The organism is Sphingomonas elodea ATCC 31461 (genome assembly GCF_000226955.1).
GTDB lineage: Bacteria > Pseudomonadota > Alphaproteobacteria > Sphingomonadales > Sphingomonadaceae > Sphingomonas > Sphingomonas elodea.
Genome location: NZ_AGFU01000034.1, coordinates 57,672 through 114,889, shown reverse-complemented (window position 1 = coordinate 114,889; position 57,218 = coordinate 57,672). Strand labels below are relative to the sequence as shown.

At 68.4% G+C, this 57,218-nt stretch carries 49 protein-coding genes (2 of these 49 cut by a window edge); 34 read left to right on the top strand and 15 right to left on the bottom strand.

Going from position 1 to position 57,218, the window contains the following annotated elements; genetic code table 11:
* The 3 genes from KK7_RS0111040 to hemN form a co-directional block, all read right to left on the bottom strand.
* A protein-coding gene (locus KK7_RS0111040) for a TonB-dependent receptor (protein ID WP_010544712.1) crosses the window boundary here: on the bottom strand, positions 1–821 show its start. Its footprint begins 1,711 nt before the window's first position; 821 of the gene's 2,532 nt are visible here — the first part of the coding sequence; its start codon is at positions 819–821; the stop codon falls past the left edge of the window.
* A gap of 353 nt (positions 822–1,174) precedes the next feature.
* Complete coding sequence (locus KK7_RS0111035) at positions 1,175–4,489, bottom strand: trifunctional glycoside hydrolase family 18/polysaccharide deacetylase/glycosyltransferase family 2 protein (RefSeq protein WP_010544711.1); 3,315 nt, start codon at positions 4,487–4,489, stop codon at positions 1,175–1,177.
* Between the two features lie 123 nt (positions 4,490–4,612).
* On the bottom strand, positions 4,613–5,935 hold the full coding sequence (gene hemN, locus KK7_RS0111030) for an oxygen-independent coproporphyrinogen III oxidase (protein ID WP_010544710.1): 1,323 nt from the start codon (positions 5,933–5,935) through the stop codon (positions 4,613–4,615).
* A gap of 90 nt (positions 5,936–6,025) precedes the next feature.
* Here hemN and KK7_RS0111025 point away from each other — a divergent pair, with 90 nt between their 5' ends.
* Positions 6,026–6,280: a hypothetical protein gene (locus tag KK7_RS0111025; RefSeq protein WP_010544709.1), complete on the top strand. Its 255-nt coding sequence runs from the start codon at positions 6,026–6,028 to the stop codon at positions 6,278–6,280.
* 97 nt (positions 6,281–6,377) lie between these two features.
* On the opposite strand, the gene KK7_RS0111020 is transcribed toward KK7_RS0111025, so the two are convergent.
* Positions 6,378–9,344 (bottom strand): TonB-dependent receptor domain-containing protein, encoded by a 2,967-nt coding sequence (locus KK7_RS0111020; protein ID WP_010544708.1) that lies wholly within the window; start codon positions 9,342–9,344, stop codon positions 6,378–6,380.
* Positions 9,345–9,634: 290 nt separating this feature from the next.
* On the opposite strand from KK7_RS0111020, the gene paoA reads away from it, so the two are divergent.
* The 7 genes from paoA (at position 9,635) to KK7_RS0110985 (ending at position 18,990) form a co-directional block, all read left to right on the top strand.
* Positions 9,635–10,279: an aldehyde dehydrogenase iron-sulfur subunit PaoA gene (paoA, locus tag KK7_RS0111015; RefSeq protein WP_029623184.1), complete on the top strand. Its 645-nt coding sequence runs from the start codon at positions 9,635–9,637 to the stop codon at positions 10,277–10,279.
* Positions 10,276–11,226, top strand: a complete 951-nt coding sequence (locus KK7_RS0111010) for an FAD binding domain-containing protein (RefSeq protein ID WP_010544706.1) — start codon at positions 10,276–10,278, stop codon at positions 11,224–11,226. Before paoA ends, KK7_RS0111010 begins: the two co-directional genes overlap by 4 nt.
* A gap of 3 nt (positions 11,227–11,229) precedes the next feature.
* Complete coding sequence (paoC, locus tag KK7_RS0111005; protein WP_010544705.1) at positions 11,230–13,437, top strand: aldehyde oxidoreductase molybdenum-binding subunit PaoC; 2,208 nt, start codon at positions 11,230–11,232, stop codon at positions 13,435–13,437.
* Positions 13,438–13,647: 210 nt separating this feature from the next.
* Positions 13,648–14,988, top strand: a complete 1,341-nt coding sequence (locus KK7_RS0111000) for a chloride channel protein (RefSeq protein WP_010544704.1) — start codon at positions 13,648–13,650, stop codon at positions 14,986–14,988.
* 47 nt (positions 14,989–15,035) lie between these two features.
* The gene (gene otsB, locus KK7_RS0110995; RefSeq protein WP_010544703.1) at positions 15,036–15,794 is read left to right on the top strand and encodes a trehalose-phosphatase; all 759 of its coding nucleotides are present in this window, start codon (positions 15,036–15,038) and stop codon (positions 15,792–15,794) included.
* Positions 15,791–17,584, top strand: coding sequence for a glycoside hydrolase family 15 protein (locus KK7_RS0110990; RefSeq protein WP_010544702.1), 1,794 nt, complete (start codon positions 15,791–15,793; stop codon positions 17,582–17,584). Before otsB ends, KK7_RS0110990 begins: the two co-directional genes overlap by 4 nt.
* Positions 17,581–18,990, top strand: coding sequence for an alpha,alpha-trehalose-phosphate synthase (UDP-forming) (locus KK7_RS0110985; RefSeq protein WP_010544701.1), 1,410 nt, complete (start codon positions 17,581–17,583; stop codon positions 18,988–18,990). The genes KK7_RS0110990 and KK7_RS0110985 overlap by 4 nt, the downstream gene beginning before the upstream one ends.
* Before the next feature lie 114 nt (positions 18,991–19,104).
* On the opposite strand, the gene KK7_RS0110980 is transcribed toward KK7_RS0110985, so the two are convergent.
* Positions 19,105–20,187 (bottom strand): mechanosensitive ion channel family protein, encoded by a 1,083-nt coding sequence (locus KK7_RS0110980; protein ID WP_010544700.1) that lies wholly within the window; start codon positions 20,185–20,187, stop codon positions 19,105–19,107.
* Positions 20,188–20,527: 340 nt separating this feature from the next.
* On the opposite strand from KK7_RS0110980, the gene KK7_RS22900 reads away from it, so the two are divergent.
* Positions 20,528–20,686, top strand: a complete 159-nt coding sequence (locus KK7_RS22900; protein WP_158000000.1) for a hypothetical protein — start codon at positions 20,528–20,530, stop codon at positions 20,684–20,686.
* 100 nt (positions 20,687–20,786) lie between these two features.
* On the opposite strand, the gene cydX is transcribed toward KK7_RS22900, so the two are convergent.
* The 3 genes from cydX to KK7_RS0110960 are packed head-to-tail and all read right to left on the bottom strand — an operon-like array spanning position 20,787 to position 23,666.
* On the bottom strand, positions 20,787–20,903 hold the full coding sequence (cydX, locus tag KK7_RS21885; protein WP_010544699.1) for a cytochrome bd-I oxidase subunit CydX: 117 nt from the start codon (positions 20,901–20,903) through the stop codon (positions 20,787–20,789).
* A gap of 12 nt (positions 20,904–20,915) precedes the next feature.
* Entirely contained in the window at positions 20,916–22,064 is a 1,149-nt protein-coding gene (cydB, locus tag KK7_RS0110965; RefSeq protein WP_010544698.1) for a cytochrome d ubiquinol oxidase subunit II, read from the bottom strand.
* A gap of 21 nt (positions 22,065–22,085) precedes the next feature.
* A complete protein-coding gene (locus KK7_RS0110960; protein WP_029623183.1) occupies positions 22,086–23,666 on the bottom strand; it encodes a cytochrome ubiquinol oxidase subunit I in 1,581 nt (526 codons plus the stop codon).
* A gap of 118 nt (positions 23,667–23,784) precedes the next feature.
* Here KK7_RS0110960 and KK7_RS0110955 point away from each other — a divergent pair, with 118 nt between their 5' ends.
* The 4 genes from KK7_RS0110955 to KK7_RS0110940 are packed head-to-tail and all read left to right on the top strand — an operon-like array spanning position 23,785 to position 29,337.
* Positions 23,785–25,314 (top strand): ABC transporter ATP-binding protein/permease, encoded by a 1,530-nt coding sequence (locus KK7_RS0110955; RefSeq protein WP_010544696.1) that lies wholly within the window; start codon positions 23,785–23,787, stop codon positions 25,312–25,314.
* Positions 25,311–26,891, top strand: a complete 1,581-nt coding sequence (locus KK7_RS0110950; protein ID WP_010544695.1) for an ATP-binding cassette domain-containing protein — start codon at positions 25,311–25,313, stop codon at positions 26,889–26,891. Before KK7_RS0110955 ends, KK7_RS0110950 begins: the two co-directional genes overlap by 4 nt.
* A 40-nt stretch (positions 26,892–26,931) precedes the next feature.
* Positions 26,932–27,285, top strand: coding sequence for a DUF2946 family protein (locus KK7_RS0110945; protein ID WP_010544694.1), 354 nt, complete (start codon positions 26,932–26,934; stop codon positions 27,283–27,285).
* 57 nt (positions 27,286–27,342) lie between these two features.
* Positions 27,343–29,337 carry a TonB-dependent receptor gene (locus KK7_RS0110940; protein ID WP_010544693.1) on the top strand — a complete coding sequence of 665 codons (1,995 nt, stop codon included), beginning with the start codon at positions 27,343–27,345 and terminating at the stop codon, positions 29,335–29,337.
* A gap of 90 nt (positions 29,338–29,427) precedes the next feature.
* Here KK7_RS0110940 and KK7_RS0110935 read toward each other — a convergent pair whose 3' ends face one another.
* The 4 genes from KK7_RS0110935 to KK7_RS0110920 are packed head-to-tail and all read right to left on the bottom strand — an operon-like array spanning position 29,428 to position 31,947.
* Positions 29,428–30,435 carry a nucleotidyltransferase domain-containing protein gene (locus KK7_RS0110935; protein WP_010544692.1) on the bottom strand — a complete coding sequence of 336 codons (1,008 nt, stop codon included), beginning with the start codon at positions 30,433–30,435 and terminating at the stop codon, positions 29,428–29,430.
* The gene (locus KK7_RS0110930; protein WP_010544691.1) at positions 30,432–31,283 is read right to left on the bottom strand and encodes an HprK-related kinase A; all 852 of its coding nucleotides are present in this window, start codon (positions 31,281–31,283) and stop codon (positions 30,432–30,434) included. The genes KK7_RS0110935 and KK7_RS0110930 overlap by 4 nt, the downstream gene beginning before the upstream one ends.
* Complete coding sequence (locus KK7_RS0110925) at positions 31,271–31,546, bottom strand: HPr-rel-A system PqqD family peptide chaperone (RefSeq protein ID WP_010544690.1); 276 nt, start codon at positions 31,544–31,546, stop codon at positions 31,271–31,273. The genes KK7_RS0110930 and KK7_RS0110925 overlap by 13 nt, the downstream gene beginning before the upstream one ends.
* An 11-nt stretch (positions 31,547–31,557) precedes the next feature.
* Positions 31,558–31,947, bottom strand: a complete 390-nt coding sequence (locus tag KK7_RS0110920; RefSeq protein WP_010544689.1) for a hypothetical protein — start codon at positions 31,945–31,947, stop codon at positions 31,558–31,560.
* Between the two features lie 164 nt (positions 31,948–32,111).
* Between KK7_RS0110920 and KK7_RS0110915 the strand changes: the two genes are divergently transcribed.
* The 9 genes from KK7_RS0110915 to KK7_RS0110875 all read left to right on the top strand — a co-directional run bounded on the left by KK7_RS0110915 (position 32,112) and on the right by KK7_RS0110875 (position 41,540).
* Positions 32,112–33,320 (top strand): ATP-binding protein, encoded by a 1,209-nt coding sequence (locus KK7_RS0110915; protein WP_010544688.1) that lies wholly within the window; start codon positions 32,112–32,114, stop codon positions 33,318–33,320.
* Between the two features lie 83 nt (positions 33,321–33,403).
* A complete protein-coding gene (locus tag KK7_RS0110910; RefSeq protein WP_010544687.1) occupies positions 33,404–34,435 on the top strand; it encodes a substrate-binding domain-containing protein in 1,032 nt (343 codons plus the stop codon).
* 40 nt (positions 34,436–34,475) lie between these two features.
* On the top strand, positions 34,476–35,852 hold the full coding sequence (gene pstC / locus KK7_RS0110905; protein WP_010544686.1) for a phosphate ABC transporter permease subunit PstC: 1,377 nt from the start codon (positions 34,476–34,478) through the stop codon (positions 35,850–35,852).
* Positions 35,845–37,149, top strand: coding sequence for a phosphate ABC transporter permease PstA (pstA, locus tag KK7_RS0110900; RefSeq protein WP_040598378.1), 1,305 nt, complete (start codon positions 35,845–35,847; stop codon positions 37,147–37,149). Before pstC ends, pstA begins: the two co-directional genes overlap by 8 nt.
* Positions 37,146–37,922 (top strand): phosphate ABC transporter ATP-binding protein PstB, encoded by a 777-nt coding sequence (gene pstB / locus KK7_RS0110895; protein WP_010544684.1) that lies wholly within the window; start codon positions 37,146–37,148, stop codon positions 37,920–37,922. Before pstA ends, pstB begins: the two co-directional genes overlap by 4 nt.
* On the top strand, positions 37,922–38,623 hold the full coding sequence (gene phoU, locus KK7_RS0110890; protein ID WP_010544683.1) for a phosphate signaling complex protein PhoU: 702 nt from the start codon (positions 37,922–37,924) through the stop codon (positions 38,621–38,623). The genes pstB and phoU overlap by 1 nt, the downstream gene beginning before the upstream one ends.
* A 9-nt stretch (positions 38,624–38,632) precedes the next feature.
* Positions 38,633–39,325: a phosphate regulon transcriptional regulator PhoB gene (gene phoB, locus KK7_RS0110885; RefSeq protein ID WP_010544682.1), complete on the top strand. Its 693-nt coding sequence runs from the start codon at positions 38,633–38,635 to the stop codon at positions 39,323–39,325.
* Between the two features lie 140 nt (positions 39,326–39,465).
* Positions 39,466–40,356 carry an SDR family NAD(P)-dependent oxidoreductase gene (locus KK7_RS0110880; protein ID WP_010544681.1) on the top strand — a complete coding sequence of 297 codons (891 nt, stop codon included), beginning with the start codon at positions 39,466–39,468 and terminating at the stop codon, positions 40,354–40,356.
* A 71-nt stretch (positions 40,357–40,427) separates the two neighbouring features.
* The gene (locus KK7_RS0110875) at positions 40,428–41,540 is read left to right on the top strand and encodes a hypothetical protein (RefSeq protein ID WP_010544680.1); all 1,113 of its coding nucleotides are present in this window, start codon (positions 40,428–40,430) and stop codon (positions 41,538–41,540) included.
* Positions 41,541–41,585: 45 nt separating this feature from the next.
* On the opposite strand, the gene KK7_RS0110870 is transcribed toward KK7_RS0110875, so the two are convergent.
* Both KK7_RS0110870 and epsC read right to left on the bottom strand, forming a co-directional pair.
* Positions 41,586–41,924, bottom strand: a complete 339-nt coding sequence (locus KK7_RS0110870) for a DUF2794 domain-containing protein (RefSeq protein WP_010544679.1) — start codon at positions 41,922–41,924, stop codon at positions 41,586–41,588.
* Positions 41,924–42,613 (bottom strand): serine O-acetyltransferase EpsC, encoded by a 690-nt coding sequence (gene epsC / locus KK7_RS0110865; protein WP_029623181.1) that lies wholly within the window; start codon positions 42,611–42,613, stop codon positions 41,924–41,926. The genes KK7_RS0110870 and epsC overlap by 1 nt, the downstream gene beginning before the upstream one ends.
* A gap of 157 nt (positions 42,614–42,770) precedes the next feature.
* On the opposite strand from epsC, the gene KK7_RS0110860 reads away from it, so the two are divergent.
* The 11 genes from KK7_RS0110860 (at position 42,771) to mmsB (ending at position 54,771) form a co-directional block, all read left to right on the top strand.
* Positions 42,771–43,544 (top strand): sulfite exporter TauE/SafE family protein, encoded by a 774-nt coding sequence (locus KK7_RS0110860; RefSeq protein WP_010544677.1) that lies wholly within the window; start codon positions 42,771–42,773, stop codon positions 43,542–43,544.
* 351 nt (positions 43,545–43,895) lie between these two features.
* Complete coding sequence (locus tag KK7_RS20520) at positions 43,896–45,140, top strand: acyltransferase family protein (protein WP_083836078.1); 1,245 nt, start codon at positions 43,896–43,898, stop codon at positions 45,138–45,140.
* A gap of 279 nt (positions 45,141–45,419) precedes the next feature.
* On the top strand, positions 45,420–45,983 hold the full coding sequence (ahpC, locus tag KK7_RS0110850; RefSeq protein WP_010544675.1) for an alkyl hydroperoxide reductase subunit C: 564 nt from the start codon (positions 45,420–45,422) through the stop codon (positions 45,981–45,983).
* Positions 45,984–46,115: 132 nt separating this feature from the next.
* A complete protein-coding gene (gene ahpF / locus KK7_RS0110845; protein WP_010544674.1) occupies positions 46,116–47,696 on the top strand; it encodes an alkyl hydroperoxide reductase subunit F in 1,581 nt (526 codons plus the stop codon).
* A 105-nt stretch (positions 47,697–47,801) separates the two neighbouring features.
* On the top strand, positions 47,802–48,704 hold the full coding sequence (locus KK7_RS0110840) for a hydrogen peroxide-inducible genes activator (protein WP_010544673.1): 903 nt from the start codon (positions 47,802–47,804) through the stop codon (positions 48,702–48,704).
* A 121-nt stretch (positions 48,705–48,825) separates the two neighbouring features.
* The gene (locus KK7_RS0110835; RefSeq protein WP_010544672.1) at positions 48,826–50,325 is read left to right on the top strand and encodes a CoA-acylating methylmalonate-semialdehyde dehydrogenase; all 1,500 of its coding nucleotides are present in this window, start codon (positions 48,826–48,828) and stop codon (positions 50,323–50,325) included.
* A 4-nt stretch (positions 50,326–50,329) separates the two neighbouring features.
* The gene (locus KK7_RS0110830; RefSeq protein ID WP_010544671.1) at positions 50,330–50,797 is read left to right on the top strand and encodes a hypothetical protein; all 468 of its coding nucleotides are present in this window, start codon (positions 50,330–50,332) and stop codon (positions 50,795–50,797) included.
* Complete coding sequence (locus tag KK7_RS0110825) at positions 50,794–51,939, top strand: acyl-CoA dehydrogenase family protein (protein ID WP_010544670.1); 1,146 nt, start codon at positions 50,794–50,796, stop codon at positions 51,937–51,939. Before KK7_RS0110830 ends, KK7_RS0110825 begins: the two co-directional genes overlap by 4 nt.
* A complete protein-coding gene (locus KK7_RS0110820) occupies positions 51,936–52,973 on the top strand; it encodes an enoyl-CoA hydratase/isomerase family protein (protein WP_010544669.1) in 1,038 nt (345 codons plus the stop codon). The genes KK7_RS0110825 and KK7_RS0110820 overlap by 4 nt, the downstream gene beginning before the upstream one ends.
* A gap of 12 nt (positions 52,974–52,985) precedes the next feature.
* Positions 52,986–53,762, top strand: coding sequence for an enoyl-CoA hydratase (locus KK7_RS0110815; RefSeq protein WP_010544668.1), 777 nt, complete (start codon positions 52,986–52,988; stop codon positions 53,760–53,762).
* 133 nt (positions 53,763–53,895) lie between these two features.
* On the top strand, positions 53,896–54,771 hold the full coding sequence (gene mmsB, locus KK7_RS0110810) for a 3-hydroxyisobutyrate dehydrogenase (protein ID WP_010544667.1): 876 nt from the start codon (positions 53,896–53,898) through the stop codon (positions 54,769–54,771).
* A 129-nt stretch (positions 54,772–54,900) separates the two neighbouring features.
* Here mmsB and KK7_RS0110805 read toward each other — a convergent pair whose 3' ends face one another.
* On the bottom strand, positions 54,901–56,922 hold the full coding sequence (locus KK7_RS0110805) for a protein-disulfide reductase DsbD family protein (RefSeq protein ID WP_010544666.1): 2,022 nt from the start codon (positions 56,920–56,922) through the stop codon (positions 54,901–54,903).
* A 79-nt stretch (positions 56,923–57,001) separates the two neighbouring features.
* Between KK7_RS0110805 and KK7_RS0110800 the strand changes: the two genes are divergently transcribed.
* Positions 57,002–57,218, top strand: partial view of an alkaline phosphatase family protein gene (locus tag KK7_RS0110800; protein WP_010544665.1) — the beginning only. 1,421 nt of this gene lie beyond the right edge of the window; the window shows 217 of its 1,638 coding nt (coding positions 1–217); its start codon is at positions 57,002–57,004; its stop codon lies beyond the right edge, outside the window.

The window sequence follows — 57,218 nt, the reverse complement described above, 5'->3', positions numbered from 1 at the left end:
TGGCTGTAGAACGGCGTGTTCGCGTCATAGCCATTGTCGTAGCTGAAGTCCTCGATAAGGCCGTCGATCGGCTTCCAGCGGACGGCGGCACGGAAGCCGCGGCGGTCGAAATAGTTCCAGCCGGTAGCGCCGGCGAGCGGGTTCTTCGTGGTCGCGTCCTGGTGCTGCACCACGCCGTCGAGCTTGAGCGAGAAGTTCTTGTATTCCGGCAGGTCGAGATGCGCATCGGCATTGTAGCCGCCGAAATTGGCGATGCCCGCGTTGACGCGGCCGGCGAACTCGCCGCTCGGCGCACGGCTGACCAGGCTCAGCGCGCCGCCCTCGGTGTTGCGGCCGAACAGCGTGCCCTGCGGGCCCTTCAGCACCTCGACACGCTCGATATCGAACAACGCGGCGTTTAGGCCATGCTGGCGGCCGAGATACACGCCGTCGACATAGATGCCGACACCCTGCTCGCGCGCCGGCTGGTTGGCATCAAGCGGCACGATGCCGCGGATACCCACGGTCAGCGCCGACTGGCGGGCCTCGAAGGTGGCGACGCGCAGGCTCGGCACCGCGCCGTCGGCGAGATCGTACAGACTCTGGACGTGGCGTTCCTTGAGCGCGGCGTCGCTCAGCACGCTGATCGAGATCGGGGTCTGCTGCAGGTTGGTTTCGCGCTTCTGCGCGGTCACCACGATGTCGGCGAGGCCTTCCGGCGGAACGACGGCGGTGGGCGTGGCACCGGTCGCCTCGGTCTGGGCGAAGGCCGGGGCGGCAGCCAGGGCCAGCACCGTGGCACCCGCGAGCAGCGAGCAGCGGAAGGTCGAACGATCGAACATGGAGCGGTTTTCCCCGAGGAAGGTCTGTTTGGTTCGGGGGCGCCCTAGGGACGCGATTTGGCAGGATTGTTACATCCGCCGCAGCATTCATGACGCTACGACTTCATTTTCGCTTCACGCGCGCGACAAATCCGCGAAAAACCGACGAACTTGCCGGCGAGGTCGGACTCTATATTGCTGGTTAATGCGTCAGATTGCACCGCGATCGGAACCGAAAACTTGGTACCCGTGCAAATTTGTCACAGGATTTCTACCCCGACTCGAGGCGTGTCGCGAGCGGAAGCACGAGGAGAATGCCCGGCGCCGTTGCCTGCACGGGTCATGCGCGTCGGCTGGTCGGACGACGGCGGGGATTACTCCGCCGCCGCAGCCTCGCCGCCGCCGACGCGGCCGGTACGTTCCAGCTTGCCCCAGCCGACGAACCAGCCGCCGAGCGCCGAGCTGATCGCGCGCAGCACCACCCAGTACATCAGCTGGCGATAGACGAAGCGCTGGGCGACCAGCAGCAGCGCCGGATAGCGGATACGGCGACTGTTCAAACGATAGGCGACCCAGCCGCAGCCCACATCGATCGAGGTGAAAGCCACCCAATAGATCGCCATGGCGCCCACATCGCCGCGGGTCTGCTCCCAGCCATGCTGGGCGATGCGCACCGCGGTGGCGACGATCGCGGAGATCAGTGCCAAGTCGATCAGCGGCGAGATCGCGGCGAAGATGATCTGGAAGATCCAGGCTTGCGGCAAGCCGATCCAGGCGAGGCCCTTCGCCTGTTTGTCGCGGTATAGCCCGCGGTGCTTCCACAGGCATTGCAGCGTGCCGAACGCCCAGCGATAGCGCTGCTTGGCGAGTGCGCGGAAGCTTTCCGGCGCCTCGGTCCACGCCACGGCATCGGGATCATAGGTCACGCGCCAGCCCGATCGCTGGATCGCGATGGTAAGATCCTGGTCCTCCGCCAGCGTGTCCTCGGGATAGCCCCCCACCGCATCGAGGGCCGCGCGCCGCCATGCACCGACCGCGCCGGGCACCACGGTGATAGCGTTGAACCCGGCGAGCGCCCGCCGCTCCAGATTCTGGGCAGTGATGTATTCCACCGCTTGCCAGCGGGTGACGAGGTTGACGCGGTTGCCCACCTGTGCGCTCCCGGCGACGGCGCCGATCTGCGGATCGGCGAACCAGCGCGCGAGCCGACCGATCGTCTCCGCCTCGAACTGCGTGTCGGCGTCGAGCGCGATGATCACCTCGCCCCTCGCCTCCTTCAGCGCGCGATTGAGCGCCGCAGCCTTGCCGCCATTGACCAGCGTCAGCAGCGTGACCCGCGGATCGTCGCCGAACGCCGCCGCGACGATCTCGCTGGTGCGGTCCTTCGATCCGTCGTCCGCCACGATCAGCTCGATCGCAGGATAATCGCTGGCGAGCACCCGGCGCACCGACGCCTCGATCACCCGCTCTTCGTTATAGGCCGGGATGATCACCGAGACGCTGGGCGCGTAGACCGGCGGCGCGCCGCGTTCGCGGCGGCGCTGGCGGAGCGCCAGGCCGGCCAAGATGAGCGCGCGCGCGATGCCGAGCGTGATCGCGACGAAGAACATCCAGCGCAGCCCCGAGGCGATGCCCGCAAGCGCCACGAAGATCGCCACGTCCGCCCGAACCGCCAGCAGATCGCTGCCGCGGATGGGGGGCATCACCGCATCGTAGGAAAGGCCTGCGAGCTTGGACACGGGAACGAAAACATAGCCCCGCGCGCGGAGTTCGTGGATGATGCGGGGCAGCGCTTCCACGGTCTGCTCGCGGTTACCGCCCCCGTCATGGAGGAGAACGATGTTGGTCGACTTGTCCGGCGCAGCCGTCGCGACGTCGTCGAGCACGCCCTGGACGATCGCATCCACGCCCGGCCGCTTCCAGTCGTCCGGATCGACATGGAGGCCGACAACCGTATAGCCCTGCTTCTGCGCGACCACGGCGGGATCGAGTTCGTCGGGCGTGGTCGGCTCGGCGTCGCCGAAATAGGGCGCGCGGAACAGCCGCATGCCGCGCCCGGTATAGGCCTGCACCAGCCGCTGGGTGGCGTTCAGCTCCAGCGCGGTGCTCGCTGCCGAGGTGGTGGCCAGGTTCGGGTGGGTATAGGTGTGGTTGCCCAGCTCGTGCCCCTCGGCCACCAGCCGGCGGAGCAGCAGCGGGTGCTGCAGCCCGTTCTCGCCGACGATGAAGAAGGCCGCGGGCACATGCTCCGCCTTCAGAATGTCGAGGATGCGCGGGGTATAGGTCGGGTCGGGACCGTCGTCGAAGGTCAGCGCGATCTCGTTCTTCGAGGCCCCCGTGCGCATCACCACATACGGCGTCGGCAGCACCGGATACTGCACGTCGCGGATCATGTTGGCGGCGTCGAACCGAATGGCGCGCTGCCCCACCGTCGGCGTCGAGGTGACGCGCAGGATTTCCCCCGGCCCCTCCACGTCGACATTGGTGGCGGGAACGACGCGACTGAGGTCCGGGCGGCCGCCATGGCGATAGGCGAGGAGCGCGGTCCACACGCCCGCATCCTCGGTGCCGAGCCGCCACAGCGCCACGCTGCCGACACCGGCAGCGCGGACCGCCTGGAGCTGGTTCCAGGTCGCCGCGGCATCGACCATCCAGATCTCGTGATGCTTGCCGTCCTCGTCATAGGCGAAGGCGCTGTTGCCGCTGGTCTTGTCGAAGGTGACCTTCGCCTCGCTGTCGCGCGCGGCGGACCAGGCCTCCTCGATGCTCAGCGCATCCGTGCCGTCGCCGTGATAGTCATAGGCATAGCTGGCGAGCGCGACGATCAGCTTCTCGGTGCCGACCTGCGCCACCGCGCGGCGCAGCTCGTCGACGAACCAGGGCTGGGAGGCGATGGGCCCCGCCTTGCCGCCCTGCCAATGCTCGTCATAGTTCATCAGCATGACGCGGTCCGTGACCGCGGCGAACCTCTTGAAATCCCAGCTGCTGTCGCCGGCGGGCACGGTGACCGCCAGCAGCTTGTCCTTGGGCATCGCCTTGTTGATCTGGTCGAGCAGCTGGATGTAGCCGGGAAGCGATTCCGGCGGCAGGCTCTCGAAATCCATCACCAGGCCGGTCAGGTTGCGCGTCTTGACCATCGCCGCCAGATCACGGGCAAGCTTGGCCCGGGCAGCGGGGCTGGCGATGAGCCGGGCGGCGCCGACCGAATCCCACGACTCGTCGGAAAGGTTCTGCACCATCGGCAGCACCCGCGGCGGCCGGCGCGCGCCGGCGAGGATGTTGGCGAAGCGCGGATCGTCGACCACCTGCATCGCATGACCCAGGCCGCTCACCGTGACGAACGCCGGCACCACCCAGTCGAGGTCTCCGATGTTGCGGCGGAGCGAGTCCGCGCTCGCCTGGTCCCAGGGCACGTAGAAGCCGACCGTCAGCGGCACCCCCGCACGCTTGGCCGAGCCTCCGGGCAGCCAGCGCCGGTGGCGCGGCTCGCCGCGCGCGCTGAGCGAGCGGAGCGCCGCAGGCTTCGCATTCTCCCAGCGTACCGGCAGGTCCTGCGCCGGCGGCACGTTGACGATGGTCGCCGCGAACACGACCGCCGCCAGCACCACGCCCAGCACCAGGGCCAGCACCGTGCGCATCGTCCAGCGCTTGCGGCTGCCGGTGGGATCGAAGAATACGGGACGCGACATGGGTGCTCTTTCGGGACGCGCGGAAACCTGTCCGGCGCGGTTCGGACCCTTGCCTTATAGAAGGGCGCGTTAACCTAGGCTATACTGGGGCCCCGCCGTAGATTCCCGAGCTTTCTGGTTCCGCTACACCGCGCTGCTGAAACGCGTGGCGGCCGTGCCACGATAGCGATCGAGCGCGCTGGCGATGACGCGGGCATAGGGCAGCGCCGCCGGCGCCAGCAGCAGCACGCTGCCCTCCCAGCGCACCAGCTTCAGCGCCGCGAACCGGGCGAGCTGCAGCGCGATCGCGCCGCGCCCCGGGATGCCCGCCAGATCGGCGCGGCCCTGGCAGAGCAGTTCCTCGATCGCGGCCGCGCGCCACTGGTCCTCGGTCGAGCGCCGTACCCCGCGCGCCGCTGCCAGCCGCCCCGACGAGACCGCCATGTGCCAGCGCCCGGCATTCTTCTCGTTCTGCACCAGCAGGTCCGGAAACTGGCTGATCGCGCTGGCGCCCAGCCCGATCAGCACCTCTGCCTCGTCCTCGGTAAAGCCCTGGAAGTTGCGCCGCAGCCGCCCTTCGCGCGCGGCGATGGCGATGGCATCACCCGGCAGCGCGAAATGATCGAACCCGACCGCGGCATAGCCGGCCGCAGTCAGCCGATCGTGGGCGAGGGCGGCCTGAGCGAAGCGGGCTTCGGCATCCGGCAATGCGGTCGCATCGATCCGGCGCTGGCGCGGGATGAGGTGGGGGACATGGGCATAGCCGAACACCGCCAGCCGATCCGCGCCCACCGCGATGCTCTCGTCGATCGAGGCAAGAAGCATCCGGTCGGTCTGGCCCGGCAGGCCGTACATCAGGTCGAAGTTGATCGATCCGACCCCCGCGCGACGCAGCAGCGCCACCGCAGCGGCGATGTCCTCATGCGGCTGGACGCGGCCGATCGCGGCCTGGAGGGCGGTGTCGAAGCTCTGAACGCCCAGGCTCACCCGCGACACCGCCGCTTCGCCCAGCGCTGCCGCCCATGCAGAATCGAACCCGCGCGGGTCGATCTCGACCGACAGGACCGGATCGACCGCGCCGAAGGCCGCTTTCGCCTGCGCGACCAGCCGGAGGAACGCCGCGGGCGCGATCGCATTGGGGCTGCCGCCGCCGAACGCGATGCGGCCCACCCGCCCCCGCCCGCCGAGCCGCCGGGCGACCAGCTCGATCTCTTCCGATAGCCGCGCCAGATAGGCGTCGAGCCGCGCGCTGCGATTGGCCGCGCCGGTGTTGCACCCGCAATACCAGCAGATCTCGCGGCAGAAGGGGATGTGGAGATAGAGCGACAGCTCGGCCTCCCCATGCACCCGATCGATCGCCGCGCTCATTTCGGCGGGCCCGGCATCCTCGCCAAACTCGGCGGCGGTGGGATAGCTGGTGTAGCGCGGCACCGGAGTGGCGAGCAGCTCGGGATGATAGGTCCACATGCGCCCCGCATGGCGGGAGCGGCCTCGTTCGTCGCCTGGGAATGTCCCGTATCCTTGCCGCTGCCGGTGCAGGCGCCTAGGCCCTGCTGCATGCAACTCGACGACCAGCTAGTCCGCTATTTCGGCACCGCCGATCTGGGCGCCCTCACCCCACCCGCCCTCGCCGCCGGCATCGAGCGGATGAAGGTCGATCTCGGCCTGGAAACCGATCGCGGCCGCCGCTTTGCCCTGTGGGCGCTGCTGTTCATGCTCGGCAATGCGCCCGATCTGGACGCGACCTTCGACGACGAGGCCGATCGCGAGGCCGCCCGCAACTTCATGGACATCTCCGACCAGCCGGACTGACCGCCACGCTTTTGATCTCCTGGGCCTGATAAAAAAGCGGCGGACCGTTCGGTCCGCCGCTCCAGGTATTGGGAGACATTTCTGTTCTTGCTTGGGATCAGAACCGCAGACGCGCGCTGATCGTGTACGCCCGCCCGATCGGATCGTAGATCGTCGGGAAGGTGTTGCCGCTGTTGAACGCCGTGCCGCCGACACCCGCGCCGACCAGCGGCGGCTTCTTGTCGAACAGGTTGTTCACGGTCAGGTTGAAGTCGAGGTTCTTGGTCGGGCTCACCCGCGCGGCGAGATCGAAATAGTTGAACGCGGGGATGGTACGGAACGCCTCGAGGATGGTCGAGGGGTTCGGGCCGCCCGGCTGCGCCACATTGCCCGGGAGACGCGTCGCAAGGAACGGCTCCAGGCTCACCCGGCTGATGTGGGTCCACAGCAGCGAGATGTCGAACAGCTCGCGACCATAGGTCAGTCGGCCGTTCATGCGGTAGCGCGCGCGCGGATTGGTGCAGCCGCCGGCGCTGTAGTAGGACGTGCAGTCGCGATTGATCGCGTTCGGCGTCGCCTGGAAGTGGTAGTAGCTCAGGCGGGTGCCGTTGAACCCGATCGTGACCGTGCCCGAATCCTTCACGCCGATATCGTCCAGGCGGATCGCCTGGTTCAGGCCCACTTCGACACCTGCCGTCTCGATGACGCCGAGGTTCGAGTAGCTGAGGATCACGCCCGGGGTCTCGCCCGCGCCGTTGAGGCTGCCGGTGAGCGGGTTACGACCGATCAGCGCGCAGAACGCGTTGTTGGCGAAGTTCGGGTTGAGCGTGGACGAGTAGCAGCCGTTCAGAATGTCTGCCTGGGCCGGCTGGGTGATCGCATCGCGGACGCGGATGTTGAAATAGTCCACGGTGAGCGAGAAGCCCTTGATCGCCGCCGGCGCGAAGGCGCCGCCGATCGTCCAGGTCTTCGCGCGCTCGACGTCGAGTTCGCGATTGCCCGAGGTGGTGTTGTTGATCTGACCCGAGGTCGGTGCCGGGATCGAGCCGATCGTGTTGGCCGGCGCGCCGGTCGCGATGCAGAGCTGCGCGAGACCGCCCGACACCGCGCCCTGGCAGGGATCGACGGTCAGGTTGCCGAGGCCCTGCACCGGCGACTGGTACAGTTCCTGGATGTTCGGCGAGCGCACCGCCACCTGGTAGCTGCCGCGGAACTTGATGCCCGCGGTCGGCTCCCAGCTACCGCCGGCCTTCCAGGTCGTGCTCGGACCCGTGGTGGTGTAGTCCGAATAGCGGATACCCGCCTCGACCGTCAGCTTGTGGATGAAGGGCTTGTCCTCGATCAGCGGCGCGATGAGTTCGCCGAAGATTTCCTTCACGCTGTAGCGGCCCACGTCCGGCGGCGTGCGCGCGCCGGTGCCGAGCACTTCGCCCTGGATCTGCGAGGGGCCGTCCGGCTGGCTGGCGGCGGTGAGCTTGCGATACTCGCCGCCGACCGCGAACGCGATCTTGTTGGTCGCCAGCGGCGAGGCGAACAGGTCGCCCGAGACGCTGCCGGTGACGACGGTCTGCGTCACCTTGCGGTTGATGATCGCGTCGAGGTCGATGAACGCCAGCTGGTCCTGCGTAATCGAGCCGTTGGGACCGAACAGGTTGAGCGGAACGCAGTTGTTCGCGGTATCGACGCAGCGAATCTGGCCGGTCGGGGTGCGATAGGCGCGCAGGGCCTGCTGCACCTTGCTGAACGAGCCCCAGTTGCCGCGGGTCTGGTTCTGGGTGGTCTCGCCATACTGCGCCGAGATATCGTACTTCAGGCCGGCGACGATCTCGCCGCGGAAGCCGCCCTGGATCTGGAACATCTGCGATTCGAAGACATTCAGGCGCGGGCCGTACTCGGTGAAGCGGCGCTGGGCGACCACCGGCACTTCGATATAGCCGGCCGTGCCCGGGCCACCCTGCACCGCCGCCGCGGCTGCGCAGTTCGCCGCCGAGATGCTGCGCGCGGTGCACAGCTGGTCGCGGATGCCCGAGGGCAGATAGGGGTTGTTCAGCGCCAGCTGGTAGGTGTTGCCGAAGGTACCCGACGAGGCGAGCTGGGTCGCGATCTGGTTGCGGTTGAACTGCGCGGTGCCGTAGAATTCCACGCCCTCGGTGATCTCGTAGCGCGCCGCCGAATAGGCGTTGATGCGATCGAGCGGGGTCTGGAAATAGGTGCCGATATTGGTGTTGTAGGTGTCCGCGGCGGTTGCCGGCTGCAACAGCCCCGTGGACGGGTTCACCACCGCGCCCAGCGTGCTGGCGCCGATGCCGAGGGCCGCGTTGGTCGGCGAGCCGAAAACCGTCACCTGCGCGGTCGTTGCGCCGAGGAACTGGCCGTTGGTCGAGCTGATCGGCACTTCGCTGATCTTGCGGTCGAGATGCAGCAGCGGATCGGCCTTGGTGTAGCCGACGCTGAACACCACGTTGCCGCGGCCTTCCGCGAAGTTGCCGCCGACGACGAGGTCTGCCTTGAAGCGTGCCGTGTCGCCGCGCTCGGAGATGCGGTAGCTCGTCGACAGGTCGATGCCGGAGAAGTCACGCCGCGTGATGAAGTTGACCACGCCCGCCACCGCGTCCGCGCCGTAGGTCGATGAAGCACCGCCGGTCAGCACTTCGATGCGCTGCAGCAGGGCCAGCGGCACGTTGTTGGTGTCGGTCAGGCCGTCGAGGCCGTAGGGCACCTGGCGGCGGCCGTCGAGCAGCACCAGGGTGCGCTGCGGGCCGATGCCGCGAAGGTCGACGGTCGACGAACCGTCCGAGCCATTGTTCACGCCCGCGCCGATGTTCGGGCGGACGCCCGGCAGGGTGCGCAGGATGTCGTCGGCGGTACCGGGCTGGCGGAACTGGAGTTCCTTTTCGCCGATCACCGTCACCGGGCTGGCGAGTTCGAGGTCGGGGCGCGCGATGCGCGTGCCGGTGACCACGATTTCGCTGGCGTCGGTCTGGGCGTCGGAAGCCGGTACGCTGTCCTGCGCGAAAGCAGGCGTCGCGATGCCGGCCACCAGCATGGTAGATGCGAGCAGGCAGGTTCGGAACGTGGAGGTCATCAAAAGCCCCTTTTCGTCTTGTATAATTCCGCACGGGCACAGCCGCACTGCGCCCTTAGGGTTACGCATGTCTGCACGTATGTGGCCCTGTGGCAACATTGCAGACATTGCCGGAAACAATTCGTCACGGAACCGTTGTAAAATCGTCACACGCCCCTTTTGGGCATGTTGTACAAGGGGGCATTTGCCGCATCCAACTTGCTGCGATAAGCCAACACACAAGGAGCGTGTGGAACCGTTTCGGCTTCCAAACTGTACACGCTTCGGTGCAGGCTAGCAGGGGATGCGCAATGGATAGACCCGCCGGAAAAGGCGTATCGCGACGCGGCGTGCTGGTGAGCGGCGCGGCCTGCGCGGCCGCCACCGCAATGCCAGCGAGCGCCAGCAGCAAGGAACCGAGCGCGCCGATGAAAACGCCCCCAGCCCTGCCCGTGCAGGTCAAGGTCAATGGTAAAGCGGCCGCGCTTACCGTCGACACCCGCACCACGCTACTCGACGCGCTGCGGGAGCATCTCCACCTGACCGGCACCAAGAAGGGCTGCGACCACGGCCAATGCGGGGCCTGCACGGTGATCGTGAACGGCCGGCGGATCAATAGCTGCCTCAGCCTGGCGGTGATGCACGACGGTGACAGCGTGACCACGATCGAGGGCCTCGGCACGCCCGAGGACCTGCACCCGATGCAGGCCGCCTTCGTCCGCCATGACGGCTATCAGTGCGGCTATTGCACGCCGGGCCAGATCTGCTCGGCGGTCGCGGTGCTCGACGAGATCAAGGCCGGCATCCCCAGCCATGTCGCCGCCGACGTCGCCGCCTCTCCCGCCTTCTCCGAGATGGAGATCCGCGAGCGGATGAGCGGCAATATCTGCCGCTGCGGCGCCTATTCCAACATCGTCGAGGCGATCCGCGAGGCCGCGGGGCGGAGGCAGGCATGAAGGCGTTCGAATATACCCGCGCGAGCAGCCCGGCCGATGCCGCAGCCCTCGCCGCCAAGACCCCCGGCGCCAGGTTCATCGCCGGCGGCACCAACCTGCTCGACCTGATGAAGCTCGAGATCGAGACGCCGACGCATCTGATCGACGTCAACAAGCTCGCACTCGACCGGATCGAGGAAACGTCGGACGGCGGGCTGCGCATCGGTGCGCTGGTGCGCAACACCGATCTCGCCGCCGACAAGCGCGTGCGGCGCGATTATGCGGTGCTGACGCGGGCGATCGTTGCGGGCGCGAGCGGCCAGTTGCGCAACAAGGCGACCACCGCGGGCAACCTGCTCCAACGCACCCGCTGCCCCTATTTCTACGACCCCAACCAGCCCTGCAACAAGCGCAAGCCCGGCAGCGGCTGCGCGGCGATCGGCGGGTTCAGCCGCCAGCTGGCGGTGATCGGCACCAGCAAGGCGTGCATCGCCACCTATCCGGGCGACATGGCCATCGCGATGCGGCTGCTCGACGCGACCGTGGAGACGGTGAAGCCCGACGGCAGCACGCGGAAGATCGCCATTGCCGACTTCCACCGGCTGCCCGGCGACACGCCGCATCTCGACAACACACTGCAAACGGGCGAGCTGATCACGGCAGTCACCCTGCCCAAGCCGTTGGGCGGCAAGCACTTCTACCACAAGGTTCGCGACCGCGCCTCCTATGCCTTCGCGCTCGTCTCGGTGGCGGCGGTAGTGCAGAAGGACGGCACCGGCCGCGTCGCGTTCGGCGGCATGGCGCACAAGCCGTGGCGGGTCGAAGCCGCCGAGGCAGCGCTCCCCAAGGGTGCCGCCGCTACCGCCAAAATCGCCTTCGCGGGCGCGACGCCGACGCACGACAATGCCTTCAAGCTCCAGTTGGCTGAGCGCACGCTCGCCGCGGTGCTGCACGAAGCAAGGGGCTGAGCCATGAAGTTCGATACCCCCGCCACGACCAACCCGATCGACCGCCTCAAGGTGGTCGGCAAGGCCACCGACCGGATCGACGGCCCACTCAAGACCACCGGCCGCGCGCCCTATGCCTATGAGCGGCATGATGTCGCGCCGGGTGCAGCCTATGGCTATGTGCTCGGCTCGGCGATCGCCAAGGGCCGCATTATCGGCATGGATCTGACTGCAGCCAAGGCAGCCCCTGGGGTGCTCGCGATCGTCACCGCAGAAAATGCCGGCAAGCTGACCAAGGGCAATTTCAACACCGCCAATCTGCTCGGCGGGCCCGAGATCGAGCATTACCACCAGGCGGTCGCGCTGGTGGTCGCGGAGACCTTCGAGCAGGCGCGCGCGGCATCGTCGCTGATCCGCATCGACTATGCCCGCACCAAGGGCCGGTTCGATCTCGAGGCCGAGATGGCGAATGCGCCGCTGCCGCCGCCGGGCTTCGGCGGGCCGTCCGAAAGCAAGGTCGGCAATTTCGCCGGCGCCTTTGCCGCCGCGCCGGTGCAGCTCGACGCGCGCTACACCACGCCCGACCACTCGCACGCGATGATGGAGCCGCATGCCTCCACCGCGAAGTGGGAGGGCGACCAGCTGCTGCTGTGGACCTCGAACCAGATGATCAACTGGGGCAAGGGCGACGTCGCGCGGACGCTGGGCCTACCGAAGGAGAAGGTGCGGCTGATGTCGCCCTTCGTCGGCGGCGGGTTCGGCGGCAAGCTGTTCGTCCGCGCCGACGCGATTCTCGCGGCGCTCGGCGCCAAGGCGGCGGGGCGTCCGGTGAAGGTGGCGCTCCAGCGCCCGCTGATCGCCAACAACACGACGCACCGTCCGGCGACGATTCAGCGCATCCGGCTGGGCGCGACCAGGGACGGCAAGATCACTGCGATCGGCCATGAAAGCTGGTCGGGCGACCTGCCCGGCGGCGGGCCGGAGACGGCGGTGGGCCAGACCCGCCTGCTCTATGCCGGCGAAAACCGGCTCACCGCGATGCGGCTCGCGGTGCTCGACCTGCCCGAGGGCAATGCGATGCGGGCGCCGGGCGAGGCACCGGGGCTGATGGCGCTCGAAATCGCGATGGACGAGATGGCGGAGAAGCTGGGCATGGACCCAGTCGAATTCCGCGCGATCAACGACACCCAGGTCGATCCCGAAGCCGCCAACCGCCCCTTCTCGCAGCGCCAGCTGATCCAATGCATGCGGATCGGCGCGGAAAAGTTCGGCTGGGCCAAGCGCGCCAAGGCGCCGGGGGCGATCCGTGAGGGCCGCTGGCTGATCGGCATGGGCATGGCCGCGGCGTTCCGCAACAACCTCAACGGCAAGTCCGGCGCGCGGGTGCGGCTCGATGGCAAGGGCGTAGTCACGGTCGAGACCGACATGACCGATATCGGCACCGGCACCTACACGATCATCGCGCAGACCGCGGCGGAGATGATGGGCGTACCGCTGGAGACGGTGGTGGTGCGGCTGGGCGATTCCAGCTTCCCCGCCTCGGCGGGCTCGGGCGGGCAATGGGGCGCCAACAGTTCGACCGCGGGCGTCTACGCCGCCTGTTCGATGCTGCGCGACAAGGTGACCGCGGCGCTCGGCTTCAACTCGGCCGATGTGGTGTTCGAGGACGGCCATGTCCGCGCCGGCAACCGCAGCGTCGCGCTGGCCGAGGCGGCCAAGGGCGGCGAGCTCGTTGCCGAGGACTTCATGGATTACGGAGACCTCGCCAAGAAGTATCAGCAGTCCACCTTCGGCGCGCATTTCGTCGAGGTCGGCGTCGATGCCGCCACCGCCGAGGTCCGCGTGCGCCGCATGCTGGCGGTGTGCGCGGCGGGGCGGATCCTCAACCCGAAGTCGGCGCGCAGCCAGGTGATCGGCGCGATGACCATGGGCGTCGGCTCGGCGCTGATGGAGGAGCTCGCGGTCGACAAGCGCTTCGGCTATTTCGTGAACCACGATCTCGCCGGCTACGAGGTGCCGGTCCATGCCGACATCCCGCACCAAGAGGTGATCTTTCTCGAGGAGACCGATCCCACGACGTCGCCGATGAAGGCGAAGGGCGTGGGCGAACTCGGCCTGTGCGGCGTCGGTGCGGCCGTGGCGAACGCGATCTACAATGCCTGCGGCGTGCGGGTGCGGGACTATCCGGTGACGCTGGACAAGCTGCTGCCGGGTATGCCCGCGTTCGCCTAACCTAGATCCTCCCCGGCACGGGGAGGGAGACCAAGACGCGCAGCGGCTTGGCGGAGGGGGATCGCCGCGAGGGACGCCCCATGTGGAAGCCCCCCTCCACCACCGCCTTCGGCGGCGGTCCCGCTCCCCGTGCCGGGGAGGATCTTGGGCTGGCGCTCCGCCCCTGCCCCCGCTACAGCGCCCGCGGCGGGGGCCAGGCTGAGGGAGTGCATGGACCGCCACCAAACCACCCGCCGTGTCCGCGCGATCGTGCGCCGGCACGGGCCCAGCGTGCAGACCTGGCGCCGCCGCGTCGCCTTTCTTGGCGGGGCGATCGTGATCGGGCTGGTCGCGCTCGCCTTCGCCGAATCCGCCGACTGGGCCGCGCGACGTTTCACCGCGCAGGAGCGGACCTGGTGGTGGCTCCCCCTCCTCCTCACCCCCGCCGGCTTTGCCTTCTTTGCCTGGGCCACCCGCCGCTTCGCCCCCGATGCGACCGGCTCGGGCATCCCGCAGGTGATGGCGGCGACCCGCGATCCCGACCATGCGATGACCAGCCTCACCGCCGCGAAAACCGTGATGCTGAAACTGGTCCTCACCATCGGCGCGGTGCTGGTCGGCGCCTCCACGGGCCGCGAGGGGCCGACGGTGCAGGTCGCCGCCGCGATCATGGGCTATGCCCATCGCCTTGCCCGCGTGCCGATCCGCGCCTCGGTGTTCATCGCCGGAGGCGCGGCGGGCGTCGCGGCGGCGTTCAACACCCCGCTCGCCGGGGTCGCCTTCGCGATCGAGGAACTCGCCGCCGCCTATGAGCAGCGCATGGCGGTGCTGGTGATGGCCGCGGTGCTGATCGCCGGCATGACCAGCCTCGGCATCGCCGGGGACTATGTCTATTTCGGCGCGATGCGCGACACGCTGCCGCTGCGCCAGGCCATCCTCGCCGCACCCGTGGCGGGCGTGGTGGGCGGCCTCGCCGGTGGCCTCTTCTCGCGGCTGATGCTCGCGGCCGGCGGATCGGCATGGCCGCCGCTGGTCGCGGTGCGCCGCCACAAGCTGGTCTTTGCCGCGGGCTGCGGCCTGGTCGTGGCGATCCTCGGCGTGGCGACCGGCCTCACCTGGGGCACCGGCTATGACGCGGCCCGCACCGCGATCACCACCGGCGCGATCCCCTGGTGGTACAGCCCTGCCAAGTTCGTGACGACGCTCGCCACCGCGGTCGCCGGCATCCCCGGCGGCATCTTCGCGCCGTCGCTGTCGGTGGGTGCCGGCGTCGGCGACCTCGTCCGGCCGATGTTCCCAACCGCGCCGGGCGGGACGATCGTCCTGCTCGGCATGGTCGCCTATTTCACCGGCGTGGTCCGCGCGCCGCTCACCGCGGTGATCATCATCGCCGAGACCACCGCGAGCCGCGGGCTGATGCTGCCCCTGCTCGCCGCCGCGCTGATCGCCGACGTTACCGCGCAGCGCGTCTCCAGGAAACGGCTGTACCACGGCCTGTCGCTGCGCTTCGGCACTACGCAGGTGCAGCATGAATCGGACGAGGCGGGGAACGGATCGGGCCCGCGCGCGTAACGAACCCCTGGGCGCGCCCGTCTGCTGGCGCCCCGATGAGGAGTTGCATGCCCGACCGGGAAACCGTTTCGCTGATGCCGCCGCCGGCGGACCTGCTCGATACCGCCAGCCTGTTCCTCGATTTCGACGGGACGCTGGTCGAACTCGCCGACCATCCCGAGGGCGTGGTGGTCGATGGCACGCTGGTCGACCTGATCCGCACGCTGGAGGAAAAGCTCGACGGCCGCCTCGCGCTGGTGAGCGGCCGCCCGGCCGAGGATCTGGCCGCGATGTTCGGCGACCGCGCGCCCTCGGTCGTCGGCAGCCACGGCATGGAGTTCCGCTGGTCCGACGGCCGCCGCGAACGCGCCGAGCGCCCCGCCGGGCTGGTCGAGGCGCTGGCGGCGATGCGCGCCTTTGCGGAGGGTCGCCCCGGCGTGGTGCTGGAGGACAAGCCGCTCGGCGCCGCGGTGCATTACCGGCTGAACCCCGAGCATGAGGCCGACGCGATCGCGCTGGGCGAGCGGCTCGCCGCCGAACACGGCCTGTACCTGCAGCACGGCAAGATGATGGTCGAGGTGCGCAGCCCCGGCGGCGACAAGGGCAGCGCGATCCGCACGCTGATGGCCGATCCGCGCTTCGCCGCCGGCCGCGCGGTGTTCCTCGGCGACGACGTGACCGACGAGCCCGGCTTTTCCGCCGTGGCGCTGCTGGGCGGCGCCGGCGTGCTGGTCGGCCCGCCCCGCCCCACCGACGCGCGCTACCGCGTCGACGACGTGACCGGCGTGCTAACCTGGCTCGCCACTGCTGCCGGAGTCCACGCATGACGACTCTCGATCTCTGGCCGATCGGCAACTGCCAGGTCAGCGCGCTGATCGATCGTACCGGCCGCTTCGTCTGGGGCTGCGTGCCGCGCGTCGACGGCGATCCGCTGTTCTCGGCGCTGGTCGGCGGCGAGGAACCCGAGGGCGGATATTGGGACATCGCGCTAGACGGCGTCGTCTCGGTCGAGCAGCGCTATCTGCGCAACGCCCCCATCCTGGTCAGCCGCCATACCGACGTGGCCGGCAACGCGATCGAAGTCACCGATTTCTGCCCGCGCTTCCAGCGGCTGGGCCGGGTGTATCGGCCGGTCGCCTTCGCGCGCATCGTCAAGCCGGTGGCGGGCAGCCCGCGCATCCGGGTGAAGCTGCGCCCGGCCTGCGGCTGGGGCAAAAGCTGCAAGACCCGCATCGGCGGCTCCAACCACCTTCGCTATCTGGTCGAGCCGATGACGCTGCGCCTCACTACCACCGCGCCGGTCGGCATGGTGGACGAGGAACGGCTGTTCCGCGTCGAGAAGCCGCTGCACTTCTTCCTCGGGCCCGACGAGAGCTTCAGCGGCGACGTCGCCGAGACGGTGGACGACATGCTGCTCAACAGCATCGCCGAGTGGCAGCACTGGGTGCGCGGCCTGAACATCCCGCTCGAATGGCAGGACGTGGTGATCCGCTCTGCCATCACGCTCAAGCTGTGCCAGCACGAGGAGACCGGCGCGATCGTCGCAGCCTTGACCACCTCGATCCCCGAACATGCCGGCTCGCAGCGCAACTGGGACTATCGCTACTGCTGGATCCGCGACGCCTATTACACGGTGCAGGCGCTCAACCGGCTGGGCGCGCTCGACGTGCTCGAAACCTATCTCGGCTATCTCCGCAACATCGTCGACGATGCCAAGGCCGAGCCGCGCGGCGGCCATATCCAGCCGCTGTACGGCGTGCTCGGCGAAGCGACGCTGGAGGAGCGCGAGGCGCCCGATCTCGCCGGCTATCGCGGCATGGGGCCGGTGCGCGTCGGCAATCAGGCCTATGAACAGGTCCAGCACGATGCCTATGGCCAGATCGTCCTGTCCAACGTCCAGGCCTTTTTCGACCAGCGGCTGTACCGCATCGCCGGCATCGAGGATTTCGAGGCGCTGGAGCGCGTCGGCGAACGGGCGTGGCAGTATCACGACTCCCCCGATGCCGGCCTGTGGGAGCTGCGCACCCGCCAGAGCGTCCACACCTATTCGGTGGCGATGTGCTGGGCGGCGTGCGACCGGCTCGCCAACGCCGCGCATGTGCTGGGCCTCGAGGAACGCCGCGCCTTCTGGCAGAGCCGCGCGGACACGATCCGCACGACCGTGTTCGACAAGGCCTGGCGCGCGGAAACGCAGCGCTTCTCCGCCACCTTCTCGGGCGACGATCTCGACGCCAGCCTGCTCCAGCTGCTGGAGATGCGTTTCCTGGCGCCCGACGATCCCCGCTTCGCCGATACGCTGAAGGCCGTCGAGGCCGGCTTGCGGCGCGGATCGACGATGCTGCGCTACGATACCGAGGATGATTTCGGCCTGCCGGAAACCGCGTTCAACTTCTGTACGTTCTGGTTGATCGAAGCGCTGCACATCACCGGCCGCACCGACGAAGCGCGCGCCTTGTTCGAGGAGATGCTCACCCGGCGCACCGCCGCCGGGCTGCTCTCCGAGGATATCGACCCCGTGACCGGGGAATTGTGGGGCAATTATCCCCAGACCTACTCGCTGGTCGGCATGATCAACTGTGCCGTCCTGCTGAGCAAACCCTGGAGTTCGATCCGTTGAGCCGCCTGATCGTCATTTCGAACCGCGTAACCGCGCCCAACGGCTCCAACTCCGGCGCGCAAGGGGGGCTGGCCGTCGCGCTCGCCGCCGCCTTGCGCGAAAATGGCGGCATCTGGTTCGGCTGGTCCGGCGAACAGACCGACCAGTTCACCGGCCAGATCAGCATGCAGCGCAGCGAAGGGGTGACCACCGCGACGGTCGACCTCGAAGAGCAGGACATCGACGAATATTATAACGGCTATGCCAACCGCACGCTGTGGCCGCTGTTCCACTACCGGATCGACCTGGCGGAATATGAGCGGGGTTTCGCCGGCGGCTATCAGCGCGTCAACGAGCGCTTCGCCGACACCGTCCGCCCGCTGATCGAGCCCGACGACGTGGTATGGGTGCAGGACTATCACATGTTCCCGCTCGGCCAGGAACTGCGCCGGCGGGGCTGCAAGAACCGGATCGGCTTCTTCCTCCACATCCCCTGGCCGCCGCGCCGGCTGCTCTCCAGCCTGCCCAAGGCGCACGAACTGATCGAGACGCTGTTCGCCTATGACGTGATCGGCTTCCACACCCAGGAATGGATGGAGAGCTTCATCGACTTCGCCCGCGCCGAGATGGAAGCGGTGGTCCAGCCCGACGGCGTGCTGCGCATCGGCCTGAAAAGCGTGAAGCTGGTCGCCTGCCCGATCGGCATCGACGCCAAGGAATTCGCCGCGCTGGCCGAAAGCGAGTCCGCGCGCGAGACCTTCGAGCAGATGCGCACCAGCTCGGTCGGCCGCTCCCTGATCGTCGGCGTCGACCGGCTCGATTACTCCAAGGGGCTGGAGGAGCGCTTCCTCGGCTATGAACGCTTCCTCGCCACCTACCCCGAGCAGCGCAAGGAAGTGTATCTGCTCCAGATCGCCCCGCCCTCGCGGGCGACGGTGGAGACCTATCAGCGCATCCGCAACACGCTGGAGGGCCTGTCGGGCAAGATCAACGGCGCGCATGCCGATCTCGACTGGGTGCCGCTGCGCTACGTCAACCAGGGCTATCCGCGCGACGTGCTGGCGGGCGTGTACCGGGCGGCCAGGATCGGCCTCGTCACCCCCCTTCGCGACGGGATGAACCTCGTGGCGAAGGAATATGTCGCGGCGCAGGATCCCGAGGATCCCGGCGTGCTGATCCTCTCCAAGTTCGCCGGCGCGGCGATCCAGATGGAGCAGGCGCTGCTGGTCAATCCCTACAGCGCCGAGGAAGTCTCCGACGCGATCTGCCAGGCGCTCAACATGCCGCTCGAGGAGCGGATCGAGCGCTGGCAGGCGCTGAAGCAGGGCGTCGACGAACAGGACGTGATGTGGTGGCTCAAGAAGTTCACCGACGAGCTCAGGAGCGTGCCGATGGAGACGGAGACCCGGCTTCCGGTCGAGGCGTGATACCAAGACTCATCCCGTCATCCCGGCGAAAGCCGGGATCCATTGGGGGCTCCGTCAAGGCGCTTGCTGCGGCGGAGCGGCGACTGGATCCCGGCTTCCGCCGGGAGGACGGCTCTAGAATAAGGAGTCGCTCTCCACGCGCGGTGGCTTAAACTCCAGCAGCCCGCGGGCGCGAACCAGCGCCTCGGGCATCTCCTGCCGGATATAGGCGAGCAGCCCCTCGCGGATGTCGCAGCGCAGGTCGAAGGCGGTCGAGGCATCCTTGGCGGTCATCAGCCCGCGCACCTCGATCGCCTCGGGCTTCACGTCGGTTACCTGGAGGTTGCAGAAGCGCCCGTCCCAGCGCGGATTGGCCTTCACCAGCTCCTCCATTTTGGCGCGCAGCCGGGGGATGTCGGCGGCGGGGTCGAGATACCAGAACACGCTGCCGAGCAGCTGGCTGGTCTCGCGCGTCCAGTTCTGAAAGCTCTTTTCGAGAAACTGGGAGACGGGCACCACCAGCCGCCGCTCGTCCCACAGCCGCACCACGACATAGGTCAGGCGGATATCCTCGATCCGCCCCCATTCGCCCTCCACGATCACCACGTCGTCGAGGCGAATCGGCTCGGAAAACGCCATCTGGATGCCGGCGATCAGGTTCTTCAGCGCCGGCTGCGCGGCGGCGCCCACCGCCAGCGCGGCGAGGCCGGCCGAGGCGATCAGCGTCACGCCGATGCTGCGCACGCTGGGGATGCTCATCAGCATCAGGCAGAAGGTGATCGCCAGCACCACGAACAGAATGATCCGGCGCAGGATCGAGGCACGGGTTCGCCACCGGCGGGCGCGCAGATTGTCCGCCACGCTCACATCGGCGCGCAGCAAGATCCAGTCGAACAGCACGCCCAGCAGCGCGACCAGCATCCAGCCGATCAGCCCGGGCACCAGCAGCCCGGCACCTTGCGCCCAGGCGCGGGTGCCGCTCTCGCCCAGATCCAGCCCAGGCTGGACGAAGGACAGCGCGATCGCCATCAGCAGCCAGCGCCCCGGCCGGTACAGCCGGCGGATGACGATGTCGTCGAGCTGGCTGCGCGTGCGCATCGACGCCCGCCGCGCCAGCGCGAAGATCATGCGGTGGACCAGCAACGCCACGAGGATCGCGGCGGCAACGACCGCGATGCTTGTCACCCAGCCGGGCAGATCGGCGATGAATCGCTGCAAGAATCGGCTCCTGAAAGCGTCGGAAATGATCCCTCAACCCCGCTGCGCGGAGGACAGTTCCTGTCGGACGCGACGCATCGAGGTTCGTGCCCCGACGAAATTTTCAGGTTGGGCTGTGACCGAAAAGTCTCAGGAGACCGTCACCACAACCAAGTGTCTCACTGAATTGATATTCTATACCGATACTTATCGCACGCTGTTGTGCACCAGGACGCGAGACCGGCTCCGAGTCGTAACCGTGCCGTATCGGCACAGACCGTGATTTCTACGGAATGGCGGCCGGACCGCCTTAGGACCACATTCCCTGCGAACGAGTCGCACTTCCGTCGAGATGGATTTGATGAACGCCCAACAAACGGCCCCTCTTGAAAGCCATTTCCGCCTGCGTGCCGAGCAGGAGCGGGATCGCGCGGAGCGTGCGCCGAACGAGCGCCACAAGCGGCTGCACCTCGAACTGGCGGCGATCTTCGAACGTCGCGCCGCCGGCGACCCGATGTAATCCAGCATTGTAAAAGGCGGCGAACCGGAAAGGGTTCGCCGCCTTTTTATCGTACCGCCGATGCGGGGCGTGCGCCGCGGCGCCGCCCCGCGCCTGCCGTTCAGTCGAGGACCGTCAGGTCGCTCGCGGGGTCCGAATGGAACTCGTGCCAGATGCCATTGAGCACGGCGACCGCGACGGCGAGGCTGGTTCCCAGGATCCAGGCGAAATACCACATCGAGTTCACTCCTCAGTAGAGATCGGGGTTGAGGCGCAGCTCTTCCCGAGTCACGCGTCCGAACATCACCTTGTACACCCAGGCGGTGTAGGCGAGCACGATCGGCAGGAAGACCAGCGTGCACACCAGCATGATGAACAGCGTGAGGTGGCTCGACGAGGCGTTCCAGGCCGTGAGGCTGGAAGCGGGATCGATCGCGCTCGGCAGAATGAACGGGAACATCGACAAGCCGACCGTCGCGATTATGCCGATATTCGCCAGCGACGAACCGGTGAACACCAACGTGCCGCTACGGCTGCGGATGCCGATCAGCGCCAGCACAGGCCCCAGGAAGCCGAGCAGCGGTGCCGCCAGCATCCAGGGATGCGCGCCATAGTTAGCGAGCCACGCCCCCGGTGCCTTCACCGCCTGGATCAGGTGGGGGTTGGAGGGACCGTTGGTATCGACCACGCCGACCAGTCGATACCCCATGTCCCCATAGGCGATGAACGCGCCGCCCACCGCGAACAGCAGGATCGAAAGGATCGCGGCGATGGTACCGTAGCGCTGTGCACGCGCCACCACCGGGCCCTGCTCCGCCTTGAGGCTCAGCCAGCCGGCACCGTGCAACATCAGCATCGCCACCGACAACAGCCCGGTGATCAGCGTAAACGGGGTGAACAGGCCGAGCAGCGTGCCTTCATAGAACGAGCGCAGATCGCTATCGAGGCGGAAGGGCGCGCCGAGCAGCACGTTGCCGACCGCGACCCCGAACACCAGGGCGGGTACGAAGCCGCCCAGGAACAACGCCCAGTCCCAGCGCGCGCGCCAGCCGGCATCGGCATGCTTCGAACGATATTTGAAGCCCACCGGCCGCAGGATCAGCGCGGCGAGCACCAGGAACATCGCAAGGTAGAAGCCCGAGAAGCTGACCGCATAGACGAACGGCCAGGCGGCGAAGATCGCGCCGCCCCCCAGGATGAACCACACCTGGTTGCCTTCCCAGGTCGGCCCGACGGTATTGATCACCATGCGGCGCTCTTCATCGGTGCGCCCCACGAACGGCAGCAGCGCCGCCGTCCCCAGGTCGAAGCCGTCGGTCAGCGCGAAGCCGATCAGCAGCACCCCCAGCAGCGCCCACCAGATCAGGCGCAGGATTTCATAATCGAGCGGGATGGACATGTTCTTTCTCCTTGCTCGCGCTCATTCCGCGGGAACGGCATGGAGCGGCCGCGGCTCGGGCACCGCATCGTGGCGGGGCTGCCAGGGCGTGTAGGTTTCCGGGCCGTGCTTGATCGCCGCCAGCATCAGCCGGAACTCGATCACCGCCATCAGGCCATAGATCGCGGTGAAGCCGATGATCGTGGTCCACAAGGCGGGCACGGTCAGGCTCGAAGTCGCGAGGAAGGTCGGCAGCACGCCGTCCACCGCCCAGGGCTGGCGCCCCACTTCGGCGACGACCCAGCCGAATTCGATCGCGATCCAGGGCAGCGGGATGATCCACATCGCGGTGCGCAGGAACCACTTTCGGTGGAAGCGGCGCGAATTGGCATAGTAGATCGCGGCGGCGAAGAAGGCGATGAAGAAGAAGCCGAGCGCCGCCATGCCGCGGAACAGCCAGAACACCGCCGGCACGTTGGGAACGGTCGACCAGGCGGCGCGATCCTTCTGGGTGGCACTGGCCTGGCGCGGATCGGCGACCCAGCGCTTCAGCAGCAGGGCATAGCCGAGATCGCCCTTGGTCGCCTCGAACTTCGCCCGGGCGGCGATGTTGGTGCGATCGGTCTTCAGCGTCTGCAACGCATCATAGGCGATCAGGCCGTTCTCGATCCGCAGCCGGGCCTTGCCCACCAGCGGATAGATGCCTTCCACCTGGCCGGTCAGGCTGCGCGTGCCGATCAGGCCCAGCACATAGGGCACCTTCACCTGGAACAGCGTCTCGCGACCCTGGTTCGAGGGGAAGCCGAACACGGTGATGCCGGCCGGTGCCGCCTCGGTGTGCCATTCGGCCTCGATCGCGGCGAGCTTCATCTTCTGGTTGTCGGTCAGCGCATAGCCGCTCTCGTCGCCGAGCACGACGACCGACAGCGAGGCCGCCAGGCCGAACGCCGCCGCTACCGCGAAGCTGCGCTTGGCGAGCTCCAAATGCCGCCCGCGGAGCAGGTAGTATGCCGAGACGCCGAGCACGAACACGCTGGCGCAGACATAGCCGGCGCTCACCGTGTGGACGAACTTCGCCTGGGCGACCGGATTGAAGATCACCGCCATGAAATCGGTGACTTCCATGCGCATCGTGTCGGCGTTGAACACCGCACCCGCCGGGTGCTGCATCCAGCCGTTCGCGACCAGGATCCACAACGCGGACAGATTGGTGCCCAACGCGGTGAGGAAGGTCACCATCAGATGCTGGCGCTTCGAAAGGCGGTCCCAGCCGAAGAACATCAGGCCGACGAACGTGGCTTCGAGGAAGAAGGCCATCAGCCCCTCGATCGCCAGCGGCGCGCCGAAGATGTCGCCCACATAGTGCGAGTAATAGGACCAGTTGGTCCCGAATTCGAATTCCATCGTCAGCCCGGTTGCGACACCGAGAACGAAGTTGATGCCAAATAGCTTGGCCCAGAATCGGGTGATATCCCTCCAGATCGGGCGATCGGTGACGACATAGACGCTTTCCGTGATCACGAGGATGAAGGAAAGGCCCAGCGTCAACGGCACGAACAGGAAGTGGTACATCGCTGTCAGCGCGAATTGCAGGCGCGACAGCTCTACGACTGCCATATCCATAGTTTTGTCCTCAGCAAAGAGCCGGTGTTCGCGGCCTAGGCTTCGGTGGCGCCACCGCCTATGCGGAACATCCCCTATTCCGTTGCAGTGCCGAAATCGCTTGTACAAATTGTCTCATATGGCGCTTCAAAAACAGGCCGGGCTCGCCTGGATCATCGACTTGGGCGGGGCGGCGCTGTTCGCCTGGGGCATCGCGGACGGCGTGGCCGCCGCAGCCGCCGGGCAGCCCGTGCCCGGCGCGGCGTTCGCGGCGATGCTGGCCGGCGGGCTGGTCCGCGCCGCCACCGCCTGGGCCGTGCCGGTGCTGGCGGTGCGCGGCGCGCAGGCGAGCACCGCGCCGCTCCGCCGCGGCCTGGTCGAACAACTGCTCGGCAGCGGCGCCGCGCCATCGAGCGGCCAGTCCGCCGTGCTGGCGATCGATCATGTCGCGACGATCGAAGGCTATGAAACGCGCTTCGTGCCGGCCCGCGTGGCCGCCGCCGCCGCACCGCTGGCGGCGGTAGCGATCATCGCCTGCGCCAGCCTGGTCGCTGCGGGCATCCTGATCGGCACGCTGGTGCCCTTTGTGTTCGGCATGATCCTCGCCGGCACCGCCGCCAAGCGCGCGTCCGAACGTCAGCTGGAGGCGCTGGGCGACCTGTCCGACCTGTTCGTCGATCGGGTCCGCACGCTGCCGATCCTGCGCCACTTTGCTGCGGAGGAGCGGATCGCCCGCCAGGTGGGCGCCGCCACCCGCGAGGTGGCGAACCGCACCGTGGCGGTGCTGCGCGTCGCCTTCCTGTCGAGCGCGGTGCTGGAATTCTTCTCGGCGCTCGCGGTGGCGCTGGTCGCGGTCTATTGCGGGTTCGGCCTGCTCGGCCTCCTCCCCTTCCCCAGCCCGGAGACGCTGACGCTGCGCGAAGCCTTTTTCGCGCTGGCGATGGCGCCCGAATTCTACCTGCCGATGCGCCGGCTGGCGGCCGCCTATCACGACAAGCAGCTGGGCGAGGCGGCGCGCACCGCGATCGCGGCGGTGCCGCACCTTCCGCCCCCTGCCGCCGAACCGGGCATGTTCGCCGGGATCGCGGCGCGCGACGTAGGGATCGCCTGGCCCGGTCGCACGGTCGGGCCGGTCAGCCTGTCGATCGGTACCACCGGGATGCTGGCGCTGACCGGACCGACCGGCAGCGGCAAGACGAGCCTGCTCGCCGCCATTGCCGGGCAGATCGTGCCGAGCAGCGGAACGCTGACCGCAGCGGCACCCGGCGGCATCGCCTGGGCCGCGCAACACCCCCTCATCCTGCCCGGAACGCTGCGCGACAACCTGGCCCTCGCCGCGCCGCACGCGACCGACGCCGCGATTCTCGCGGCGATCGATCGCGTCGGCCTGACGCCGATGCTCGCCGGCCGGGGCGCGAGCCTCGACCTGCCGCTCGACCATCGCGGCTCCGGCCTTTCCGGCGGCGAGCGACGGCGCCTCGGCCTTGCCCGTGCGCTGCTGGCCGATCGGCCGCTGCTGCTCGCCGACGAGCCGACCGCCGATCTCGACGACGAATCCGCCGCCGCGATCACCGCGCTGCTCCGCGGCCTCGCCGCCGACCGCGCGGTGATCGTCGCCACCCATGATCCGCGCCTGATCGCGGCAGCCGATGCCAAGGTGACGCTGTGACCCCCTTCCCCCTCGCCGCGCCCGAACGCCGCACGCTGCGCCAGGCGCTGGCCTGCGCCACCATCGCGGGCCTTGCCGCGATCCTGCTGCTCGCCCTGTCCGGCTGGTTCCTGACCGGCGCCGCCATCGCCGGCGCCAGCGGCGCGGCAGCCGCCGCCGCGTTCAACTATCTGATCCCCAGCGCGGCGATCCGCGGGCTCGCGATCCTGCGCACCGCCGGGCGCTACGGGGAACGGCTGCTCTCGCACCAGGCGGCGCTCACCGCGATGGCGGACCTGCGCGGCGCGCTGTTCGGCAAGCTCGCCGCGCAGGACAGCCGCACCGCGCCCGACCTTGCCGGCGGCGATGCCAGCGCCCGGCTGATCGGCGATATCGAGGCGCTGGAGGATCTGGTCGTCCGCAGACCCAGCCGCCCCGCCAGCCTCGCCGCCGCGCTGTTCGCGGTTGCCCTGGTGGCCCTTGCCGGCTGGCAGGCGGCGCTGGCGCTGGCGCTGCTGCTCGCGGCACTGCCCCCGCTGCTGACCCTTGCCGCCCGCCGCCTCACCACCGGCCCCGCCGCCGACGCCGCCGAGGCGCTGGGCGCGCTGCGCACCGCGTTCGTCGACTATGCCGCCGCCCGGCCCGAGATCATCGCCTATGGCCTCGCCCCGCGCGTTGCGGACACGATCGCCGACCTGTCCCGCCCGCTCGACCGCGCCCGCGCGGCGCTGGCGCGGGGCGACGGCATCGTGGCGGGGCTGCTCGCCGGCTATGGCACGCTGGCCGCCGCCCTGGTCTTCGCCCTCGCCGAAGGGCCCGCCCCGATCCGCGCGCTGGCGCTGCTCGCCGCCGCCGCGTCGGTGGAGGCGATGGCCGCCTTCGCCCGCACGGCGCTGCGCCAGGCGAGCGTCGAACAGGGCCTCGCCCGCCTCGCAACGCTGGCCGAACTGCCCGGCGATCGCGCGCCGCCGCCGCCGATCGAGGCGGCCGCGCGCCCGATCGGCCTGGACGGCCGCACGCTGCCCCCCGGCGCGCGCGTCGCGATCACCGGCGCCTCGGGTACCGGCAAGACCCGGTTTATCGAGGCGTTGGCCGGGCTGCGCGCGCCCGTCCATGCGCTCACCCTGGACGGCACGCCGGTCGACCGCTGCACCGCCGATGCGCTGCGCCGCCAGTTCGCTCTCGCGCCGCAGGATTCGGTGCTGATCGCGGGCTCGATCGCCGACAATCTCCGCGTCGCCCGCCCCGGCATCGTCGACTCCGAAATGCGCGCCGCGCTGCACATCGCCTGCCTGGACGCCACGGTCGCCGCGATGCCCGCCGGGCTCGACACGCCGGTGGCCGAGGCCGGCGGCACGCTTTCGGGGGGCGAGCGCAAACGGCTGTCACTGGCCCGCGCGCTGCTCGCCCGGCGGCCCTGGCTGCTGCTCGACGAGCCGAGCGAAGGCCTGGACGCCGCGACCGAGGCCGAACTGGTCCGCCGCCTGGGCCAATGGCTCGATGCGACGGGCACCGGGCTGGTGCTCGTCTCGCATCGCCGCGCGCCGCTCGCGCTGGCGAAGGAGCGGATCGCCATCGCCGCTCTGGCGCACCAATGATATATTGAAACATTCACGATGCTGCGGTACGGCATCGTGAATGCGCTCGTTCCGCGTACCTGGTCTTCTCGTCCGGCTGCTGCCGGGACTGCTGCTCGCGTTCGCGCTGTGCTGGCAGGCGGGGATCGTCCGCGCGCATGCCCATGATACCCCCGGCTGGGTCAAGGCGACGCACGCGCATCACGCGCCCAAGCCGAATGACGACGATCAGGATTGCCCGTTCTGCGGCGAGCTGGCGACCGCCGCCGCCTATCTGGCCTCCTCCCCGCCCACACTCAGCCCGCCGCAGCCGGCAACCGAATGGCGGGAATCGCCGGCAGGCGATCCGGCCCCGCGCGCGCTGCGTTCGCACGCCTGGCGCAGCCGCGCGCCGCCCGCACTCCGCACCGCCTGACAGAAATATCGCGTCGCCGCCTGCGCGACGTCCCCCAGGTTCACGGAGTTTTGTTTCATGCGTACTGCCCTTCTCGCGGGCGCGGCCGTTGTCGCGTTCGTTCCCCATGCCTTTGCCGATCCCGACCCGCAGCAGGCGAACGACAAGAACACCATCATCGTCACCGCCGCGCCCTATGCGATCGCCAGCGACGAGGTGCCGACGATCGTCACCCATGTCGATCGCGACCAGATCCTGCGCGCCGGCGGCGCGAGCATCAGCGACGTGCTGGCCCAGGAACCCGGCATCGCCGCCACCACCTTCGCCAGCGGCGCCAGCCGGCCGATCATCCGCGGCATGGACGCGACGCGCGTCCGCATCCTCGAAAACGGATCGAGCAGCTCCGATGTGTCGGACATCGGCCCGGATCACGGCATGCCGGTCGATCCCTTCGCCGCGCAGAGCATCGAGGTCGTCCGCGGCGCCGGTACGCTGCGCTATGGCAGCCAGGCGATCGGCGGCGTCGTCAACGTGATCAACAATCGCGTGCCGATGGCGCTGCCGAAGGAGACGCTGTCGGGCGAAGCGGTCGGCAGCTACGGCACCGTCTCCAATGTCGGCGAAGGCGGCGCGCTGGTCGATGCCAAGCTCGGCGCGGTCGCGCTGCACGCCGATGGCTTCTACCGCGACGCCGGTAATTACGACACGCCGCTCGGCACCCAGCAGAACAGCTTCTTCCGCGGCCATGGCGGCGCGGTCGGCGGCTCCTACTTCTTCGGCGGCGACGATGCGAGCCATGTCGGCCTGTCGGTCAGCCAGTACAACTCGAAATACGGCATCCCCAGCGACACCACCTATATCGACATGCGCCAGACCAAGGTGATGTCGCGCAACGTGTTCGCGGTGAACACCGGCCCGCTCAAGAGCATCAACCTCGATGCGAGCTATGCCGATTATACGCATGACGAGAAGGAACCCGACGGCACGATCGACACGACGTTCCGCAACAAGGAGTTCGACGGGCACCTCGAGTTCCTGCTGAACCCGCTGGGGCCGATCCGCAACTCGGCGATCGGCTTCGAGGTGCAGAACCGCAAGTTCTCGGCGATCGGTGCGGACAGCAGCTACCTGTTCCCCACCACCACCCAGAGCGAGGCGGCGTACCTCTTCACCGAAGTGCCGCTGACCGACATCCTCCACCTCCAGGCGAGCGGCCGCGTCGAGCATGTCCGCGCCGAGGGCACCCCGGCGTCGAACGTGTTCACCGCGCGCGACTATACGCCGGTCAGCGGGGCGATCGGCGCGCTGCTCGATGTCGGCGCCCATGTGAAGCTGGGCCTGACCGGATCGAGCACCGGCCGCGCGCCCGCGATCACCGAGCTGTTCGCGCGCGGCGGGCATGATGGCCCCAACACGTTCGAGACCGGCGATCCCAACCTGAAGATCGAGCGCGCCAACTCGATCGAGGCGACGGTGCGGGTGAACCTGGATCGCTTCCACTTCGACGGCAGCGCCTATTCGACCTGGTTCAACAACTATATCTATGGCGACCTGACGGGGCGCACCTGCGACGACGACGGCACCTGCGCGGTGGGCGGCGACGGCGACCTGAAGGAGCTGAACTATCGCCAGCAGGGCGCGCATTTCCGCGGGCTGGAGGGCAAGGCGAGCTACGACCTGTTCCACAGACAGGACAGCACGCTGCAGCTGACCGCGCTGGCCGACTATACCCGGGCGACGCTGGACAGCGGCGGCAACGTGCCGCGCATCCCGCCCTATCGCCTGGGCGGCGGGATCAACTGGCTGAGCCCGAGGCTGGATGGCGCCGTGCAGTTCGTCCATGCCGGCAAGCAGAGCAAGTTCGGCGCGTTCGATACCGAGACGCCGGGCTACAACAACCTCAACGCCCAGATCGCGTGGCGTCCGTTCCAATCGCTGCCGGGAATCGAGTTCGCGATCATCGGCCAGAACCTCACCGACGAGGTGCAGCGCAACGCCGCCTCGCTCAACAAGGATCTGGTGGTCCAGCCGGGCCGCAACGTGCGGTTCATGGTCAAGGTCGCGACCTTCTGATTGTCGAAAGGGGGGCGGGGTCGACCGGCATCGGCTCCGCCTCCCCTCTCTGTCATCCCGGCGAAAGCCGGGATGACGGCCGTTGGGCTATCAGACGGGCCGATACCCCTTGCGCCACTTGGTCCACAAATGCCGCGCGAGCATCGCCGGCGGCATCCGCAGCAGGTGCGAGCGGAGGTAGAAACCGAGCTGCACCGCCTTGCGGGTCGAGCGGCCCCAGCGGTCCCGCGCCGTCAGCCGATGGTGGAACAGCGGATCGAGCGCGTCCCAGCCCTGCCAGTCGCGCGGCGCCTCGGTGCCGTAGAGCCGCGCCGACTGCCGTACCGCCCGCGCCATCGCCGCACCCAGCCCGTGCTGCGCGGCGCGTTCCGCCAGCCCGTCGAAGCCGAATTCGCCGAGCATGCAGTGGATGTCCCACAGGTTGCGCATGCCGCCGGCCAGATCGCCGTCCGCAAACAGATGCGCGGCGGCGTGGCACAGCATGTCCTGCGGGCAGAGCATGCGCAGCCCGTTCCCCAGCGCCACGCTCCCCGCCAGCAGCGCCGCCGCGTCGGGGCGGGTGCGCGCGGTGAGTGGCAGGATCGTGTGGTGCACGTCGATCATCTTGTCGCGGTCGCGGTGGATCAGCGGCGGCAGCTCGTGCATCCAGCGGCGATAATAGGCGTCGTCATAGGGATCGGGCTTCACCCATTCCCAGCCGGCGGCGAGCAGCGCGGCCTCGACCTCGGCCATCGCGTCGCGCGGCACGAGGATGTCGAGATCGCCGATCGTCCGCCCGACCGAAGGCGACAGTCCCGCCGCCGCGAACGCGGTGCCCTTGAGCAGCACCACCGGCACGTCGAGCCCGGCCAGCGCCCGGCGCGCCATCTCGGCTTCCCACAGCGCTGCGGTGCGGCCCTGCTCGGCCGAGGCGATGGCGTCTGCCACCAGCCGCGCCGCCGCCTCGGGCATCGGCAGCCCGGCGATCCGGTGCGCGAGCGTCCCCGCCAGTTGTTCGGCGCGGGCGACGGCCCAGAGCGCGTTCCAGTCCGGCGCCGAGAGCCCCGCAATCGCGGCAGGATCTCGCAGCACCCGGGCCAGGAGCAGCGCCGGGTTCATGCCAGCGCCTCCACCATGGCGATGGCGGTCTCGGCGTCCGGATAGTCGATCGCGCGCGAGGGCACCTTCTGCACCAGCCGGGTCAGCGCGTCGAAGCCGCGTTCGGCGAGCGTCACATAGTTGGTGGAGCTCTGGGTGAGCCGAACGAACGCCTCGCTCGGCAGCACCGGGCGTTCGGCGGCGTCGAACCCGAAGCGGGGGAAGAGGATGAGGCTGGGCTCGGCGGGCTGGTCCATCGCGGCGATGGCGCGGGCGTCCGGCACAAGATGGCGGATGGCGCCCTTGGGCGTGCCCTCCAGCAGCGGCCCGAAGCGCGCGCCCGGCAGCGCCTGCGCGACCACGTCGATCGCCTCGTTCTTCAGGCTGACCAGCCGGGGAAAGGCGTGGGCGAGCCCGGTGGCGCAGTCAATCAGCGCGAACTCGTCGCCCATCAGCCGCCAGCCGCGCGCCATGAGCAGTGCGGCAAGCGTCGACTTGCCCGCCCCCGAGATGCCGGTCATCAGCACCGCACGCCCGTCGCGCTCGACCATCGAGGCGTGCAGCAGCAGGTAGCGCCGCAGCCCCAGCGCCATCTGCAGGTTCATCCCCATCTCGGCGGCGAGCAGCCCCTGGGCGAGCGGCAGCGGCGCCGCATCGGGGATCACGAAGTCGCCTGCGATGTGCACCGAGGGGCGCAGCACCCGCCGCCAGGGCCGCGCCGCGAACAGGTGGACGTTGAAGTCCGCGATGCCGTCCTGCGGGCCTGGATAGTCGCGGTAGAGATCGTCCAGCGCGGCGATGGGCTCTCGCCAATGGCTGCCGATGCGGAAGCCCAGCGGCCCGATGCGCAGCAGCTTCAGATGGCGCATGTCCGCTCCACCAGCCCCGCCGCGACGAGCTCGTCGAGCCGCACCGCCAGCGCCGCCGGATCGGGGTCGGCGAGGTCGAAGCGCGCGGCCAGCACCGCGAGCAGCCCGGGCACGTCGCGCGGCCCCTCGGCCAGGATGTCGAGAATCTCCGGCACCGGCGCGTCGACGATATGGGTGATGCCCGAGGCGCGGTGGTAGACCAGCGTCAGCGCATCGAGCGGCACGACGCGCAAGGTCGCGGGATCGGCGGCGCGATAGAACACCGCCGGCGCCGTCAGCCGCGCGGCATCTGCAGCGAGGCGAAGCAGGTGAAGCCGCTGGTCCCGCGCTGCAGGCGGCGGATATAGTTGGTATAGGCGCGGCTCGCCTGCGGATCGGTGCCCGGCAGCGTGCCGCCGTTAAGCGCGCGCTTCACGTCCTGCGCCTTGAAATTGCGCCCCGGCGCGGGGAAGGCACCGCGCGTGCGCGCCGGCACGACGCGGCCGTCTGCCGCGATATAGCTGCCCGCGCGCGCCGGATCGGTCACCGGGATCTCGCACTGCAGGATCGAGGCGTTGGTCTGCGCCAGCGCGGGGCGAATCGAGACGATCGCTGCGGCACTCGCAGCGCCCAGCATCAGCGCGCGCCGACGGGTCGGCAGGTCTTCGGGTTTCGGATCGTCCATCGCTCTCTTCTTCTGCGCGCGCGCCGGTTTCGCAATCGTAAATAGCGCCTCGTCTTGGGACGGTTGGGCCGCAGAACATCGCCAAGTCGAACGCTCGTCCCGAAAATCGTGTGCGAGAATCGGCAGCGTCTTCACCGCCGGAGAAAAGGCTCTAGAAGGCGCGGATGCTTTCGGCCGCCCGAACCCGCCTGATTCTCGCGATCGGTGTCGCCGCCTTGGCGGCGCTGGTGGGGCTGCTGCTCGGCACCGAATTGCAGGTGGGGCTGGTGATGCTGGTCGGCGCGATCGCCGCCGTGCTGATCGTCGCGATCGGCGGCGATCCGGCCGCCCCGCCGCCCGCCGATGCGCTCGCCACCGAACAGGAACCTGCGCTGGGCGAGGTCATCGAGGCGATCGCCGAACCGGTGCTGGTGATCGCCACCACCCGCGTGATTGCCGCCAACGCCGCCGCCCGTGCGCTGCTCGGCGCGCACATCCTGGGCGAGGACGTCCGCCTCGCGATCCGCCACCCGGCCGCGGCCGAGCGGCTGCTCGATCCCGCCGAAGACCATAGCGCCGCGCCGATCCACCTGGTGGGTCTGGGCACGCGCGAGCAGCGCTGGGAAATGCGCGTCCGCACGCTGGAAACCAGCGAGCGCGTCGTCCATCTTGTGGATCGCACCGGCAGCTATCAGGCCGACCGGATGCGGGTCGATTTCGTCGCCAATGCCAGCCACGAGTTGCGCACGCCGCTCGCCTCCCTCCTCGGCTATGTCGAGACGCTGGCCGACGGCGCCGGCGAGGAGCCGGAGATCCGCGCCCGCTTCCTCAAGATCATGCACGACGAGGCGCGGCGCATGGACCGGCTGATCAGCGACCTGATCTCGCTCAGCCGGATCGAGGCGGAGAAGTATCGCACGCCGGCGGAATCGATGTCGCTCGGCGAGCTGATCGCCCAGGTCTGCAGCGAACTTGCCGGCAGCCCCCGCGCCGCCGACCTGGTCACCGAGATCGAGGCCGTGCCGCCGGTGCGCGGGGATCGGACCCAGCTCAGCCAACTGCTCCACAACCTGATCGGCAACGCGATGAAGTATGGCCGCGCCGGCACGCCGGTGACCGTATCGCTGCGCAGCGAGGGTGACACGATGGTGCGCTTCGCCGTCACCGATCAGGGCGAGGGCATCCCGGCCGAGCATATTCCGCGCCTTACCGAGCGTTTCTACCGTGTCGATTCGGGACGAAGCCGGTCGCTTGGCGGCACCGGGCTGGGCCTGGCCATCGTGAAGCATGTGGTGGAGCGCCACCGCGGGCGGCTCGACATCGCCTCGCAGGTGGGCATCGGCACCACGGTGACGGTGCGCCTGCCCATCGAGCAGAGTGTCATAAAGTCGTAACGCGATTGCCGGATGGGGCGGGATGCGGTGCGAACGCCGGCGTCGCCTGCCAAACCGCCATCCTCGGGGAGCCACAAGTGACGATGCTCGGTCGTCTAGCGCTGATCGCCTTTGGCTCGCTCGCCCTTGCGGCCTGCGACGGCAATGCGACTCGCGAGATCCGCGTCGTCGGCTCATCCACGGTCTATCCCTTCACCACCGCCGTCGCCGAAGCCTTTGTCAACGCGCGCAGCGGCCGCAAGGCGCCGGTGGTGGAATCGATCGGCAGCGGCGCGGGGATCCGCCGCTTTTGCGAGGGCGTCGGCGCCCAGTTCCCGGACATCGCCAACGCCTCGCGCCGGATGACGCGCAAGGAATATGATCGCTGCGAAGCAAACCAGGTGGGCGAGGTGATGGAGACCGTCATCGGTCTGGACGGCGTGGCGCTCGCGGAATCGAACCAGGGCCCGAAGCTCCGGCTCACCAAGCGCGACGTGTACCTGGCGCTCGCCGCCAACCCGCTGGGCAAGCGCAACACTGCCCGTACCTGGCGCGACGTGAACCCCAGCCTGCCCGCCATTCCGATCCTGGTGATGGGCCCGCCCTCGACCAGCGGCACGCGCGACGCCTTCGTCGAACTGATGCTGGCGCCCGGTTGCCTGGAGGCCGATCCCAACGCGACCAAGCTCAAGGCCGAGGCCGATCCCGCGCAGTACGACGCCGAATGCCGCCGCATCCGCGATGACGGCGCTTATGTCGACAAGGGCGAGAACGACAATCTTATCGTCCAAGGACTGGCGCAGAACCCCAATGCGCTGGGAATCTTCGGCTATTCCTATCTCGAAGAGAACCAGAACCGACTGCACGGCGTGCCGATCGAGGGCGTGGCGCCCAGCTATGCGACGATCGCGGACGGCAGATATCCGGGCGCGCGGCCGCTCTATCTCTACGTCAAGAAGCGCCACCTGAAGGCCGTGCCGGGGCTGAAGGACTTCCTTACGCTCTACACCACGCTGTGGGGCCCCACCGGCCCGCTGGTGAAGCGTGGCCTGATCGCGGCACCCGAGGCGATGCGCGCCGAGATGGCGAAGCGCGTAGCCGATCTCACCCCGCTCGATCCGGCAAGGCTCAAGTGATCCCGTCCCCCCCGTTCCGTCTCGCCGAGATCCGCCGCTCGTGAACCCCTTCGCGCTTTCCTTCCTGATCCTAGGCCTGGGCCTGATCGGCTGGCTGACGGCACGGGCGCGGGCACTGCGCTTCGATCGCGGCGGCGCCAAGCGGCTGCATTCGCTGCCCGCCCAGCATGGCTGGTTCGTCGCGATGTGGACGATGCTGCCGCCGTTGCTGTTCCTCGTCGTCTGGTCCGCCGTGACCCCGGGCCTGGTCCGCCAGACGGTGCTGCAGAGCCCTGCTGCCGCCGGCCTGTCCGATTTCGCCTTCGAGCGTGATTCGGTGCTCGCCCAGGCTCGCGAGGTCGCACGCAACCCGTTCGATACCGAGGCCGATCCGCTGGCCCGCAAGCTTGCACCCGTCGTCCGCGACGCGCGCAGCCGCTACGCCTGGACCGGCGCCATCGCCGCCATCCTGCTTGCCTTTGCCGGCGCGGTTTTCGCGCTGAGCCGCATCCGCGCCGATTTCCGTGCCCGTTCCAAGGTGGAACGCACGCTGATGATGGGGCTGCTGGTCGCATCGCTGATCGCGATCCTGACCACACTAGGTATCTTCGCGTCGCTCTTCTGGGAGTCGACGCGCTTCTTCGGCCAAGTGCCGATCACCCAGTTCCTGTTCGGCACCCATTGGAGCCCGCAGGTGATCGACGCCAAGAACCCCGGCGCCTCGCTGGGCGCGGTGCCGCTGTTCTGGGGCACCTTCTTCATCGGCGCGGTGATCGCGATGCTGGTCGCCATCCCCTTCGGGCTGATGAGCGCGGTGTACCTCACCCAATATGCCTCGGCGACGACCCGGCGCTGGATGAAGCCGACGCTGGAGATGCTCGCCGGCGTGCCGACCGTGGTCTATGGCTATTTTGCCGCCCTCACCGTCGCCCCTGCCGTGCGCAAGCTGGCGGTGGCGCTGGGCGACCAGTTCGCCTCTTCGGAAAGCGCGCTGGCGGCGGGCCTGGTGATGGGGGTGATGATCATCCCGTTCGTCTCCTCGATGGCGGACGATTCGCTCGCTGCCGTGCCCAGCTCGATGCGCGACGGCAGCCTGGCGATGGGCGCAACCACCAGCGAAACCATCTCCCGGGTGCTGATCCCAGCCGCGCTGCCCGGCGTGGTGGCGGGCGTGCTGCTCGCGGTCAGCCGCGCGATCGGCGAGACGATGATCGTGGTGATGGCGGCCTCGGGGGCTGCAACGATCACGCTCAACCCGCTGCAGAGCGCCACCACCGTCACCAAGCAGATCGTCGACCTGCTGACCGGCGAGGCCGAGTTCGACAGCCCGAAGACGCTCGCCGCCTTCGCGCTGGGCCTGACGCTGTTCGTCATCACCCTGCTGCTCAACATCGTCGCGCTGCGCGTCGTGAAGAGGTATCGCGAAGCCTATGACTAAGCCCGCGGCCTCCCAGGCCGAGCGACGGCCGACCGACTGGAAGAGCGCAGGCATGCAAAAGCGCATCCGCCGACGCTATGCGGCCGAACGCCGCTTCCGCATGCTGGGCGCCGGCGCGGTGATCCTCTCGGCGGCGTTTCTCGGCTTCCTGCTGCTGACGATGGTGGCGCAGGGCTGGCGCGGCTTTACCGTCACCGAGATCGCGCTACCGATCGACCTCAAGGTTGCCGGACTGAAGGTGGAGCGCGCGCAACTCGCCACCCCGGCCGCCGATCTGGCGCTGGCGGGGGCCGGGCTGGAAGATGCGGTGGAGAATGCCGCGATCCGCGCCTTCGGGGCGGAAGGCGGCACCTATCTCGCCCCCAGTGCCTGGCTCGCGGTGCGGGAGGCAGTGAAGCGCGATCCGTCGCTGCTGGAGAACCGCGCGATCGTCCATGTCCCCGCCGCCACCGGCTTCGACCAGGCGCTGGCCGGCGACGGCGACGCCGCGATGGAAGCAGGTGTCGCCAGGCTTCGGAGGCAGGGCGCCATCGCGCGCGACTTCAACTGGGCATTCCTGCACGAATCCGATTCCACCGATCCGGTCGCGGTCGGCATCTGGGGTGCCCTCAAGGGCTCGCTGCTCACCATGGCGATCACCTTCCTGATCGCCTTTCCGGTGGGCGTACTCTCGGCGATCTATCTTGAAGAATATGCGCCGAAGAACCGTTGGACCGACCTGATCGAGGTATCGATCAACAACCTCGCGGCGGTGCCCTCGATCATCTTCGGCCTGCTCGGCCTCGCCGTGTTCCTCGGCACCTGGCAGATCGGCGGGCATGTCTATGGCCCGATGCTGCCGCGTTCGGCGCCGCTGGTCGGCGGCGTGACGCTGGCGCTGATGATCATGCCCGTCATCGTCATCGCCAGCCGCAACGCGATCAAGGGTGTGCCGCCGTCGATCCGCGATGCAGCCCTCGGCATCGGCGCCAGCCCGATCCAGGTGGTATTCCACCATGTCCTGCCGCTGGCGATGCCCGGCATCCTCACCGGCACGATCATCGGCATGGCCCGCGCGCTGGGCGAGACCGCACCGCTGCTCCTCATCGGCATGCGCGCCTTCATCGTCACCGCGCCGGGCGGCTTCACCGATCCGGCCACGGTGCTGCCGGTGCAGATCTTCCTCTGGTCCGACGAGGTCAGCCGCGGCTTCGTCGAGAAGACCAGCGCCGCGATCCTGGTGCTGCTCGCCGTGCTGCTCGCGATGAACGGGCTCGCCATCTACCTCCGCAACAAGTTCGAGACCCGCTGGCAATGACCGCCCCCTCCCCCGCCCCCCACAAGATGTCGGCCCGCGACGTCAGCGTCTTCTACGGCGACAACCATGCCGTGCGCGGCGTGTCGATCGACATCGACATGGACAAGGTCACCGCGTTCATCGGCCCGTCGGGCTGCGGCAAGTCCACCTTCCTGCGCACCTTCAACCGCATGAACGACACCATCGCCAGCGCGCGGGTGACCGGCGAGATCACGCTGGACGGCGAGGACATCTATTCGCCGAACATGGACGTGGTGCAGCTGCGCGCCCGCGTCGGCATGGTGTTCCAGAAGCCGAACCCGTTCCCCAAGTCGATCTTTGAGAATGTCGCCTATGGCCCGCGCATCCACGGGCTGGCGTCTTCCAAGACCGACCTGGAGGGCATCGTCGAGCGCTCGCTGAAGCGCGCCGGGCTGTGGGAGGAAGTGAAGGACCGCCTGTCCGACAGCGGCACCGCGCTGTCCGGCGGCCAGCAGCAGCGGCTGTGCATCGCCCGCGCGATCGCGGTCGACCCGGAAGTGATCCTGATGGACGAGCCGGCCAGCGCGCTCGATCCTATCGCCACCGCCAAGATCGAGGAGCTGATCCACGAGCTGCGCGGGCGCTACGCGATCGTGATCGTCACCCACAACATGCAGCAGGCGGCCCGCGTCTCGCAGCGCACCGCCTTCTTCCATCTCGGCCACCTGGTCGAATATGGCGAGACCGACAACCTCTTCACCGCGCCCCGCGAAGAGCGCACGAAGGACTATATCACCGGAAGGTACGGCTGATGGCATCGGGCCACGAGCATACGGTCAAGGCGTTCGATCAGGATATCAGCCAGCTGCGCGCGCTGATCTCGCAGATGGGCGGGCTTGCCGAACAGGCGATCTACGACGCGATGAAGGCGCTGCAGCGCGGCGACGAGGCGCTGGCCAGGATCGTGCGCGAGAAGGACAAGCAGATCGACGCGATCGAGGCGGAGCTGGAAAAGCTCGTCGTCCGCGTCATCGCGCTGCGCGCCCCGATGGCGGACGACCTGCGCGAGGTGATCGCGGCGCTGAAGATCGCCGCCGTGATCGAGCGGATCGGCGATTATGCCAAGAACATCGCCAAGCGCGTGCCGATGATCCATGCCGAGGGCGAGGAGCGGATCGAGGCCGTCTCGATCCTGCCCGCCATGGGCCAGCTCGCCGCCGACATGGTGCGCGCGGCGCTGGACGCCTTTTCCGCGCGCGACGCCAAGGCGGCAGCGGAGGTGCACGCCAGCGACACCGCGCTCGACGACTTTTATGATTCGATCTTCCGGACGCTGGTGACGTTCATGGTCGAGAATCCGCGCACGATCAGCCAGGTCGCGCACCTGCTGTTCGTCGCCAAGAATCTGGAGAGGATCGGCGACCACGCTACCAACGTCGCCGAAATGGTCTATTTTGCCGCGACCGGGCACTATCTCGCCGATGCGGAAGCCGGCGAAAGCAGCGGGAGCTGAGGGGAACATATGGCACGGGTCAAGATGCTGCTGGTGGAAGACGATGCCGCGATCGCGGAGCTCGTCACCTGGCATTTCAAGCGCGAAGACTATGAAGTAAAGCACACCCCCGATGGCGAGGAAGCGCTGCTGCTCGCCAAGGAGGCGACGCCGGACATCGTGCTGCTCGACTGGATGGTCGAGGGGCTCTCCGGCATCGAGGTATGCCGCCGCCTGCGCCGCATGCCGGAAACGGCGAACGTGCCGATCATCATGCTCACCGCGCGCGGCGAAGAGGAAGATCGCGTCCGCGGGCTGGAAACCGGCGCCGACGATTACGTCACCAAGCCCTTCTCGCCGCGCGAACTGGTCGCCCGCGTCGGCGCGGTTCTGCGCCGCGTGCGCCCGGCGCTGGCCGGCGAGGCGCTGCTCTATTCAGACATCGAGATGGACACGGTGGGCCACAAGGTCCGCCGCGGCGGCGAAGTGATCCAGCTGGGGCCGACCGAGTTTCGCCTGCTCAAGCATTTCCTCGAGCATCCGGGCTGGGTGTTCTCGCGCGAGCGGCTGCTCGATGCGGTGTGGGGGCATGACAGCGACATCGAATCGCGTACCGTCGACGTCCATATCCGCCGCCTGCGCAAGGCGATCAACAAGGGCAACCGGCCCGACATCATCCGCACGGTGCGCTCGGCCGGCTACGCGCTCGACGCGGGGAACTGAGCCTGTTTCCAGACGCGGCGGCTGCTAAGCACCGCCGCTGGATCCCGCCCTCCCCCACGGGCCGGGGGAGGGACAGGATTGGCAGCCCCGCTGCCCTCCCGTAAGGCGCTTTCCAAAGCATAAACTGGAGAGCCCTGCCCATGACCATCCGTTTCGACGACCGTGTCGCCATCGTCACCGGCGCCGGCGGCGGCATCGGCCGCGCCTATGCCCTGGAACTCGCCAGGCGGGGCGCGAAGCTGGTGGTCAACGATCTCGGCAGCGGCCGCGACGGATCGGGCCATTCCGATGCCGCCCGCGCCGTGGTCGCCGAAATCGAGGCGCTCGGCGGCGAGGCGATCGCCGACGGTGGCAGCGTCACGGATGCCGCGGCGATGGTCGCCATGGCCGATGCCGCCAGGGCCCGCTGGGGCCGGATCGACATCCTGATCAACAATGCGGGCGTGCTGCGCGACAAGAGCTTCGCCAAGATGACACCGGAGGATTTCGCCTTCGTCGTCGACGTCCATCTGATCGGCTCCGCCAACGCGACCAAGGCGGTGTGGGAAACCATGCGCGCACAGGGCTATGGCCGCATCCTGATGACGGCCTCGTCCTCCGGCCTGTTCGGCAATTTCGGCCAGGCGAATTACGGCGCCGCCAAGCTGGGCCTCGCCGGCCTTACCCGGACGCTGCACCTCGAAGGCGCGAAACACGGCATTCGCGTCAACACCATCGCGCCGGTCGCCGGCACGCGCATGACCGAGGATCTTTTCCCCGAAGCCGCCTTCGCCGCCTTCGCGCCCGAGCAGGTGGCCCCGGCGGCGTTGTTCCTCGTCTCGGCGGAAGCGCCGAGCAACATGATCGTCGGCGCCGGCGCCGGGGTGGTGCAGGCCGCCTACATCACCCTCACCCAGGGCGCGGTGCTGGCCGCGCCCACGCCGGAAGCCGTCGCCGCGCAATGGGCCCAGATCACCGATCGCGCCGGCGAGATCGTCCCCGGATCGGGCGCCGAGCAGACCATGGCGATCCTGGGCAAGTTGCAGCGCTGATCTCCGTGCCACACCGTATTGCATCAGCAATACACATGTGACATCCTCCCGGCTTCGAAGGAGGATGGCCGATGTACAGCGAGAGCGAACTGGCAAGCGCCGTGGAGGCCGGGGCGATCACCCCCGAGGCCGCGACGGCATTCCGCAACCATGTTGCCGCCAGCCGGGCGACCCCGGCGGTGGACGAAGAGCATTTCCGGCTGCTGAGCGGCTTCAACGACATCTTCGTTACGATCGCGGCGGCGCTGATCCTGCTCGCGATCGGCAAGCTGGGCGGCAGCCTGGTGGAAATGCTTACCGGCGGCGGCACCGAACCGCGCGTCATCGGCGCCAACCTGATCGGCGGGGGGGCCGCCGTTGCGGCGACCAGCTGGATGCTGGCGGAGTATTTCACGGCGCGCAAACGGCTTGCCCTGCCCTCGATCCTGCTGCTGCTCGGCTTTGTCGGCGGCGCCGGGGCGACGATCGCCGGGCTGTTCGTGATCAACGTCCAGTGGCTCACCGATGCGCTGCACATCACCACCGATCTGCAGCAGCAGCGGCTTGCCGGCGCGATCGCGGCGGTGGCCGGCAGCCTCACCGCGGCCGCGGCCTGGCTGCACTGGCGCCGGTTCATGGTGCCGATCACCGTCGCTGCCGGCGCGCTCGCCGTTGTCGGCGTCTCGGTCGGGCTGATCACCTCGCTGATCCCCGCCGCGAAGGACTGGGTGAACGCGATCCTGCTCGTCGGCGGCATCGCCACCTTCATCGCCGCGATGCGCTGGGACATGACCGATCTGGAACGCCGCACCCGCCGCTCCGATGTCGCCTTCTGGCTCCACCTCGCCGCCGCGCCGCTGATCGCCCACCCGGTCTTCCACATGCTCGGCGTGTTCGACGGCGAAATCGGCGCGCCGATGGCCGCGCTGGTCTTCGCGCTCTACCTGTTCTTCGCCTTCGTCGCGCTGGCGGTGGACCGGCGGGCGCTGCTCGTCTCCAGCCTCGCCTATGTGCTGTGGGCGCTCTACTCGCTGTTCCACCAGAGCGGTGCGGTGGAACTGAGTGCAGCCTTCACCGGCCTGGTGATAGGATCGGCGCTGCTGACGCTCTCCGCCTTCTGGCACACCATGCGCCGCGCCGCGGTGGGGGTGCTCGGCGAGTTCGCCCGGCGCCTGCCGCCGACCCAGCAAGGCGCGCTGGCCTGATCGAACCGCCTGTCCTCCCCCCGCCCGGGGGGAGGACAGCGCTTCTCATTCTTCCACCAGCTTCATCAGCCGGCGCTCGACCGGCGCCAGCACCGGGCCCAGTTCCTGCCCGCGCTTGAGCACCGCGCCGCTCTCGTTGATCAGCGCCCACATGCCCTGCCGGTTGCGCAGCGAGGGCCGCTTCTCGATCCGGAATTCCGGCCGTTCGGCGGCGCGGCGGAAGGCGGCGAACACGGCGACGTCCTTCTCGAACTGCATCGCATAGTCGCGCCAGTGCCCGGCAGCGACCATCCGGCCGTAGAGATCGAGGATGCGGTTGAGCTCGAGGCGATCGAACCCGACCTGGCCCGCGCGGCTGATCGTAAGCGGGGTGACCGTTCCCATCAGGCCCGGTCGCGCCGCTCGGCCTCGGCGTCGCGCTCGGCGATCATCGTGTCGAGCCGCTTGCGCAGCGTCTCGATCTCGCAGCGCATCAGTTCGAGCTTCTGGGTCGAGGGGTCGAAGATATCGCTGCACGGGGTGCCATAGGGCACGAAGTCCTTCTGCCACGCCACCGCCTCGACCAGCGTCGGCTTGGCCGGAATGCCGACCATCACCGCGCCCGGCGCCACATCCTTGGTGACGACCGCGTTGGCGCCGATCCGCGCGCGCTCGCCCACCGTGATCGGCCCCAGCACCTGCGCACCCGATCCGATGATCACGCCGTCGAGCAGCGTCGGGTGGCGCTTGCCGCCCACGCCATTGTCCGGGCTGGTGCCGCCCAGCGTCACGCACTGGTAGATGGTGACGTTGTCGCCGATCAGCGCAGTCTCGCCGATCACGACGAAGCCGTGGTCGATGAAGAAGTTGCGGCCGATCGTGGCGCCCGGGTGGATGTCGATCGCGGTCATCCAGCGCGACCAGTGGTTGACCAGCCGGGCGAGGAAGAACAGCCGGCGCCGGAACAGCGCGTGCGCGATCCGGTGATAGCCCAGCGCCCAGACGCCCGGATAGAGCAGAATCTCCAGCCGGCTCCGTGGCGCGGGATCGCGCGCATGGATCGAATCGAGATAGCCCTTCAGACGCTGGAACATGGCCGGACCCCTTATATCACGCGCGAAATAGGGGGGCATCCCCGGGATTTCCAGCGTTTGGCCCCGATCGGGCAGCATCCGATAAACACTATCGGGCTTGTAGGATTTGCCGGAAGCCGCCATTTCGTCTCTCCGGCCGACGGGAAAAGGGGCAAGGATGTTCGCAGGAATCACGCTGGCCGAGATGCTGCCCTATGTTGCGGTAGGCTTTGCGGCGCAGCTGGTCGACGGGGCGCTGGGCATGGCTTTCGGTGTCATCTCGAGCACGCTCCTGGTGAGCGTGCTGGGCATCGCTCCTGCTACCGCCTCGGCAGGCGTCCATCTGGTCGAGACGATGACGACCGGCGTATCCGGCCTCAGCCATGTCCTGCATCGCAACGTCAACTGGCGGCTGTTCGCGCGGCTGCTGGTGCCGGGAATGATCGGCGGCGTGCTCGGCGCCTATGTGCTGACGACGCTGGACGCCTCGGTGACCCGACCGTTCGTGATGGCCTATCTGTCCGCGATCGGCCTTTACCTGCTGTTCCGCGCGATCCGCTTCCCGCCCAACCAGCGCGAACCGAAGATCGTCGAGCCGCTGGGGCTGGCTGGCGGCTTTCTCGACGCGGCCGGTGGCGGTGGCTGGGGTCCCGTGGTGACAAGCAACCTGCTGGTCCAGGGCGCACAACCGCGTACGACGATCGGCACCGTCAACACCACCGAGTTCTTCCTCACGCTGACGATCTCGGCGACCTTCCTGTTCCACATCGGCTCCCAGGGCTTCACGCCCGAGTTCTGGCATCCGGTGCTGGGCCTGCTGATCGGCGGCGTCATCGCCGCCCCGTTCGGCGCAATGTTCGCCAAGCGCATGCCGGTGCGGCTGCTGCTGAGCCTGGTCGGCGTGGTGCTGACCGCGACCAGCGCGTTCAGCCTCTACCGCGCGCTGATGTAAACCCGGCCAACCGCTGCGCCAAGCGTCTCGCCGGAGGTGGTCGCCCGCCGGAATCGGTGGGTTGCGTGGAGCACGACATATCGAGGCGCGCCGCCGCAGCCTTCCCGCACCCCCGCGCGCTTCTGCGCAAGGCTGTTTTGCGGTGGCGATAGCGCGTCCAGTCTACAGGACCTCGTTTCGTAAACGCAACAATATTTTTTGAAAAGCATCGTCTTTCTCCACCGTTATGGCGCATTCTTCATGACGCCACACCTCCGACCGGAGATACAGTGAACTGCCCGGTCGAGAAGGGCTGCCCCAACGCACTTCTCCTCCCGGTGATATTAGCCTCGAGATAGTCTGGACGTACCGATGGAACCGGAGACCATCCTCATGTCGGACACCACCGCAGTCGACCGATCTCCGGTAAAGTCAGGCCTACGTTTTTCGGCCCTAGACAGCCTGCGCGGCATCTGCGCATGCATGATCGTTCTGTTCCACCTTCGCTCCACTGGCGTCGTCACGAACTCGCATCTGGTCCGAAACAGCTGGATGTTCGTCGACTTCTTTTTCGTCCTCAGCGGCTTCGTCATCGCGTGCGGCTATCTGGAGCGATTGCGGGAGGGCTATTCCGTGCGGCAGTTCATGCTGCTGCGCCTGGGCCGGGTCTATCCGTTGCACCTGGCCGTCCTCCTCCTGTTCGTGGTGATCGAGCTAGCGGGGGCCATGCTCGGTACCGCCGGGCTCAGCGCCCGCGCCGCCTTTTCGGAGCCGCGAACCCCTGCGGAGCTCGCCGGCACGCTCGCGCTGGTCCAGATCTTCTGCGGCTTCCCCTCGATCGTCTGGAACGGCCCGAGCTGGAGCATCGCTGCGGAGGTCTGGACCTATCTGCTGGTCGCGCTCGTCGTGCGCGCGCTGCCCGGGCGAACCGCATGGGCTGCCACGGGTCTGGCGCTTGCCGCCTTCGCCACGCTCGCGCTCGCCGGTGCGGCCGCCTGGGACCCGGCGACGGGCTTTGCCTTTGTCCGCTGCGTCCTGGGCTTCTCGGTGGGCGTGCTGTGCTGGATCCTGTTCTCGGCAATGGGGCGGCCGAGGATGGGAACCGCGATCGCAACGATCTTGGAGCTGGTGGCGGTCGCATCGTGCTGCGCGCTGGTGGCTTCGGGAAGCCTGCCGCTGGCGGCGCCGATCGTGTTCGCCGGCACGGTGCTGTTGTTCGCGGCCGAGCAGGGCATGGTCAGTCGGCTCCTGAAGCTCGCGCCCTTCCTCGCGCTCGGCACCCTCTCCTACTCGATCTACATGGTGCACACGCTGGTGATCGCACGCAGTCTGGACGTGCTCTCACTCGCGGGCAGGCTGTTGCATCACCCGCTGGTGGAGACACGGCTCGGCAGCGGTGGTACGATCAAGGTGCTGGTGTTCGCGCCGGACGCAATGGCGTTCGCGGTGCTCGGCGGCATCGTGCTGTGTTCGGCGCTCACCTATCGCTGGATCGAGGCGCCCGCGCGGGACCTGTCGCGCGCACTGGTCCGCCAGAGCGGGCGGCGCGGCAGCTTGGCGGCCGCCCCGGACGCAGCACGCGACCCCGAGGCCCTGCCGGCAACCGCCACGAGCTGAAGCGCGCCGCGCCCTCCCAAAGACCTTCGACCCGGAGCGCTGCCGGGAGATCTCGTCCGCGCGGCGTGAAGGATGGCGCTTGTCCGCGGACCTGAACCATGCCGGGAACCTTGCAGTCGACGCCGACGCCGACGCCTTGCCATCATGCGATCGATCAACGCCGCCCCACTGAGTGGCAAACTCGATCAGGCCAAGCGGGTCTTCCAATTTCACAGCACGGGTCCTGCCGCCTATATGCCGTCTCGCAACAGCAACCCCCGTTCTGGAGGAACAAAAATCATGGCTCTTATCGGCAGCACCATCAAGCCGTTCACCGCACAGGCCTATAAGGAAGGTAAGTTCGTCGAAGTCACCGACGCCGACGTGAAGGGCAAGTGGGCGGTCTTCTTCTTCTACCCGGCGGACTTCACCTTCGTGTGCCCGACCGAACTCGAAGACCTCGCCGATGTGTACCCGACCCTGCAGAATATGGGCGTCGAAGTCTATTCGGTGTCGACCGACACCCACTTCAGCCACAAGGCATGGCACGATACCTCGCCGGCGATCGGCAAGATCAACTACTACATGCTGGGTGACCAGAATCACACGATCTCGAATAACTTCGACGTGCTGCGCGCGGGCCAGGGTCTGGCAGACCGTGGCACCTTCGTGGTGGACCCGGACGGCGTGATCCAGATCATGGAGATTACCTCGGAAGGCGTCGGCCGCAACGCCCAGGAACTGCTCCGCAAGATCAAGGCCGCGCAGTATGTCGCAGCCCATCCGGGCGAAGTCTGCCCCGCCAAGTGGGAAGAAGGCGCCGAGACGCTCGCGCCGTCGCTCGACCTGGTCGGCAAGATCTAACACCCGTTCCTCTTCGGAGGATCGACGACTACGGCGCCCGCCCCTCCCCCCAAACGCGGGCGCCGGTTGCGGCCCGGAGCGGAATTCCCTCTCCGCCCCGGGCCGTTTTCGTGAGACATACAGGAGTTTCCCATGCTCGACGCCAACCTGACGCAGCAGCTCAAGGGCTATCTCGTGAACATCCGCGAGCCGATCGAGCTCGTCGCCAGCCTGGGCGAGGACGCCAAGTCGCGCGAGCTGGGCGAACTGCTGAGCCAGATCGCCGGACTGTCGGACAAGATCGACCTTGTCCACGCCGCGGACGATCGCAAGCCCAGCTTCATGATCCGCCGCAAGGGCACCGATATCGGCGTGCGCTTCGCCGGCATCCCGATGGGGCATGAGTTCACCTCGCTGGTACTGGCCCTGCTCCAGGTCGGCGGCCACCCGAGCAAGGCCGCGCAGGAGCTGATCGAGCAGGTCCGCAATATCGAGGGTGATTTCACCTTCGAGACCTATTTCTCGCTGTCGTGCCAGAACTGCCCGGACGTGGTGCAGGCGCTGAACCTGATGGCGGTGCTGAACCCCAATATCCGCCACACCGCGATCGACGGCGCACTGTTCAAGGACGAGGTGGAGGGCCGCAAGATCATGGCGGTGCCCACGGTGTACCTGAACGGCGAGCCCTTCGCCTCAGGCCGCATGGACCTGGAGCAGATCGTCGCCAAGATCGATACCGGTGCCGAAGCCCGTGCGGCCGAGAAGATCAAGAGCAAGGATCCATTCGACGTGCTCGTCGTCGGCGGCGGCCCCGCCGGGGCGGCGGCGGCGATCTACACCGCGCGCAAGGGCATCCGCGTCGGCGTCGCGGCCGAGCGCTTCGGCGGCCAGGTGCTCGACACCATGGGCATCGAGAATTTCATCTCGGTCTCGCACACCGAAGGCCCGAAGCTGGTCGCGCAGCTCGAACAGCATGTGAAGGACTATGACGTCGACGTCATGAACCTGCAGCGCGCCGAGAAGCTGATCCCGGCCAAGCGCGAAGGCGGCCTGCACGAAGTGGTGCTGGCAAACGGCGCGAGCCTGAAGGCCAAGGCGGTCATCCTTTCCACTGGCGCGCGCTGGCGGCAGATGAACGTGCCGGGCGAGGAAGAATACAAGAACAAGGGCGTGGCCTATTGCCCGCACTGCGACGGCCCGCTGTTCAAGGGCAAGCGGGTCGCGGTGATCGGCGGCGGCAACTCGGGTGTCGAGGCGGCGATCGACCTGGCCGGCATCGTCGCGCACGTCACGCTGATCGAATATGACAGCCAGCTGCGTGCCGATGCGGTGCTGCAGCGCAAGCTCGCCAGCCTGCCCAACGTCAAGATCCTCACCTCGGCGATGACCACCCGGGTCAACGGCGACGGCGAGAAGGTTTCCGGCCTCAGCTACAAGGACCGCAACAGCGGGACCGAGCACGACATCCAGCTGGAGGGCATCTTCGTCCAGATCGGCCTGGTGCCGAATACCGAGTGGCTGAAGCACAGCGTGGCGCTCACCACCCGCGGCGAGATCGAGATCGACGCGCGCGGCGAAACCAGCCAGCCCGGCATCTTCGCGGCGGGCGATTGCACCACCGTGCCCTACAAGCAGATCGTGATCGCGATGGGCGCGGGCTCCACCGCGGCGCTCTCCGCGTTCGATTACATGATCCGCCTGCCCGAAGAAGAGCTTCAGGCTGTTGCCGCCTGAGCCATGCGCCCCTCCCGGAAGCGGGAGGGGCGCTTTTTCTCTGCCTCGCTTCCCATGTTCGGAAACGCCACTATATACCCGCTCGACAATCGAGAGAGGCGATCAGTGGCGCAAACCTACCTCCCCACCCTCAAGCAGCTGCAATATCTGGTGGCGCTCAACGATGCCGGTCATTTCGGCCGGGCGGCGGAGGCGTGCTTCGTTACCCAATCCACCCTCTCCGCCGGCATCCGCGAGCTGGAAACGCTGATCGGCGTCGTGCTGGTCGAACGCACCCGGCGGGTGGTCCGCTTCACGCCGCTGGGCGAGCGGATCGTGGAAAAGGCGCGCCGGGTGCTGCGCGAGGCGGACGAGCTGGGCGATCTCGCCCGCGCCGCCGGCCGCCCGCTCTCGGGCGAGATGCGGATGAGCGTCATCCCCACCATCGCGCCGTTCCTGCTGCCGCGCATCCTGCCGCGCCTGCGCGAGCAATATCCGGACCTGAAGCTGTATCTGCGCGAAGAAACCAGCGGCCAGGCCTGCGAGGCGCTGAGCCATGGCCGCACCGATTGCGTGCTGCTCGCCCTCCCCTTTTCCTGCGGCGACGTGGAAAGCGCGCGGCTGTTCGACGACCGGCTGTTCGTCGCCTTCCGCAACGGCGAGATGGACCCCACGGCGGCGATCCACCCCGATGCGATCGACGAGACCCGCCTGCTCATGCTGGAAGACGGGCATTGCCTGAAGGACCATGCGCTGGCCGCCTGCAACCGCCCCGAACTGCGCGCCGAGGCGACGATGCTGGGCACCTCGCTCCACACCATGGTGCAGATGGTCGATAACGGGCTGGGGGTGACGATGCTGCCGGAAATGGCGGTGGATGCCGGCATCCTCCAGCACACCTCGGTCAGCGCCCGCCCGCTCGATTCCGCCCATGCGTCGCGGCAGATCGCGCTCGTCTGGCGCAAGGCGTCTCCGCGGGAACGCGACTTCCGGCTGCTCGCCGACGTGCTGACGCAGGCGCGCACCTGATCGTCGGGAAACGGCCGCGTCCTGCATCAACAGCTAGGATGACATCCCGGATGCGCTGTGCCATTGCGCAATTTAATTACAACAGATGAGTCGGCGCGCAGCCGGCCCGCAGGAGAGTTAGATGCGTGTGATCGACCATGTGATCGCGGGAGCAGCCGGCGCCGGAGCCACGCGCCACGCGGACGTTTTCGACCCCAATAGCGGTGCGGTGCAGGCGCGGGTGCCGCTCGGCACCGCCGCCGATCTCGACCGCGCCGTCGCCGCCGCCCAGGCCGCCCAGCCCGGCTGGGCCGCGACCAACCCGCAGCGCCGTGCCCGCGTGATGTTCCGCTTCAAGGAACTGGTCGAGGCGAACATGGATGCGCTGGCCCATATGCTCTCGGCCGAGCACGGCAAGGTGATCGCCGATTCCAAGGGCGACATCCAGCGCGGGCTCGAGGTGATCGAATTCGCCTGCGGCATCCCCCACGCGCTCAAGGGCGAGTATACGCAAGGTGCCGGCCCCGGCATCGACGTCTATTCGATGCGCATGCCGCTCGGCATCGGCGCGGGCATCACCCCGTTCAACTTCCCCGCGATGATCCCGATGTGGATGTTCGGCGTCGCCATCGCCTGCGGCAACGCCTTCCTCCTCAAGCCCTCCGAACGCGATCCGAGCGTCCCCGTCCGCCTCGCCGAACTGATGCTGGAGGCCGGCGCTCCGCAGGGCATCCTGCAGGTGGTGCAGGGCGACAAGGAGATGGTCGATGCGATCCTCGATCACCCGGCGATCGGCGCGGTGAGCTTTGTCGGCTCGTCGGACATCGCGCACTATGTCTACCAGCGCGGCGTCGCGGCGGGGAAGCGCGTTCAGGCGATGGGCGGCGCCAAGAACCACGGCATCGTCATGCCCGATGCCGATCTCGACCAGGTCGTGGCGGACCTATCCGGCGCGGCGTTCGGCTCGGCGGGCGAGCGCTGCATGGCGCTCCCCGTGGTGGTGCCGGTGGGTGACAAGACCGCCGATGCGCTCCGCGAAAAGCTGATCCCGGCGATTCGTTCGCTGCGGGTGGGCATCTCCACCGATGCCGAGGCGCAGTACGGCCCGGTGGTCAACGCTGCGCACAAGGCGCGCGTGGAGAACTGGATCCAGACCGGCGTCGACGAGGGCGCCGAGCTGGTGATCGACGGCCGCGGCTTTTCGCTCCAGGGCCATGAGCAGGGCTTCTTCATCGGCCCGTCGCTGTTCGACCGCGTGACCCCGGGCATGAAGAGCTACCAGGAAGAAATCTTCGGCCCGGTCCTCCAGATCGTTCGCGCCCCCGATTTCGAGACCGCACTGCGGCTGCCGAGCGAGCACCAGTACGGCAACGGCGTCGCGATCTTCACCCGCAACGGCCATGCCGCGCGCGAGTTCGCGGCGCGGGTGAATGTCGGCATGGTAGGCATCAACGTGCCGATCCCGGTGCCGGTGGCGTATCACAGCTTCGGCGGCTGGAAGCGCTCGGCGTTCGGCGACGTCAACCAGCACGGCATGGAAGGCGTCCGCTTCTGGACCAAGGTCAAGACGGTGACGCAACGCTGGCCGGATGGCGGCGTGGGCGACGCGGCCAACGCCTTCGTCATTCCGACCATGGGGTAGCAGAATGATATCTTTCCTGATCGCAGTCGCCGCGCTGTCGTTCTCCACCGGCCTGTCCGGCAGCGGTGAGCGCGTATTTGAAGGTCCGCTGCGCTACTGTGGCTCGAAGTTCGCGATCGACCTGCGAGCAGGGGAGCGCATCCGTCTGAACTATGGGCCCGACTTTCTGCTGGAGGGTCTAGAGAGCCCATCCGGCGGATTCGGCCTCTACGAAGGTTTTGCGCCACAGGATGGTCCCGGCACCGACCGGGTCGACGCGGGGCTGGCAAAACCTACCTATCGCGTTGGTAGTAGTTCGAAAGGGTTTGGCTACGTCATCTGGACGGGCAGCCAAACCGAGCCCTTCTACACGCATGTCTGGGGCCAAGCCTTTAAAGGCACCACAGAAGATTATTCGCTGCTCCGCCGCCTTCAGTTTGGAGATGCGGCCAAACGCGACTGTGCGAAACCTTCATTCGAGCAAAATTCATGACCCACCAGTTCGACCTCACCGACGACCAGCGCCAGATCCAGGAGTTGGCGCAGAAGTTCACCGCCGATGCGATCACCCCGCACGCGGCTGAATGGGATGAGAAGCACGTCTTCCCGCGCGACACGATCAAGGCCGCCGCCGAGCTGGGCTTCGCGGCGATCTATGTCTCGGAGGAATCGGGCGGCATCGGTCTCGGCCGGCTCGAGTCCGCGCTGATCTTCGAGGCGATGGCCTATGGCTGCCCCTCCACCTCCGCCTTCATCTCGATCCACAACATGGCCGCCTGGATGATCGACCGGTTCGGCGCGCCGGCCGTGAAGGACAAGTATCTCCCCAGCCTCGTCACCATGGACCGGCTGGCCAGCTACTGCCTCACCGAGCCCGGCTCGGGCTCGGACGCGGCGGCGCTCAAGACGCGCGCGGTGCGCGACGGCGACCATTATGTCGTCACAGGCTCCAAGCAGTTCATCTCCGGGGGCGGGGAGAACGACCTCTACCTCACCATGGTCCGCACCGGCGAGGACGGCCCCAAGGGCATTTCCTGCCTCGCCATCGAGAAGGACATGCCTGGCGTCAGCTTCGGCGCCCAGGAGCGCAAGCTGGGCTGGCACAGCCAACCCACCGCGCAGGTGATCCTCGACAATGTCCGTGTGCCGGTGGAAAATTTGGTCGGCGCCGAGGGCGAAGGCTTCCGCATCGCGATGATGGGATTGGACGGCGGCCGGCTCAACATCGGCGCCTGCTCGCTGGGCGGCGCGCAGCGCTGCCTCGACGAGGCGGTGCGCTACACCCAGGAGCGCAAGCAGTTCGGCAAGGCGATCGCCGACTTTCAGAACACCCAGTTCACCCTCGCCGACATGGCGACCGAGCTGGAGGCGGCACGCGCGCTGCTCTACCTCGCCGCCGCCAAGGTCACCGCGGGCACCCCCGACAAGACCCGCTTCGCCGCGATGGCCAAGCGGCTGGCCACCGACACCGGATCGTCGGTGGTCGATCGCGCGCTGCAGCTGCACGGCGGCTATGGCTATCTGATGGACTATCCGATCGAACGCTTCTGGCGCGACCTGCGCGTCCACTCGATCCTCGAGGGCACCAACCAGGTGATGCGGATGATCGTCGGCCGGGAGATGGTGCGCGAATGAGCGACATCCTCACCCAGATCGACGGCCCCGTCGCCCGCCTCCGCCTCAACCGCCCCAAGGCGCTGCACGCGCTCAACACCGGCATGTGCCAGGCAATGCTCGATGCGCTCGATGCGTGGGAAGGCGATGACGCCGTCCACATCGTCCTGCTCGATCATGCCGAGGGCCGCGGCTTCTGCGCCGGCGGCGACATCCGCATGATCGCCGAAAGCGGCGCGAGCGACGGCGCCGAAGCGGCGGATTTCTTCCGCACCGAATACCGGCTCAACCACCGGCTGTTCACCTATCCCAAGCCGATCGTCGCCTTTGCCGACGGCATCGTGATGGGTGGCGGCGTCGGCATCTCGCAGCCGGCGCGCTACCGGGTGGCGACCGAGAACACCAAGTTCGCCATGCCCGAAACCGGCATCGGCCTGTTCCCCGACGTCGGCGGCGGCTGGTATCTGTCACGCCTGCCCGGGCGGATGGGCGAGTATCTGGCGCTGACCGGCCACCGGCTCGATGGCGCCGAATGCCTCGCCCTCGGTCTCGCCACCCATTACCTGCCGGCCGAGGCGCTGGCCTCCGCCAGGGCGCAGATCGCCACCGCGCCCGACAAGGCGCTGGCGATCCTCGACGACCTGTCCGTCGAACCGCCGATCGCGAAGATCCTCGCCCATTATGCCGATATCGACCGACTGTTCGCAGGCGACAGCGTGGAGGACATTGTCGCCGCGCTGGAAGCCGAGGCCAGCGACTGGGCGACCGCCACGCTCGCCACGCTGCGCACCAAGTCGCCCCAGGCCTGCAAGGTGTCGCTGCGCATCGTCCGCGAAGGCCGCGCGATGCCCGATTTCGCCGCCGAGATGGTCCAGGAATATGCGGTGGCCACCCGCGTCTGCTGCCTGCCCGATTTCGCCGAGGGCGTGCGCGCGGTGATCGTCGACAAGGACAATGCCCCGCTTTGGTCTCCATCCACCCCGGAAGCGGTGGACAGCGCCGCGATCGATGCCATCTTCGCCCCCCTGCCGCCCGCGCAGGCCTGGGCGCCCTGAACGGAGAACGTCATGTCTTCCTACGAAACTCTCCTCGTCGAACAGCGCGGCGCGGTGACGCTGATCACGCTCAACCGGCCCAAGGCGCTCAACGCGCTCAATGCGCAGGTGCTGGACGAACTGCTGGACGTGATGCGCGCCTTCGACGCCGATCCGGCACAGGGATGCGCGGTGCTCACCGGCAGCGAAAAGGCCTTCGCCGCCGGCGCCGACATCAAGGAGATGCAGGCCCAGGGCTTCGCCGACATGTACGGCCATGACTTCTTCGCCGGCTGGGACGCCTTCACCCGCACCCGCAAGCCGATCATCGCCGCCGTGTCGGGCTATGCGCTGGGCGGCGGCTGCGAGGTGGCGATGATGTGCGACTTCATCCTCGCGGCCGATACGGCGAAGTTCGGCCAGCCCGAGATCAAGCTGGGCGTCTCGCCGGGCATGGGCGGCTCGCAGCGGCTGACGCGCGCGGTGGGCAAGGCCAAGGCGATGGAGATGTGCCTCACCGGCCGGATGATGGACGCAGGCGAAGCCGAACGCGCCGGGCTGGTCAGCCGCATCCTGCCCGCCGCCGAGCTGGTCGAGGAAGCGGTGCAGACCGCCGCGACCATCGCCGCGATGCCGCCGCTGGCGGTCAAGGCCAACAAGGAAATGGTCAACGCCGCGTTCGAGACGAGCCTGGCGCAGGGCGTGCAGTTCGAGCGCCGCCTGTTCCACGGCCTGTTCGGCACCGAAGACCAGAAGGAAGGCATGACCGCCTTCGTCGAGAAGCGTGCCGGGAACTGGACGGGACGTTGAAGCACTGAACCACTCCCCCTCCCGCGTGCGGGAGGGGGCTGGGGGGTGGGCCCCCGGCATCCGCGACACCATCGCTTGTGGAGAGGGAGGGCCCACCCCCAGCCCCTCCCGCAAGCGGGAGGGGAGCTAAGACATGGCACGCGTAGCTTTTATCGGCCTCGGCAACATGGGCGGCGGGATGGCGGCGAACCTCGCCAAGGCGGGCCACGACGTCCGCGCCTTCGATCTTTCGGCCGAGGCGCTGGAGCGCGCGAAGAAGGCCGGCTGCCTGCCCGCCGCCACCGCCGCCGACGCCATCGCCGGTGCCGAGGCCATCGTCACCATGCTGCCCGCCGGGCAGCATGTCGAGGCGCTCTACACCGAAACGCTGCTCGACCATGCCGAGGCGGGCGCGATCCTGATCGACTGTTCGACGATCGACGTCGCCACCGCCCGCCGCGTCGCCGAAGCCGCCACCCAGCGCGGGCTGCTCGCGGTCGATGCGCCGGTCTCGGGCGGCATCGCCGCAGCCAATGGCGGCACGCTCACCTTCATGGTCGGCGGCAGCGTGGCGGCGTTCGAGCGGGCCGAGCCGTTCCTGGAGGACATGGGCAAAGCCGTCATCCACGCCGGCGCCAGCGGCGCGGGCCAGGCGGCCAAGATCTGCAATAACATGATCCTCGGCGCGACGATGGTCGCCACCTGCGAGGCCTTCGCGCTCGCCGAGAAATTGGGGCTCGACCAGCAGCGCTTCTTCGACATCGCCTCGGTTTCCTCGGGGCAGAGCTGGTCGATGACGAGCTATTGCCCGGTCCCCGGCGTCGGCCCGGAAACCCCCGCCGACCGGGAGTATCAGGGCGGTTTTGCCGCCCCCCTGATGCTCAAGGACCTCAAGCTGGCGATGGAAGCGGCGGCCAGCGTCGGCGCGCAGGTGCCGATGGGCGCGCGCGCCGAGCAGCTCTATGCCGCGTTCGTCGCAGGCGAAGGCGCGGAGCTCGATTTCTCGGGGATCATCAAGACGCTGCGCTGAGGGGCGCTACCCGCCCGCCCCAGCCGTCATCCCGGCGAAAGCCGGGATCCATTGGGGTCTCCATATCGGCGCTTGCTGCGGCGGAGTGGCGTCTGGATCCCGGCGTCCGCCGGGATGACAGTGGTTAGATCACCCGCCCTTTGCGCGGGTCGCCAGCAGGTCCTGGGTCAGCACCTGCGGCAGCACCTCGGGCGTATCCTGCCCCGGCTTGTACCAGAGGTAGAGCGGCACGCCTGCGCGGTTGTGCGCCTCGATGAAGCGGCCCAGCGTCGCATCCCCATTGGTCCAGTCGCCGACCAGCACGGCGACCTTGCCCTCGGCCAGCGCCTTCTCGACGGCGGCGGTTTCGATCACCGCCTTCTCGTTGACCTTGCAGGTCAGGCACCAGTCGGCGGTGAAATAGGCGAACACCGGCCGCCCCTGCGCGCGGAGCTCGGCCAGCCGCGCCTCGCTGAACGGCTCGGTCCCCGCCACGGCCGCGGACGCCGGTGCGGCCGGACGGACCAGCGCCACGCCGCCGAGCGCCAGCAGCACCAGCGGCACCGCCGGCAGCCACGCACGGCTGCGGCCCCGGGCCTGGCGGGCACCCGCCCACCACAGGCCGAGCGCCGCGAGCAGCGTCGCCGCCAGCCCGATCGTCATGCCGTCCACCCCCGCCTGCTTGCCCAGCACCCAGGCGAGCGCCAGCGCGGTCAGGAACATGGGCACCGACAGGATGTGCCGCATCGTCGCCATCCAGGGACCCGGTTTGGGCAGCTTGCGCCGGAACGCGGGGACGAAGCCGAGCAGCAGGAAGGGCAGCGCGATGCCCAGCCCCAGCCCGCCGAAGATCGCCAGCCCGGCGAACCACGGCAGCACCAGCGCCGCGCCCAGCGCCGAGGCCATGAACGGCCCGGTGCACGGCGTGGCGATGAACGCCGCCAGCGCACCGGTGGCAAAGGCGCCGCCATGGCCCTGGCTCGCCGCGCGGTTGACAAAGGCGGGCGTGGTGATCTCGAACAGCCCGGCCAGGTTGAAGGCAATGGCCGCGACGAGCAGCAGCAGCACCAGGATCACGCGCGGGTCCTGCAGCTGGAACGCCCAGCCCACGCTAGATCCCGCCGCGCGCAGGCCGAGCAGCAGCCCGCCCAGCGCCAGGCACACCAGCACCACGCCGGCGGTATAGGCCAGCGCCTCGGCGCGCGGGCTGCCGCTATCGTTGTTCGCCTTGGCGAGGCTCAGCGCCTTGAGGCTGAGGATCGGGAAGACGCAGGGCATCACGTTGAGGATGAGCCCGCCGAGCACCGCCGCGAAGAACGCGCCGATCGCGGCCAGCCACGGGGTCGCGGCGCTGGCGGGCCTGGCCGGCGGCACTGCGCCGGGCTTCGCGGCGATGGTAAGCCCCTGCCCGTCGATCGCCAGCACGCCGTCCAGCGCGGTCGGCGCGGTGCGGGCCTTGGTCTCGAGCACCAGCCGGTCGCCGTCGCGCGTCACGGTCTGCGGCGCGGCATAGTCCACCGCGTTGGCGGTCAGCGGGTAGAAATAGACCTGCTTCGCCGCCGCGCCCGCCGGATAGGGCACCGCGATCCGCAGCGTGCCGCCGTCCGCCTGGAAGCTGGCCGGCGTGCTCAGCGGCCTGGGCAGCTTCGCGCGCCAGCCGTCGAACTTCGCGCGGGTCGCCGGATCGATCGCGCCGTCGCCGATCGTCAGCACCGTCTCCAGCGCCGCCTTCTCCGGCACGCACAGCGTATCGGTGCAGACGAGATAATCGAGCTTCAGTTTGACCGGAAACGTGCCCTTGGCATCGGCGGGGATGTGCAGCGTCGTCAGCCGGACGAAGGTGCCCTCGTACACATAGTTCATCAGCCCGGCGATCAGCAGCCGCTGCGGCACCGGATAGCGGAAATCCGCCGCGCGGGCACCGGCCGGTAGCGTCCACTGCGCCTCGGCCGGCAGCCCCGCATCGCCGGGATTCTGCCAATAGGCGTGCCACTTGGGATCGGGCGTCGAGACCAGCGCCAGCGTCACGTCGCTGCCCGGTTTCGGGGTCGCCGTCTCGGCCACCAGCGCGCTGCGGACATGCGGGCCCTTGGCGAACCCCTGCGCCGCCGCCGGGGCGACATGCGCGAAGAGGAGCAGGAGCGACATCAAAGCGAAACGTAGCTGGGCCATGGCGCCGTCCTTGCCCAGTTCGCCGCGTTCGACAATAGCTGGGTGCACCAACGTCCACCCGTGCCCGGAGCCGGCCCTGATGAAACTGCTTGCCCCCCTCGCCGCGCTCGCGCTGGCCGCCACCCCCGCGCTGGCCCAGCAGAGCGCGCCCGCCCCCGCCGCGCCCGCCACGCCGCCCAGGCTGTTGGTGGTGATCTCGGTCGACCAGTTCTCGGCCGATCTGTTCGCCGAATATCGCGGCCAGTTCACCGGCGGCTTCGCCCGGCTGATGTCCGGCGCGGTATTCCCCGCCGGTT

Excerpts from the sequence above, each read along its gene's own strand:
- KK7_RS0111035 (WP_010544711.1), bottom strand. The coding sequence starts at position 4,489 with ATGTCGCGTCCCGTATTCTTCGATCCCACCGGCAGCCGCAAGCGCTGG.
- hemN (WP_010544710.1), bottom strand. The coding sequence starts at position 5,935 with ATGTGGACCTATCATCCCGAGCTGCTCGCCACTCCGGTGCCGCGCTAC.
- KK7_RS0111025 (WP_010544709.1), top strand. The coding sequence starts at position 6,026 with ATGCAACTCGACGACCAGCTAGTCCGCTATTTCGGCACCGCCGATCTG.
- KK7_RS0111020 (WP_010544708.1), bottom strand. The coding sequence starts at position 9,344 with ATGACCTCCACGTTCCGAACCTGCCTGCTCGCATCTACCATGCTGGTG.
- paoA (WP_029623184.1), top strand. The coding sequence starts at position 9,635 with ATGGATAGACCCGCCGGAAAAGGCGTATCGCGACGCGGCGTGCTGGTG.
- KK7_RS0111010 (WP_010544706.1), top strand. The coding sequence starts at position 10,276 with ATGAAGGCGTTCGAATATACCCGCGCGAGCAGCCCGGCCGATGCCGCA.
- paoC (WP_010544705.1), top strand. The coding sequence starts at position 11,230 with ATGAAGTTCGATACCCCCGCCACGACCAACCCGATCGACCGCCTCAAG.
- KK7_RS0111000 (WP_010544704.1), top strand. The coding sequence starts at position 13,648 with ATGGACCGCCACCAAACCACCCGCCGTGTCCGCGCGATCGTGCGCCGG.
- otsB (WP_010544703.1), top strand. The coding sequence starts at position 15,036 with ATGCCCGACCGGGAAACCGTTTCGCTGATGCCGCCGCCGGCGGACCTG.
- KK7_RS0110990 (WP_010544702.1), top strand. The coding sequence starts at position 15,791 with ATGACGACTCTCGATCTCTGGCCGATCGGCAACTGCCAGGTCAGCGCG.
- KK7_RS22900 (WP_158000000.1), top strand. The coding sequence starts at position 20,528 with ATGAACGCCCAACAAACGGCCCCTCTTGAAAGCCATTTCCGCCTGCGT.
- cydX (WP_010544699.1), bottom strand. The coding sequence starts at position 20,903 with ATGTGGTATTTCGCCTGGATCCTGGGAACCAGCCTCGCCGTCGCGGTC.
- cydB (WP_010544698.1), bottom strand. The coding sequence starts at position 22,064 with ATGTCCATCCCGCTCGATTATGAAATCCTGCGCCTGATCTGGTGGGCG.
- KK7_RS0110960 (WP_029623183.1), bottom strand. The coding sequence starts at position 23,666 with ATGGATATGGCAGTCGTAGAGCTGTCGCGCCTGCAATTCGCGCTGACA.
- KK7_RS0110955 (WP_010544696.1), top strand. The coding sequence starts at position 23,785 with ATGGCGCTTCAAAAACAGGCCGGGCTCGCCTGGATCATCGACTTGGGC.
- KK7_RS0110945 (WP_010544694.1), top strand. The coding sequence starts at position 26,932 with ATGCGCTCGTTCCGCGTACCTGGTCTTCTCGTCCGGCTGCTGCCGGGA.
- KK7_RS0110940 (WP_010544693.1), top strand. The coding sequence starts at position 27,343 with ATGCGTACTGCCCTTCTCGCGGGCGCGGCCGTTGTCGCGTTCGTTCCC.
- KK7_RS0110935 (WP_010544692.1), bottom strand. The coding sequence starts at position 30,435 with ATGAACCCGGCGCTGCTCCTGGCCCGGGTGCTGCGAGATCCTGCCGCG.
- KK7_RS0110930 (WP_010544691.1), bottom strand. The coding sequence starts at position 31,283 with ATGCGCCATCTGAAGCTGCTGCGCATCGGGCCGCTGGGCTTCCGCATC.
- KK7_RS0110920 (WP_010544689.1), bottom strand. The coding sequence starts at position 31,947 with ATGGACGATCCGAAACCCGAAGACCTGCCGACCCGTCGGCGCGCGCTG.
- KK7_RS0110915 (WP_010544688.1), top strand. The coding sequence starts at position 32,112 with ATGCTTTCGGCCGCCCGAACCCGCCTGATTCTCGCGATCGGTGTCGCC.
- KK7_RS0110910 (WP_010544687.1), top strand. The coding sequence starts at position 33,404 with ATGCTCGGTCGTCTAGCGCTGATCGCCTTTGGCTCGCTCGCCCTTGCG.
- pstA (WP_040598378.1), top strand. The coding sequence starts at position 35,845 with ATGACTAAGCCCGCGGCCTCCCAGGCCGAGCGACGGCCGACCGACTGG.
- pstB (WP_010544684.1), top strand. The coding sequence starts at position 37,146 with ATGACCGCCCCCTCCCCCGCCCCCCACAAGATGTCGGCCCGCGACGTC.
- phoU (WP_010544683.1), top strand. The coding sequence starts at position 37,922 with ATGGCATCGGGCCACGAGCATACGGTCAAGGCGTTCGATCAGGATATC.
- phoB (WP_010544682.1), top strand. The coding sequence starts at position 38,633 with ATGGCACGGGTCAAGATGCTGCTGGTGGAAGACGATGCCGCGATCGCG.
- KK7_RS0110880 (WP_010544681.1), top strand. The coding sequence starts at position 39,466 with ATGACCATCCGTTTCGACGACCGTGTCGCCATCGTCACCGGCGCCGGC.
- KK7_RS0110875 (WP_010544680.1), top strand. The coding sequence starts at position 40,428 with ATGTACAGCGAGAGCGAACTGGCAAGCGCCGTGGAGGCCGGGGCGATC.
- KK7_RS0110870 (WP_010544679.1), bottom strand. The coding sequence starts at position 41,924 with ATGGGAACGGTCACCCCGCTTACGATCAGCCGCGCGGGCCAGGTCGGG.
- epsC (WP_029623181.1), bottom strand. The coding sequence starts at position 42,613 with ATGTTCCAGCGTCTGAAGGGCTATCTCGATTCGATCCATGCGCGCGAT.
- KK7_RS0110860 (WP_010544677.1), top strand. The coding sequence starts at position 42,771 with ATGTTCGCAGGAATCACGCTGGCCGAGATGCTGCCCTATGTTGCGGTA.
- KK7_RS20520 (WP_083836078.1), top strand. The coding sequence starts at position 43,896 with ATGGAACCGGAGACCATCCTCATGTCGGACACCACCGCAGTCGACCGA.
- ahpC (WP_010544675.1), top strand. The coding sequence starts at position 45,420 with ATGGCTCTTATCGGCAGCACCATCAAGCCGTTCACCGCACAGGCCTAT.
- ahpF (WP_010544674.1), top strand. The coding sequence starts at position 46,116 with ATGCTCGACGCCAACCTGACGCAGCAGCTCAAGGGCTATCTCGTGAAC.
- KK7_RS0110835 (WP_010544672.1), top strand. The coding sequence starts at position 48,826 with ATGCGTGTGATCGACCATGTGATCGCGGGAGCAGCCGGCGCCGGAGCC.
- KK7_RS0110830 (WP_010544671.1), top strand. The coding sequence starts at position 50,330 with ATGATATCTTTCCTGATCGCAGTCGCCGCGCTGTCGTTCTCCACCGGC.
- KK7_RS0110825 (WP_010544670.1), top strand. The coding sequence starts at position 50,794 with ATGACCCACCAGTTCGACCTCACCGACGACCAGCGCCAGATCCAGGAG.
- KK7_RS0110820 (WP_010544669.1), top strand. The coding sequence starts at position 51,936 with ATGAGCGACATCCTCACCCAGATCGACGGCCCCGTCGCCCGCCTCCGC.
- KK7_RS0110815 (WP_010544668.1), top strand. The coding sequence starts at position 52,986 with ATGTCTTCCTACGAAACTCTCCTCGTCGAACAGCGCGGCGCGGTGACG.
- mmsB (WP_010544667.1), top strand. The coding sequence starts at position 53,896 with ATGGCACGCGTAGCTTTTATCGGCCTCGGCAACATGGGCGGCGGGATG.
- KK7_RS0110805 (WP_010544666.1), bottom strand. The coding sequence starts at position 56,922 with ATGGCCCAGCTACGTTTCGCTTTGATGTCGCTCCTGCTCCTCTTCGCG.